This window comes from Tsukamurella sp. II2bb (genome assembly GCF_057815145.1).
In genome coordinates this window covers 57,672-112,851 of record NZ_JBYPZI010000011.1, presented here as the reverse complement: position 1 = coordinate 112,851, position 55,180 = coordinate 57,672, and the positions used below count along the sequence as shown (strand labels likewise).

58 protein-coding genes (2 of these 58 only partly in view) are annotated in these 55,180 nt (G+C 70.9%); 29 read left to right on the top strand and 29 right to left on the bottom strand.

What is annotated here, in order from left to right; genetic code table 11:
- Nucleotides 1–326, bottom strand: partial view of an alpha/beta hydrolase gene (locus AC21LY_RS21290; RefSeq protein ID WP_489048566.1) — the 5' end (the start) only. Its footprint begins 790 nt before the window's first position; the window shows 326 of its 1,116 coding nt (coding positions 1–326); the start codon lies at nucleotides 324–326; the stop codon falls past the left edge of the window.
- 59 nt (nucleotides 327–385) lie between these two features.
- Between AC21LY_RS21290 and AC21LY_RS21285 the strand changes: the two genes are divergently transcribed.
- Nucleotides 386–988: an ANTAR domain-containing response regulator gene (locus tag AC21LY_RS21285; protein ID WP_489048565.1), complete on the top strand. Its 603-nt coding sequence runs from the start codon at nucleotides 386–388 to the stop codon at nucleotides 986–988.
- A gap of 7 nt (nucleotides 989–995) precedes the next feature.
- Here the strand turns inward: AC21LY_RS21285 and AC21LY_RS21280 are convergent, their stop codons facing one another.
- Complete coding sequence (locus AC21LY_RS21280; protein ID WP_489048634.1) at nucleotides 996–2,333, bottom strand: alpha/beta hydrolase; 1,338 nt, start codon at nucleotides 2,331–2,333, stop codon at nucleotides 996–998.
- Between the two features lie 70 nt (nucleotides 2,334–2,403).
- Nucleotides 2,404–2,709: a hypothetical protein gene (locus AC21LY_RS21275; protein WP_489048564.1), complete on the bottom strand. Its 306-nt coding sequence runs from the start codon at nucleotides 2,707–2,709 to the stop codon at nucleotides 2,404–2,406.
- 135 nt (nucleotides 2,710–2,844) lie between these two features.
- Here AC21LY_RS21275 and AC21LY_RS21270 point away from each other — a divergent pair, with 135 nt between their 5' ends.
- Nucleotides 2,845–3,816 carry a cytochrome c oxidase assembly protein gene (locus AC21LY_RS21270; protein WP_489048563.1) on the top strand — a complete coding sequence of 324 codons (972 nt, stop codon included), beginning with the start codon at nucleotides 2,845–2,847 and terminating at the stop codon, nucleotides 3,814–3,816.
- 33 nt (nucleotides 3,817–3,849) lie between these two features.
- On the opposite strand, the gene AC21LY_RS21265 is transcribed toward AC21LY_RS21270, so the two are convergent.
- From AC21LY_RS21265 to lgt, 5 genes are read right to left on the bottom strand one after another with little or no spacing between them, the layout of a single operon-like run.
- Nucleotides 3,850–4,578: a rhomboid family intramembrane serine protease gene (locus tag AC21LY_RS21265; RefSeq protein WP_489048562.1), complete on the bottom strand. Its 729-nt coding sequence runs from the start codon at nucleotides 4,576–4,578 to the stop codon at nucleotides 3,850–3,852.
- Entirely contained in the window at nucleotides 4,575–5,135 is a 561-nt protein-coding gene (locus AC21LY_RS21260; protein ID WP_489048561.1) for a hypothetical protein, read from the bottom strand. The genes AC21LY_RS21265 and AC21LY_RS21260 overlap by 4 nt, the downstream gene beginning before the upstream one ends.
- Entirely contained in the window at nucleotides 5,132–6,022 is an 891-nt protein-coding gene (locus AC21LY_RS21255) for an acyl-CoA thioesterase (protein ID WP_489048560.1), read from the bottom strand. The genes AC21LY_RS21260 and AC21LY_RS21255 overlap by 4 nt, the downstream gene beginning before the upstream one ends.
- 25 nt (nucleotides 6,023–6,047) lie before the next feature.
- Nucleotides 6,048–7,469, bottom strand: coding sequence for a pyruvate kinase (pyk, locus tag AC21LY_RS21250; protein WP_489048559.1), 1,422 nt, complete (start codon nucleotides 7,467–7,469; stop codon nucleotides 6,048–6,050).
- Between the two features lie 10 nt (nucleotides 7,470–7,479).
- A complete protein-coding gene (lgt, locus tag AC21LY_RS21245) occupies nucleotides 7,480–8,490 on the bottom strand; it encodes a prolipoprotein diacylglyceryl transferase (RefSeq protein WP_489048558.1) in 1,011 nt (336 codons plus the stop codon).
- Nucleotides 8,491–8,555: 65 nt separating this feature from the next.
- On the opposite strand from lgt, the gene AC21LY_RS21240 reads away from it, so the two are divergent.
- A complete protein-coding gene (locus AC21LY_RS21240; RefSeq protein ID WP_489048557.1) occupies nucleotides 8,556–9,623 on the top strand; it encodes a lycopene cyclase family protein in 1,068 nt (355 codons plus the stop codon).
- Here the strand turns inward: AC21LY_RS21240 and trxA are convergent.
- Nucleotides 9,592–9,960, bottom strand: coding sequence for a thioredoxin (gene trxA, locus AC21LY_RS21235; protein WP_489048556.1), 369 nt, complete (start codon nucleotides 9,958–9,960; stop codon nucleotides 9,592–9,594). The genes AC21LY_RS21240 and trxA overlap by 32 nt on opposite strands.
- A gap of 129 nt (nucleotides 9,961–10,089) precedes the next feature.
- Here trxA and AC21LY_RS21230 point away from each other — a divergent pair, with 129 nt between their 5' ends.
- Entirely contained in the window at nucleotides 10,090–10,659 is a 570-nt protein-coding gene (locus AC21LY_RS21230; RefSeq protein ID WP_489048555.1) for a LysM peptidoglycan-binding domain-containing protein, read from the top strand.
- Nucleotides 10,660–10,719: 60 nt separating this feature from the next.
- Here the strand turns inward: AC21LY_RS21230 and AC21LY_RS21225 are convergent, their stop codons facing one another.
- The 3 genes from AC21LY_RS21225 to AC21LY_RS21215 form a co-directional block, all read right to left on the bottom strand.
- Entirely contained in the window at nucleotides 10,720–11,943 is a 1,224-nt protein-coding gene (locus AC21LY_RS21225) for an acyl-CoA dehydrogenase family protein (protein WP_489048554.1), read from the bottom strand.
- 117 nt (nucleotides 11,944–12,060) lie between these two features.
- Nucleotides 12,061–13,026: an aldo/keto reductase gene (locus AC21LY_RS21220; protein ID WP_489048553.1), complete on the bottom strand. Its 966-nt coding sequence runs from the start codon at nucleotides 13,024–13,026 to the stop codon at nucleotides 12,061–12,063.
- A gap of 72 nt (nucleotides 13,027–13,098) precedes the next feature.
- Nucleotides 13,099–14,235: an acyl-CoA dehydrogenase family protein gene (locus AC21LY_RS21215; RefSeq protein WP_489048552.1), complete on the bottom strand. Its 1,137-nt coding sequence runs from the start codon at nucleotides 14,233–14,235 to the stop codon at nucleotides 13,099–13,101.
- Between the two features lie 89 nt (nucleotides 14,236–14,324).
- On the opposite strand from AC21LY_RS21215, the gene AC21LY_RS21210 reads away from it, so the two are divergent.
- The 9 genes from AC21LY_RS21210 to AC21LY_RS21170 all read left to right on the top strand — a co-directional run bounded on the left by AC21LY_RS21210 (nucleotide 14,325) and on the right by AC21LY_RS21170 (nucleotide 24,137).
- The gene (locus AC21LY_RS21210; RefSeq protein ID WP_489048551.1) at nucleotides 14,325–15,041 is read left to right on the top strand and encodes a winged helix-turn-helix transcriptional regulator; all 717 of its coding nucleotides are present in this window, start codon (nucleotides 14,325–14,327) and stop codon (nucleotides 15,039–15,041) included.
- Between the two features lie 10 nt (nucleotides 15,042–15,051).
- Nucleotides 15,052–15,936, top strand: a complete 885-nt coding sequence (locus tag AC21LY_RS21205) for a bifunctional helix-turn-helix transcriptional regulator/GNAT family N-acetyltransferase (protein ID WP_489048550.1) — start codon at nucleotides 15,052–15,054, stop codon at nucleotides 15,934–15,936.
- Nucleotides 15,937–16,021: 85 nt separating this feature from the next.
- Entirely contained in the window at nucleotides 16,022–17,254 is a 1,233-nt protein-coding gene (locus AC21LY_RS21200; protein WP_489048549.1) for a Fic family protein, read from the top strand.
- Between the two features lie 259 nt (nucleotides 17,255–17,513).
- Nucleotides 17,514–18,239, top strand: coding sequence for a GntR family transcriptional regulator (locus AC21LY_RS21195; RefSeq protein ID WP_489048548.1), 726 nt, complete (start codon nucleotides 17,514–17,516; stop codon nucleotides 18,237–18,239).
- A 26-nt stretch (nucleotides 18,240–18,265) separates the two neighbouring features.
- Entirely contained in the window at nucleotides 18,266–18,493 is a 228-nt protein-coding gene (locus AC21LY_RS21190) for a 4Fe-4S dicluster domain-containing protein (RefSeq protein WP_068520690.1), read from the top strand.
- A gap of 18 nt (nucleotides 18,494–18,511) precedes the next feature.
- Nucleotides 18,512–19,852: an ABC transporter substrate-binding protein gene (locus AC21LY_RS21185; RefSeq protein WP_489048547.1), complete on the top strand. Its 1,341-nt coding sequence runs from the start codon at nucleotides 18,512–18,514 to the stop codon at nucleotides 19,850–19,852.
- Complete coding sequence (locus AC21LY_RS21180) at nucleotides 19,849–20,688, top strand: ABC transporter permease (protein WP_489048546.1); 840 nt, start codon at nucleotides 19,849–19,851, stop codon at nucleotides 20,686–20,688. The genes AC21LY_RS21185 and AC21LY_RS21180 overlap by 4 nt, the downstream gene beginning before the upstream one ends.
- Nucleotides 20,685–21,437: an ABC transporter ATP-binding protein gene (locus tag AC21LY_RS21175; RefSeq protein ID WP_489048545.1), complete on the top strand. Its 753-nt coding sequence runs from the start codon at nucleotides 20,685–20,687 to the stop codon at nucleotides 21,435–21,437. Before AC21LY_RS21180 ends, AC21LY_RS21175 begins: the two co-directional genes overlap by 4 nt.
- A gap of 18 nt (nucleotides 21,438–21,455) precedes the next feature.
- Nucleotides 21,456–24,137, top strand: a complete 2,682-nt coding sequence (locus tag AC21LY_RS21170; protein WP_489048544.1) for a fumarate reductase/succinate dehydrogenase flavoprotein subunit — start codon at nucleotides 21,456–21,458, stop codon at nucleotides 24,135–24,137.
- 4 nt (nucleotides 24,138–24,141) lie between these two features.
- On the opposite strand, the gene AC21LY_RS21165 is transcribed toward AC21LY_RS21170, so the two are convergent.
- Nucleotides 24,142–24,648 (bottom strand): DUF4262 domain-containing protein, encoded by a 507-nt coding sequence (locus AC21LY_RS21165; RefSeq protein ID WP_489048543.1) that lies wholly within the window; start codon nucleotides 24,646–24,648, stop codon nucleotides 24,142–24,144.
- A 127-nt stretch (nucleotides 24,649–24,775) separates the two neighbouring features.
- Here AC21LY_RS21165 and AC21LY_RS21160 point away from each other — a divergent pair, with 127 nt between their 5' ends.
- Complete coding sequence (locus tag AC21LY_RS21160) at nucleotides 24,776–25,813, top strand: RNA ligase family protein (RefSeq protein WP_489048542.1); 1,038 nt, start codon at nucleotides 24,776–24,778, stop codon at nucleotides 25,811–25,813.
- Nucleotides 25,814–25,820: 7 nt separating this feature from the next.
- On the opposite strand, the gene AC21LY_RS21155 is transcribed toward AC21LY_RS21160, so the two are convergent.
- Nucleotides 25,821–26,231: a DUF6157 family protein gene (locus tag AC21LY_RS21155; protein WP_489048541.1), complete on the bottom strand. Its 411-nt coding sequence runs from the start codon at nucleotides 26,229–26,231 to the stop codon at nucleotides 25,821–25,823.
- A gap of 73 nt (nucleotides 26,232–26,304) precedes the next feature.
- Here AC21LY_RS21155 and AC21LY_RS21150 point away from each other — a divergent pair, with 73 nt between their 5' ends.
- On the top strand, nucleotides 26,305–27,159 hold the full coding sequence (locus AC21LY_RS21150; RefSeq protein WP_489048540.1) for an AraC family transcriptional regulator: 855 nt from the start codon (nucleotides 26,305–26,307) through the stop codon (nucleotides 27,157–27,159).
- Nucleotides 27,160–27,321: 162 nt separating this feature from the next.
- Entirely contained in the window at nucleotides 27,322–27,702 is a 381-nt protein-coding gene (locus tag AC21LY_RS21145) for a hypothetical protein (protein WP_489048539.1), read from the top strand.
- Nucleotides 27,703–27,722: 20 nt separating this feature from the next.
- Here AC21LY_RS21145 and AC21LY_RS21140 read toward each other — a convergent pair whose 3' ends face one another.
- The 8 genes from AC21LY_RS21140 to AC21LY_RS21105 form a co-directional block, all read right to left on the bottom strand.
- Nucleotides 27,723–28,109 carry a metal-sulfur cluster assembly factor gene (locus tag AC21LY_RS21140; protein WP_489048538.1) on the bottom strand — a complete coding sequence of 129 codons (387 nt, stop codon included), beginning with the start codon at nucleotides 28,107–28,109 and terminating at the stop codon, nucleotides 27,723–27,725.
- Nucleotides 28,106–28,564: a Fe-S cluster assembly sulfur transfer protein SufU gene (gene sufU / locus AC21LY_RS21135; protein WP_489048537.1), complete on the bottom strand. Its 459-nt coding sequence runs from the start codon at nucleotides 28,562–28,564 to the stop codon at nucleotides 28,106–28,108. Before sufU ends, AC21LY_RS21140 begins: the two co-directional genes overlap by 4 nt.
- Nucleotides 28,564–29,835 carry a cysteine desulfurase gene (locus AC21LY_RS21130; protein ID WP_489048536.1) on the bottom strand — a complete coding sequence of 424 codons (1,272 nt, stop codon included), beginning with the start codon at nucleotides 29,833–29,835 and terminating at the stop codon, nucleotides 28,564–28,566. Before AC21LY_RS21130 ends, sufU begins: the two co-directional genes overlap by 1 nt.
- The gene (sufC, locus tag AC21LY_RS21125; RefSeq protein WP_489048535.1) at nucleotides 29,832–30,602 is read right to left on the bottom strand and encodes a Fe-S cluster assembly ATPase SufC; all 771 of its coding nucleotides are present in this window, start codon (nucleotides 30,600–30,602) and stop codon (nucleotides 29,832–29,834) included. Before sufC ends, AC21LY_RS21130 begins: the two co-directional genes overlap by 4 nt.
- A 20-nt stretch (nucleotides 30,603–30,622) precedes the next feature.
- Nucleotides 30,623–31,798 carry a Fe-S cluster assembly protein SufD gene (gene sufD / locus AC21LY_RS21120; protein WP_489048534.1) on the bottom strand — a complete coding sequence of 392 codons (1,176 nt, stop codon included), beginning with the start codon at nucleotides 31,796–31,798 and terminating at the stop codon, nucleotides 30,623–30,625.
- Entirely contained in the window at nucleotides 31,798–33,255 is a 1,458-nt protein-coding gene (gene sufB, locus AC21LY_RS21115) for a Fe-S cluster assembly protein SufB (RefSeq protein ID WP_489048533.1), read from the bottom strand. Before sufB ends, sufD begins: the two co-directional genes overlap by 1 nt.
- Nucleotides 33,252–33,959, bottom strand: coding sequence for a helix-turn-helix transcriptional regulator (locus AC21LY_RS21110; RefSeq protein WP_489048532.1), 708 nt, complete (start codon nucleotides 33,957–33,959; stop codon nucleotides 33,252–33,254). The genes sufB and AC21LY_RS21110 overlap by 4 nt, the downstream gene beginning before the upstream one ends.
- Nucleotides 33,960–34,042: 83 nt before the next feature.
- On the bottom strand, nucleotides 34,043–35,086 hold the full coding sequence (locus tag AC21LY_RS21105) for an Lrp/AsnC ligand binding domain-containing protein (RefSeq protein ID WP_489048531.1): 1,044 nt from the start codon (nucleotides 35,084–35,086) through the stop codon (nucleotides 34,043–34,045).
- Between the two features lie 141 nt (nucleotides 35,087–35,227).
- Between AC21LY_RS21105 and AC21LY_RS21100 the strand changes: the two genes are divergently transcribed.
- Together AC21LY_RS21100 and AC21LY_RS21095 are read left to right on the top strand one after the other, a co-directional pair.
- The gene (locus AC21LY_RS21100) at nucleotides 35,228–36,616 is read left to right on the top strand and encodes a DUF3100 domain-containing protein (RefSeq protein WP_489048530.1); all 1,389 of its coding nucleotides are present in this window, start codon (nucleotides 35,228–35,230) and stop codon (nucleotides 36,614–36,616) included.
- 46 nt (nucleotides 36,617–36,662) lie between these two features.
- A complete protein-coding gene (locus tag AC21LY_RS21095) occupies nucleotides 36,663–37,877 on the top strand; it encodes an amidohydrolase (protein WP_489048529.1) in 1,215 nt (404 codons plus the stop codon).
- Between the two features lie 24 nt (nucleotides 37,878–37,901).
- Here AC21LY_RS21095 and AC21LY_RS21090 read toward each other — a convergent pair whose 3' ends face one another.
- Genes AC21LY_RS21090 through AC21LY_RS21075 form a run of 4 tightly spaced genes read right to left on the bottom strand, consistent with a single transcriptional unit; the run spans nucleotide 37,902 to nucleotide 41,902 of the window.
- Nucleotides 37,902–38,624, bottom strand: coding sequence for an SDR family NAD(P)-dependent oxidoreductase (locus AC21LY_RS21090; protein WP_489048528.1), 723 nt, complete (start codon nucleotides 38,622–38,624; stop codon nucleotides 37,902–37,904).
- Nucleotides 38,621–39,916 carry an MFS transporter gene (locus tag AC21LY_RS21085; RefSeq protein ID WP_489048527.1) on the bottom strand — a complete coding sequence of 432 codons (1,296 nt, stop codon included), beginning with the start codon at nucleotides 39,914–39,916 and terminating at the stop codon, nucleotides 38,621–38,623. The genes AC21LY_RS21090 and AC21LY_RS21085 overlap by 4 nt, the downstream gene beginning before the upstream one ends.
- Entirely contained in the window at nucleotides 39,903–40,748 is an 846-nt protein-coding gene (locus AC21LY_RS21080) for an enoyl-CoA hydratase (RefSeq protein ID WP_489048526.1), read from the bottom strand. The genes AC21LY_RS21085 and AC21LY_RS21080 overlap by 14 nt, the downstream gene beginning before the upstream one ends.
- Nucleotides 40,745–41,902 (bottom strand): acyl-CoA dehydrogenase family protein, encoded by a 1,158-nt coding sequence (locus AC21LY_RS21075; RefSeq protein ID WP_489048525.1) that lies wholly within the window; start codon nucleotides 41,900–41,902, stop codon nucleotides 40,745–40,747. The genes AC21LY_RS21080 and AC21LY_RS21075 overlap by 4 nt, the downstream gene beginning before the upstream one ends.
- A gap of 121 nt (nucleotides 41,903–42,023) precedes the next feature.
- On the opposite strand from AC21LY_RS21075, the gene AC21LY_RS21070 reads away from it, so the two are divergent.
- Genes AC21LY_RS21070 through AC21LY_RS21030 form a run of 9 tightly spaced genes read left to right on the top strand, consistent with a single transcriptional unit; the run spans nucleotide 42,024 to nucleotide 51,052 of the window.
- Nucleotides 42,024–42,764, top strand: coding sequence for an SDR family NAD(P)-dependent oxidoreductase (locus tag AC21LY_RS21070; RefSeq protein ID WP_489048524.1), 741 nt, complete (start codon nucleotides 42,024–42,026; stop codon nucleotides 42,762–42,764).
- A gap of 49 nt (nucleotides 42,765–42,813) precedes the next feature.
- Nucleotides 42,814–43,335, top strand: a complete 522-nt coding sequence (locus AC21LY_RS21065; protein ID WP_489048523.1) for a cupin domain-containing protein — start codon at nucleotides 42,814–42,816, stop codon at nucleotides 43,333–43,335.
- A gap of 33 nt (nucleotides 43,336–43,368) precedes the next feature.
- Nucleotides 43,369–44,919, top strand: a complete 1,551-nt coding sequence (locus AC21LY_RS21060; protein WP_489048522.1) for an acyl-CoA synthetase — start codon at nucleotides 43,369–43,371, stop codon at nucleotides 44,917–44,919.
- 34 nt (nucleotides 44,920–44,953) lie between these two features.
- The gene (locus AC21LY_RS21055; RefSeq protein WP_489048521.1) at nucleotides 44,954–46,162 is read left to right on the top strand and encodes a TetR/AcrR family transcriptional regulator; all 1,209 of its coding nucleotides are present in this window, start codon (nucleotides 44,954–44,956) and stop codon (nucleotides 46,160–46,162) included.
- Nucleotides 46,163–46,222: 60 nt separating this feature from the next.
- Entirely contained in the window at nucleotides 46,223–48,016 is a 1,794-nt protein-coding gene (mptB, locus tag AC21LY_RS21050) for a polyprenol phosphomannose-dependent alpha 1,6 mannosyltransferase MptB (protein WP_489048520.1), read from the top strand.
- Between the two features lie 6 nt (nucleotides 48,017–48,022).
- A complete protein-coding gene (locus tag AC21LY_RS21045; RefSeq protein WP_489048519.1) occupies nucleotides 48,023–48,955 on the top strand; it encodes an ABC transporter ATP-binding protein in 933 nt (310 codons plus the stop codon).
- A gap of 1 nt (nucleotide 48,956) precedes the next feature.
- Nucleotides 48,957–49,742, top strand: coding sequence for an ABC transporter permease (locus tag AC21LY_RS21040; RefSeq protein ID WP_489048518.1), 786 nt, complete (start codon nucleotides 48,957–48,959; stop codon nucleotides 49,740–49,742).
- A gap of 39 nt (nucleotides 49,743–49,781) precedes the next feature.
- Nucleotides 49,782–50,762, top strand: coding sequence for a COX15/CtaA family protein (locus AC21LY_RS21035; protein ID WP_489048517.1), 981 nt, complete (start codon nucleotides 49,782–49,784; stop codon nucleotides 50,760–50,762).
- The gene (locus AC21LY_RS21030; RefSeq protein ID WP_489048516.1) at nucleotides 50,759–51,052 is read left to right on the top strand and encodes a hypothetical protein; all 294 of its coding nucleotides are present in this window, start codon (nucleotides 50,759–50,761) and stop codon (nucleotides 51,050–51,052) included. The genes AC21LY_RS21035 and AC21LY_RS21030 overlap by 4 nt, the downstream gene beginning before the upstream one ends.
- A gap of 23 nt (nucleotides 51,053–51,075) precedes the next feature.
- On the opposite strand, the gene AC21LY_RS21025 is transcribed toward AC21LY_RS21030, so the two are convergent.
- A complete protein-coding gene (locus AC21LY_RS21025) occupies nucleotides 51,076–51,645 on the bottom strand; it encodes a dihydrofolate reductase family protein (RefSeq protein WP_489048515.1) in 570 nt (189 codons plus the stop codon).
- 58 nt (nucleotides 51,646–51,703) lie between these two features.
- Here AC21LY_RS21025 and AC21LY_RS21020 point away from each other — a divergent pair, with 58 nt between their 5' ends.
- Nucleotides 51,704–52,669 carry a quinone oxidoreductase family protein gene (locus AC21LY_RS21020; RefSeq protein ID WP_489048514.1) on the top strand — a complete coding sequence of 322 codons (966 nt, stop codon included), beginning with the start codon at nucleotides 51,704–51,706 and terminating at the stop codon, nucleotides 52,667–52,669.
- On the opposite strand, the gene AC21LY_RS21015 is transcribed toward AC21LY_RS21020, so the two are convergent.
- Nucleotides 52,658–53,962, bottom strand: a complete 1,305-nt coding sequence (locus AC21LY_RS21015; protein ID WP_489048513.1) for an NADH:flavin oxidoreductase/NADH oxidase family protein — start codon at nucleotides 53,960–53,962, stop codon at nucleotides 52,658–52,660. The two genes, AC21LY_RS21020 and AC21LY_RS21015, sit on opposite strands and share 12 nt — an antisense overlap.
- Nucleotides 53,963–54,067: 105 nt before the next feature.
- Here AC21LY_RS21015 and AC21LY_RS21010 point away from each other — a divergent pair, with 105 nt between their 5' ends.
- The gene (locus AC21LY_RS21010; RefSeq protein ID WP_489048512.1) at nucleotides 54,068–54,634 is read left to right on the top strand and encodes a TetR/AcrR family transcriptional regulator; all 567 of its coding nucleotides are present in this window, start codon (nucleotides 54,068–54,070) and stop codon (nucleotides 54,632–54,634) included.
- Between the two features lie 12 nt (nucleotides 54,635–54,646).
- On the opposite strand, the gene AC21LY_RS21005 is transcribed toward AC21LY_RS21010, so the two are convergent.
- Nucleotides 54,647–55,180: the 3' portion of a maleylpyruvate isomerase family mycothiol-dependent enzyme gene (locus AC21LY_RS21005; RefSeq protein ID WP_489048511.1), read on the bottom strand. It continues 87 nt past the right edge of the window; only the last 534 of its 621 coding nucleotides appear in the window; the start codon falls outside the window, past its right edge; its stop codon occupies nucleotides 54,647–54,649.

Sequence of the window (55,180 nt, the reverse complement as noted above, 5' to 3'; positions counted from 1 at the left end):
CGGTCCCGGTAACCGATCTCGCCGAAGTCGATGACGTAGGGGATGCGGCCCGTCGCGGCCAGGTGCGCGACGACGGAGGTCTCGGGCGAGAGGTCGTAGCAGGTGGCGGGCGCGGCGATCGGAGGCACCAGCAGCACCGGGGCGGCACCGGGAACGGCGGCCGCGGCCCGCGCCTCGTCGGAGGCGAACCGGCGGAGGGTGCGGTGCGCACCGTCGGCGACGAGGACGTGCGGCGTGCGCTCGACGGAGCGGATCCCCTCCCCCAGGGTGAGCGCCCAGAGATTGCCGGCACGCTCGCGCAATTGAGTCCGACTCAATACCTTCATGGTCGTACGATACCGCGCACGACGGGCCCGATTTCCCCCGCCCGGTAACGTACCCCCTGATGAAGGACACCGAGCCCACCCCGCACCGCGTGCTCGTCGCCGAGGACGAGGCGATCATTCGCATGGACCTCACCGAGATGCTCCGCGAGGAGGGCTACGACGTGGTCGGCGAGGCCGAGAACGGTCAGGTCGCCCTCGACATGGCCCGGGAACTCCGGCCCGACCTGGTCATCATGGACGTCAAGATGCCCGTGCTCAACGGGCTCGAGGCCGCGCAGGACATCGCCCGCGAGCGGATCGCCCCCGTCGTCATGCTGACCGCCTTCGGCCAGCGCGAGTTCGTCGAGAAGGCGCGCGAGGCCGGCGCGATGGCCTACCTGGTCAAGCCCTTCACCAAGGCCGATCTGGTGCCGGCCATCGAGATCGCGATCAGCCGCTTCGCCGAGCTCGCGGCGCTGGAGAAGGAGGTCACCACGCTCGCGGGGCAACTCGAGACCCGCAAGCTGGTGGACCGCGCCAAGAGCATCCTCATGGACAAGCACCACGTCTCCGAGCCGGAGGCCTTCCGCTGGATCCAGCGCACGGCGATGGACCGGCGCACCGACATGCGGACCGTCGCGCACCTCGTCATCGACACCCTGGGCGGGACCACCGCGCCGTAGCACGCGGCTACCGCGCCGCGGGCGCACCGTCGACGTGCGCGGCCACCGTCGCGAGCACCGGGGTCAGCGCCTGCGTCGCCGACTCCCAGGTGTGGCCGAACGGCGACACCTGCACGGTGCAGCCGATACCGACCTTCTCCATCGCTGCGCACAGCGTCCGCGACGCACCGGCGGAGTACGGGTCGGGCTCGTAGCCGCGTCCCCCGGCCGGGCGGGGCTTCCCGCCCGCGCCCTGCGGGTGCCCCGAGGCATCGACGAAGATTCCGGAGACCCCCTGGTAGGCACCGTGCCGGGCCATGACGGTCTGCGGGTCGTAGGCGTCCCACTGCCCGGCGTCGCCGCCGAACAGGCGCGCGATGGTCTGCTCACGCGTCCCCGCGTTGGGCCGCAGGTCGCCACCGATGTCGCCGAAGGCGCTGAACCACTCCGGGTGCATGACGGTGAGGTCGACGGCGCACGTCCCGCCCATCGACCAGCCGATCACGCCCCAGTGCGCCGCCTCGGGCGCCGCGCCGAACCTGGAGATCACGTACGGGCGCACGTCCTTCGTCAGGTGCGAGGCGGAGGCGCCCCGCGGGCCGTCGACGCACTCGGTGTCGTTGTTGAAGCTGCCGCCGGAGTCGACGAAGACCAGGATCGGGGCCCGGCCGCCGTGCGCGGCGGCGTAGTCGTCAGCGGTCCGGGTGGCCGAGCCGAGACGGATCCAATCGGCCGGGGTGTTGAACTCGCCGCCGATCATCTCCACCGCGGGCAGCGCCGGCGGCGTCGCCCCGGAGAACCACGCGGGCGGGAGGTAGACGTACTCGGTGCGGTGCGCGAAGCCGCTGGCATCGTCGGGAATGTCGACGGGGACCACGCGCCCCCGGCTCTGCACGGTGTTCCGCAACGCCGGCAGGTCGCCCTGGGCGGTCTCGTTCGGGAGCGGCCCCGCGGTGAGCGCGGCCCAGGCGACCTGGACGGTGCGGTAGTAGCCCACCCACTGGTTCACCACGAGCAGCGCCGCGATCAACAGCAGCGGCACCGCGGCGATCGAGACGATCGAGACGATCCGCCCCCGCCACCGTCCCGAACGGAACCGCAGGATCGCCGCCACCAGCGTCGCCGCAGCCAGTCCCAGCCAGACCCACAGCATGCGCGGCGCGGGATCCCCGGCGACCCCTTGGCCGACGAGCTCGGCGTCGGCGGCCCACGCGACCACGGCGCCGAAGACGAGACAGACGGGAAGCCCGATCCGCGGCCAGCGACCACGGCCCAGCAGCACGACCGCGGCAGCGACGCCCGCGAGCACGAACACCGTCAGCGGCAACCACCCTGTGAGCAGCGAGATCCCGCCGCGATGCGTCATCACGCGCACCAGCGTTCACGGTGTGCCCGGGAGAACGCTGGGAACCACCCGGGAAGGCGCTGTCAGACGGTCAGACGGCGCGGACGGGGCGCGCCGGCAGCTGCTGGCCCGCGTAGTACCCGGTGCGCGGCATGTTCTGGAACGCCGGCGCCTCGCCGGTGGCCTTGTCGTTCTGCCGGTCGATGACCTTCTTGACCGCCTGCGGCGAGGTGCCCGTGTAGCGCGCGATGTGCACGATCGGGATGCGGGCCGCGTACGCGGCGAGGATCGTCTTGCGGTACTGCTCCTCAGCATTCGCCTTCAGGTGCGACCAGTGCGAGATCGGGCTGAGGAAGTCGCGGACCTCTTGAGGCGTGGGCTCGGGGACCTTCGGCATCTCTACTCCGTGAGTTCTAGCCAGGGGCGGGACCCAGGCGGCTGATAAGGGCGTTCGACCGTACATCGACCACGCACCGTGGTTTGTTACACGCCGGTTGGATTAGTCGCCGGCGGGGGTGGTACAACGGCTTCGATGCATCCCTCAGCCGTGGCGACCCATTCGCCGGACACGCTCCACACCTGGGTTCTAACCCCCGTGGTGACGGGGCTCATGGTCGTCGCCTCCGTCCTCTACGTCTACGGCACGATCCGGGCGCGGCGGGCGGGAGTCGCCTGGCCGATCACCCGCGTGCTGTGGTGGTTCGTCGCGATGGCGCTCCTGGTGTTCTCGGTCAACAGCGTCATGGCCGAACTCGCCAAGCACCTGTTCTGGGCGCACATGGTGGTGCACCTGGTGCTGATCACCGTCGTCCCGATGTTCCTGGTGCTCGCCGAGCCGATCCGGCTACTGGCCACCGCCACGGGTGAGACCGGCGACCGCCGCGTCCGGGCGTTCCTCGGCAACCGTGTGGTCCGCCTGGTCACGAGCCCGATCGTGGGGCTGCCGCTCTACGCCTTCGCCCTGATCAGCACCCACCTGACCGGCTTCCAAGATCTGGCGCTGGAGCACCCGTGGCTCAAGCAGCTCGAGTACACCGGCTACTTCGTCATCGGCTGGATCTTCATGCTCCCGCTGATCGGCAACGAGCTGTGCGGACCCACCAAACTCTCGCACCCACTGCGCTTCGCGTCGTTCCTTCTGGCCATGGGCCCGGACACCCTGGTCGGCGTCACGCTCATGATGACCACCGCCGAGCTCGCCCCCGGCTACTCGGCCTCGCGGCTGGGCTGGGGTCCCACCGGGCTCGAGGACCAGTCCGCGGCCGGCGCCATCATGTGGTTCGGCGGCGACGGCCTGATGATGATCCTGCTGCTCGTGGTGGCCTTCCAGTGGATCACCGCGGAGGCCACCGGCAAACGCGGCGGCGGCATGGGCTCCTGGCTCGACTCCGCGCGCCGCGGCACGCTCATCGGCGAGAACGGTGAGGGCGTCGACGTCGACGACGACGAGGCCGCCCTCGCGGCGTACAACGCGCGGCTGCGGGAGATGAACCGAGGCCGTTGACCGGCCCGTCCCTCGATCAGCGGAGCGTATGAATCAGCGGAGCGTGTAGACCTGCGCGGCGGGGAAGGTCCCGAACCGCAGTGCGATCGCGGCGACCAGTACTGCGCCGATCACCGCGGCGCAGCCCCAGCCCACAGCCACGACCTGCTGCCGCGTGCGCTTCTCCCGGGGCAGCAGCTCGGGGGCGTAGACGATGCCGGCCGTCACGAGCCCGCCCGCGACGAAGCCGCCGAGGTGGCCCAGCCAGGAGATCCCCGAGAGCGTGAACGACGCCACGACGTTGACGCCGATCATCACGAGCAGCGACGTCGGGTCCAGCTTCATCCGGAGGAAGAGCACCAGCTCCGCAGCGATGAGACCGAAGATCGCGCCGGACGCGCCGACGGTGATCGTGTTCTCCAGGCCGAACCACAGCACCGCGGCGCTGCCGCCCAGGAGCGAGAGCCCGTACAGCACGACGAACCGGGCCCGCCCGAGCGCCTGCTCGATGTTCCGGCCGAAGACGTACAGCGTGAACATGTTGACCAGCAGGTGGATCGGGCCGAAATGCAGGAACCCGGAGGTCACCGCCGTCCACCACCAGCCGAGGGCGGTCGCGGGCGCGGACAGGGCGAACCTGGCCACCTCCGCCGAGTACATGTTGTTCTCGATGCTGCCGGAGGCCTTCGCGCTGAAGGCGAAGACGATGACGTTCGCCGCGATCAACGAGTACGTGACGACGGGCTGCCAGTCGCGGCGCACCGTCGAACCGAGTACGGTCACCGGCCGCCGGCCGCGAGCGAGACCATGACGGTGCCCGAGGTGGAGGTCAGCTCCGCGCCGGAGACCGGCGTCCCGGGGAGATCGCTGACGGTGACCGCGTAGTTCTGCTTCGGGTTCGCGGTCAGCGAGGACAGCGTGAAGGGGAAGACGCACCGACCCGACCGGAGGGTTCCCGCGCCGAGTTCCGCGTCGAAGCTCTCGCCGTCGCCGCGGAAGACGATCCGGGCGCCCTTCTGGACACCCTCCGCGCTGCCCGTGCCAGTGCAGTTGGTCGAATCCGCCCGGTACTGCGAGGGGGACAGCACGACGGCGCCGTCGCGCTCGAAGGCGGTGGTCGCGAAACCGAAGGAGACCGCGAAGAGGCCCAGTCCGGCGATCACCACGGCGGCGACCACGGTCACCACGACGACCCAGGCACGGTTGCCCGGACCGAGACGGCGCCACGGCTGCTGAGCGCCCGGCGGCAGGGGCTCCGGCAGCGTCGCGCGCCAGTCGTGGCCCGGCGTGCCCTCGGGCACCGTCGGGATCGGTCGCTGCTGGGTGTCCTGGCTCGTCACTTGGCCCCCTTCGCCGGGAAGTACTTCAGCACACCCTCCTGGGTGGTGCTTGCTACCAGAATGCCGTCCGCATCGAAGAACTGCCCGTTCGACATACCGCGGCCGCCGTCGGCCACCGTCGAATGCGAGGAGTAGAGGTTGTACCGGTCGAAACGCACGCGGCGATGGAACCATAGGGACTGATTGAGCGTGACCGCCATGATCCGGTCGTAGCCCCAGGACAGGCCGTGCCGGGTGATGATCGAGTCGAGGATCGTGGTGTCCGAGGCGTAGGCCAGCGCGGCGTCGTGGATCACCTGATCGTCGGGGAGCGGCCCGGCGGTGCGGATCCAGACGTTGTTGTCCTCCTGGACCACGCCCTTGCCCTTGGCGATCCACGCCGGATCGTTGGCGAACCGCATGTCCATCGGCTGCGGGGCCTCGACGAACATCGAGACGACGTCCTCGTACCCCTCCAGCGTGTCCTGGATGCTCGGCAACTCCTCGGGCCCCGGCACGTCCGGAGCGGGATCGCCGTGCACCAGCGGGTTCCGGCCGTCCGTCTGGTAGGCGAGCTGCATCAGTGCGAGCACGACACCGCCCTGCTCGACCGAGACCAACCGGTTCGCGACGTTGCGGGTATCGCGCAGCCTGCGCACCACGAACTCCAGGTCGGCGCTCACCTCACCGCCGTTGATGAAATGCGTGTGCGCGGCGTGCAGGAACAGCGAATCGCGCGCCCCGGGCACCGTCCGCCCGGAGGCGACGATCGCCTGCGAGAGGATCTGGCCGCCGAACGTGCGGGCGGCGGTCTTGGCGGGGTGACGACCGAGGAACCGGTCCTCCCCCGCCTCCGCCAGATCCAGCGTGCCGAGGAACTCGTCGAAGTCGGTGAGTGTCTCCGTCATGACGAGAAGCCTACTGGGGCGGTTCCTAGTGGTCGTCCTCGCCGATCCGGTGCACCTGGATCAGGTTGGTCGAGCCGATGGTCCCGGGGGGCGCACCGGCGACGATGACGACCTGGTCGCCCTTCGAGTACCGGCCGATGCCCTCCAGCGACTGGTCGACCTGCCGGATCATCGCATCGGTGCTGTCGGCACCGTCGACCAGGAAGGTCTCCGTGCCCCACGACAGCGCGAGCTGGCTGCGGACCTCCGGCAGCGGTGTGAAGGCGAGCAGCGGCAGGCGCGTGTGCAGGCGGGCCAAGCGGCGCACCGTGTCACCCGACTGGGTGAACGCGACGAGCGCCTTGGCGTTGAGCCGCTCGCCGATATCCCGCGCGGCGTACGAGATGATGCCGCGCTTGGTGCGGGGAACGTGGTTGAGCGGCGGGACCGGTGGCCCACCCTCCTCGACGGCGTGCACGATCTTGGACATGGTGCGGACCGTCTCGATCGGGTACTTACCCACCGACACCTCACCCGACAACATCACCGCATCCGCACCATCGAGCACCGCATTCGCCACATCCGACGCCTCCGCCCGAGTCGGACGACTGTTCTCAATCATCGACTCCAACATCTGCGTCGCCACGATCACCGGCTTGGCGTTCTCCCGCGCAATCTGAATCGCCCGCTTCTGCACCAGCGGCACCTCCTCAAGCGGCAGCTCCACGCCGAGGTCACCACGCGCGACCATCACCGCATCGAACGCCAGGATCACCGCCTCGAGGTTCTCGATCGCCTCCGGCTTCTCGAGCTTGGCGATCACCGGGATCCGCCGGCCCACCCGATCCATCACCGCGTGCACCCGCTCGATATCCGCCGGCGACCGCACGAACGACAACGCGATGAAATCCACACCCAGCTCGAGCGCGAACTCCAGATCCTCGATGTCCTTCTCCGACAACGCCGGCACCGAGACGTTCATCCCCGGCAACGACACACCCTTGTTATTGGAGACGGGGCCACCCTCGGTGACCTCACACACCACATCGTCACCGTCGACCGAGACGACCTTCAGGCCGACCTTGCCGTCGTCGACCAGCAGGCGGTCACCCGGGCGGGCGTCCTGCGCCAACTCCTTGTACGTCGTCGACACCCGATCATGCGTCCCGACCACATCCTCGACGGTGATCCGCACCGTCTCCCCCGTCTCCCAGACGGTCCGGCCATCACCGGCGAACCGGCCCAGACGGATCTTCGGCCCCTGCAGATCGGCAAGGATGCCGACCGCCCGGCCGGTCGTATCGGAGGCGGCGCGCACGCGGTTGTAGTTCACCGCGTGGTCGGCGTGCTCACCATGGCTGAAGTTCAGGCGAGCGACATCCATCCCCTCCTCAACGAGAGCGAGCACCTTCTCATCGGTTCCGACGGCGGGGCCCAGAGTGCAGACGATCTTGGTTCGACGAGTCACGTCCTCCACGTTAGTCCTCCGTATTCCGCTCTGTGGAGTCTCCTGTCAACCTGCCGGTATCCATCAGGCGAACATCAGTCTGCTCGCGCGGGTCGGGGCCGGCGGCCCCGGCGGATACGTCCTGTTCGGGGGCGGTTTCCGAGGGGGCGGGCTCCCGCTGGTCCAGGAGGACCGAGTCCTCCCGTCCCTTCGGAGCGAGGAGGAAGTAGGCGATGGCTCCGGCGAAGACGAGCGCCGCGGTGAAGACGTTGATGCGGACGCCCAGGATCAGCGTGGCGTGATCGTCGCGCATCATCTCGATGAAGAACCGGCCGAGGCAGTAGCCGGCCACGTACAGCGCGAAGAGGCGACCGTGGCCGATGCGGTAGCGCCGGTCGACGATCACGAGGAAGGCCGCGACCAGCAGGTTCCAGATCAGCTCGTACAGGAAGGTGGGCTGGACGACGGCGAGCACGACGCCGGTGCTGTGCCCGTTCAGCACATCCGGGCCGCGCTGCCCGAGCGAGTTCGCGCGCTCGTAGATCTCGAGCCCCCACGGCACGGTGGTGGGGGCGCCGTAGAGCTCCTGGTTGAACCAGTTGCCGAGCCGGCCGATGGCCTGCGCGACGATGATCGCCGGCGCGATCGCATCGGCGAACGGTCCGAGCCGGATGCCCATCCTCCGGCAGCCGATGGCCGCGCCGACGCCGCCGAGCGCGACGGCGCCCCAGATGCCGAGGCCGCCGTCCCAGATGCGGAACACGGCACCGATCCCGCGGCCGCCCGGCCCGAAGTAGGTGCTGAAATCGGTCAGCACGTGGTAGAGCCGGCCGCCGACGAGGCCGAACGGGACGGCCCAGACGGCCACGTCGAGCACCTGCCCGGGCTTGCCGCCGCGGGCGACCCAGCGGCGGTCGCCCCACCAGCAGGCGACGATGATGCCGACGATGATGCACAGTGCGTAGGCGCGGATCGGGACGGGCCCGAGGTGCCAGACGCCCTGCGCGGGACTCGGAATGCTCGCGAGGATCACGCCCGTCACCCTACTGACAGCGCGGAGGGACGTCACTGCGAGCGCAGGTGGCGGCTCTCCCTACGATGAGCGCCGTGGCGACGCCGGATCTCGTTGTGCTCGGGCTCGGCCCGGCCGGGCGCGCGGTCGCGCACCGGGCCGCGGTCTCGGGCCTGACGGTGCGCGCCTTCGATCCGGCGCCGGACGCGCGGTGGCGCCGCACCTTCGGACTGTGGGCCGACGAGGTCCCGTCGTGGCTGTCCGGCGGGGTCGTGGCCGCGGTCGGGCGGCCACAGGTGGTGGCGCGGCGGCGGCACGAGCTGCGCCGCGACTACGCCGTGCTCGACGTGGACGCGCTGCAGGACGCGCTCTCCCTCGACGGTGTCGACGTGCGGGCGGAGCCTGCCGGCCGCGACGGCCACGGCACGGCTTTCGTGATCGACGCACGCGGACCGGCACCGTCGGCCTCGGCCGGCCCGCCCCGGCAGACGGCGGCCGGGGTGCTGGTGCCCGCGGGCGCGCACGAGGAGCTGTGGATGGATTGGCGACCGGCTCCGGGGCTGCCGGACGCGGCGCCCGCGTCCTTCCTCTACGCGGTCCGCGTGTCCGACGACGCCCTGATGCTGGAGGAGACCTGCCTCGCGGGCGCGCCCGCGGTCACCGTCGACGAACTCGAGCGGAGGTTGCGCTCCCGGCTGGCCGCGCGCGGCGTCACCGCGGGCGATGTGCACGAGCGCGTGGACTTCCCCCTGCTGAGCCAGGGCCCGAGGAGCGGCCGGGGATGGTGCGGCGTCGGGGTGCGCGGTACGACCCTGCACCCGGCGACCGGCTACTCGGTTGCCGCGTCGCTGGCCTTCGCGGACCGGGCGGTCGCGGCACTGCACGCCGGCCGGAACCCGGTCGGCCCCGACGCGATCGCCGCGCACCGGCTCCGCGCCGCGGCCCTGCACGCCCTGCTGGGCATGTCCGCCCGGGAGCAGCGCGACTTCTTCGAGGTCTTCTTCGGGCTGCCCGACCGGCACGTCCGCGGCTTCCTGTCGGGGCGGTCCGGAACGACGGCGAACGCCGCAGCGATGGCTGCGGCGTTCGCGGCGGCGCCGTGGGGGCTGCGCCGGCGCCTGGCGCGTGCGCTTACTCCGCGGGGTTCTCGCCTGCGGCGCTGAAGTCGGCCTGCTCGATCTCGAGCGCGCGCGCCTGGCCGATGAGGTCCTCAAGGGCGGCCGGCGGAAGCGCCCCCGCCTCGTTGTAGACCAGGTTGCCCTTCTTGAAGACCATCAGCGTGGGGATCGAGCGGATGTTGGCGGCCGCGGCCAGGCTCTGCTCCGCCTCGGTGTCGACCTTCGCGAAAACCACGTCGGGGTGGGCCTCGGATGCCTTCTCAAAGGTCGGCGCGAAGGCGCGGCACGGACCGCACCAGGAGGCCCAGAAGTCGACCAGCACGATGTCGTTGCCGGTCACGGTGGTGTCGAACTTGTCTGCGGTCAATTCTACTGTCGCCATACTGGCCACAACGATTTTGCCGACTCCATGATTCCCATTCGCTGAAATGTCGGACGGGATCGCTATCCTCGACTGGAGCGTGCATCAGCGCGCTGCATGTACACGAGTGCATCTACTAAGGGGATACATATGACCGACGTCCTTCGCGCAGGTAACCAGCTCGGGCTCGGGGAGACCCTCGACTCCCTGAACGGCGGCTACACGCTGACCCTGCAGAGCGATGGCAACCTCGTGCTCACCGAGGGCACCGGCACCGTGGTGTGGGCCAGTGGCACCGACGGTAAGGGTGTCGAGCGGGCCGAGTTCCAGACCGACGGCAACTTCGTCCTCTACACCGGCGGCGGCGAGGGCGTCTGGTCCACCCAGACCGACGGCTCCGGTGCCGACCGCATCGTCCTGCAGGACGATCGCAACCTCGTCGTCTACGCCGGCGATGCCGACAAGTGGGCCTCCAACACCGCCACCGACCAGCCCGCGCCCGCGCGCGAGGCCGCTCCCGCCCCCGAGCCCGAGCCCGTCGCCGCCGAGGCGCCGGCCGCTCCCGCGCCGCGCACCCACACCGTGCAGTCGGGCGACACCCTGTGGGCCATCGCCGAGCAGTACCTGGGCGACGGCAACCGCTACACGGAGATCGCGCAGCTCAACAACATCGAGAACCCCGATCTGATCAACGTCGGCCAGGTCATCACCATCCCCTGATCCACCTCCGACGCAGCACCGCACCGGCCGGCCCTCACGGAGGGCCGGCCGGCGGCGTCTCTACTCGCCCCGCAGCAGCCCCTTGGCCACGTGCGTCACCTGGATCTCATTGCTGCCCGCGTAGATCATCAGCGACTTGGCGTCGCGGGCGAGCTGCTCGACCCGGTACTCGGCCATGTAGCCGTTGCCGCCGAAGAGCTGAACGGCCTCCATCGCCACCTCGGTCGCGGCGCGCGAGCTGTAGAGCTTCATCGCCGAGGCCTGCGCCAGCGTCGGCGGCTTGCCGGCGCGCGAGGCCTCGATCGCGGAGAACAGCATGTTCTGCACGTTGATCCGCGCCACCTCCATCTCCGCCAGCTTGAGCTGGATGAGCTGGAACTTCCCGATCTCCTGGCCCCACAGGGTGCGCGAGCGCGCGTAGTCGATCGACAGCCGCTGCGCCTCGTTGATGATGCCCAGGCTCAGGGCGGCGATGCCGATGCGTTCGGCGGTGAAGCCGGCCTTCGCCGACGCCCCGCCGCCGCCGGGCGTCTCCTCGGTCTCGCCGAGCAGGCGGTCGGCGCCCAGGTGGACGTCGTCGAAGAAGAGCTCCCCCGTGGGCGAGCTCATCATGCCCATCTTCTTGAAGGCCTTCCCCTGGGTCAGCCCCGGCATCCCCTTGTCCAGCACGAAGGTCAGCACCTTGCGGTCCCGGATCGGCGTCCCGTCGCCCTCGTCGAGCTTGGCGAAGACGACGATCGTGTCGGCGTGCGGGCCGTTGGTGATGAAGGTCTTCTGACCCTTGAGGATGTAGCCGCCCGCGCCGTCACGGCGCACCGTCGTCTTCATGCCGCCGAGCGCGTCGGAGCCGCTGTCGGGCTCGGTGATCGCCCACGCGCCGATCTTCTCCATCGTGACCAGCTCCGGCAGCCAGCGCTTCTTCTGCGCGAGGGTGCCCCGGGACTTGATGGTGGACACCGTCAGGCCCATCGAGACTCCCATCGAGCCGATCAGCCCCAGGCTGACGCCGGCCATCTCGACGTTGAGGATGAGGAACATCGACGAGGTGAGCGTGCTGGATCCGCCCGCCTTCGGCTTCTCCCCCGCGGCCTCGGCGGCCAGCTCGGCCTCGAGATTCTCCCGGTTGACCTGGTCGATCCCGAAGGTCCCCAGCATCTTGCGGGTGATGTCGTAGGGCGGCAGCGCACCGCTCTCCAGCTCGTCGACGTGCGGCCGGACCTCCTTGTCGATGAACGCGCGCAGGGCGTCGCGCACCATCAGGTCTTCCTCGGACCACTCGAACACCGGCAACCTCCATCGATAGAACGTGTTCTATATTTTGGCCACCATCGTTCCATCCGGCTGGTTCGACGGTGCGTGAACCCCCGAAATCGCCTCTCCGGCCCCCCGCGACCCGGAGATTCAGAAGGCGAAGGTCGTGTACCCCGTGGGACGAGCGGAGACGATGTCGTCGATCGCGGCCAGGTCCTCGATCGACGGCTCCCACTCGACGGCGGCGACGTTCGCGGCGATCTGTTCGGCGCGGCTCACCCCGGAGATCACCGATCCCACGGCGGGCTGCGCCGCGAGACCGCCGATCGCGACATCGAGCAACGAGACGCCGCGCTCGTCCGCGAACGCCTGCAGCCCCTCGATCACGTCGAAGTCCGCACCGTCGAGCCGGTGCGTCTCCTGCGCGAGGCGCGTTCCCTCGGGCGCGGCCTCGCCGCGCTTGTACTTGCCCGTCAGCAGGCCGTAGGCCAGCGGGAAGTAGGGCAGCAGGCTCATGCCGAGGCTGTCCAGGGCGGGCACGAGCTCCGTCTCCGCGCTGCGGTTGTACAGCGAGTACTCGTTCTGGGCGGTGATGAAGTGCGGCGTGCCCAGCGTCTCGGCCAGCCAGTCGGCGTTCACCACCTCCCAGGCGGTGAAGTTCGAGCACCCGATGTAGCGCACCTTGCCGGAGGTCACGAGGTCGGCGAGGGTCTCGAGGGTCTCCTCGAGCGGCGTCACCCGGTCCGGAGTGTGCAGCTGATAGAGATCGATGTAGTCCGTGCCGAGGCGCCGCAGGCTGCCCTCGACCGCCTTCAGGATGTAGTTGCGGCTCGCGCGGACGCCGAAGTCCTCGCCGTACAGGCCCTGCGTGTCCATGCCGAACTTGGTCGCCACGACCACCTGGTCGCGACGCGAGCCCAGCGCCCGCCCGAGCAGTTCCTCGCTCGCCCCCGAGCCGTAGCTGTCGGCGGTGTCGAAGAGGGTGATGCCCGCGTCGATGGCCGCGTTCACCACCTCGTCGGTCGCGCGCTGGTCGATCCGCCGACCGAAGGCGTTGCAGCCCACGCCGAGCGTGGAGACGATGAGACCGCTGGTTCCGAGTGGTTGATAGCGCATGCGGACCACGCTACGCGCGGGCCGAGGGCGACTGTCCCCGCCGGCCCGGCGCGCGTGGCCCGCCGCGCGGACTCAGCCGAAGGGGCTGTGCGCGAGCGCGACCCGGCCGGTGAACCGCAGCTGCCTCGCCCGCGGCAGCGGGTGGAAGTGCACGCCGTGGACATCGCGGTAGAGCCGCTCGAGATCGCACGCGCGGGAGAAGCCGACGCCACCGGCGGATTCGATGGCCAACCGGACGGTCGCGATGACGGCGTCCGCCACGACGCTCTTGCGGGCGAGAATCCGCGACGCCACCGCATCGGTGTTCGGGAACGAGAGGTCCGCGGCGTCGGCGAACATCGCGGCCAGCGCGGCGTCCGCCGAGAGGTGCGCGGTCCACATCTCGCCGACGGTCTGGACCGTCGGCTCGTCCGAACGGCCGGCGAGGAGCCGCGTCACGAGGTCGACGGCACCGTCGGCGATCCCGACGTAGGCGGCGGAGATGAGCGGCATCGCCGCGCCGAGCACCGTGTTCAACAGCACCGGCCACTGCCCGGCGGGGCGGGCGACGGAGATCGCCGCGTCGGGGACGAAGACGTCCTCGAGGACCACGGTGTGCGAGCCGCTCGCCCGTAGTCCCAGGCTGTCCCAGGTCTTCTCGATCCGCATGCCCGGGGCCGTGAAGGGCGCCGCGAAGTGCAGTACCTGGTCCTCGAAGCGGGTGCTGCTGACGAGTACGTCCCCCGCCTCGCACCCGCTCGCGGGACCCTTGCGGCCCGACACCAGGTAGCCACCGTCGACGCGCGTGGCGGCGCCGCTGGAGTCGACCCAGTCGGCCGCGCCGGTGCTGATCAGGATCGCGCCGTTCGCGACCTTGCCGAGCACGGCGGAGGCGTCGGCGCCGTGCCGATGCCGCCAGACCTGGGTGGCCACCAGGTGCGAGTGCATGGCGAAGGCCACGGCGGTCGACGGGTCGTGCCGGGCGAGTTCGCGGAGCGCGACGCCGACATCGGCGTGCCGCGCCCCGCCGCCGCCGAGGTCGCGCGGCACCAGCGCCGCGGACAGTCCGCTCCGGCGCAGTTCGTCGAACGCGGCGACGGAGAACTCGCCCGTGCGGTCGCGCTCGGCGACGCCGGGCCGGAGGGATTCGCCGATCGCGCGCGCCGCGGCGACGAGATCGGTGGAGGCGTTTTCCGTGGTGGACGGGGTATCCGTCAGCTGTGAGGTCATACTGTGAATCTAGGAATCCGCGCCCGCCACGGGCAGTCCAGAAAGTGGACCCACCCGGTACAGGTTGTGGACTTCGACGAGGAGGCGTGATGAGCGAAGCGTCCGACGACACCGGCGGTTACGGGCAGTACTGCCCGATCTCCCGCGCGCTCGACGTCCTCGGCGACCGCTGGTCGCTGCTGATCCTGCGCGACCTCTACGTGGGCACCACGCGCTACAACGACCTCGCGCGCGGGCTGCCCGGCCTCTCCCGGACCCTGCTGTCCAAGCGCCTGCGCCAGTTCGAGCGCGCCGGCCTGGTCGACAAGGTGGGCACGGAGTACCAGCTCACCGAGTCCGGGCAGGACCTGCAGCCGATCCTGTTCGGGCTGGGCTCGTGGGGCGCGCGTTGGATCTTCGACGAGCCGCACGAGGACGAGCGCGATCCGACGCTGCTGGCCTGGTGGATCCACAAGCGGGTGGACACCTCGTCGTTCCCCGGGCTGCGCCACGTGCTGCACCTGCACTACACGGACGTGCGGTCGCGGTACTGGATCGTCGTCGAGCGCGGCGTTCCCGCACTGTGCGACGCCGACCCGGGGTACCCGGTCGACGTCACGATCACCGCCGGTCTCGGGGCGCTGTACGAGGTCTGGCTGGGCCGGGTCCCGCTGGCCGAGGCGCAGCGCGCCGGCACGGTGACCTTCTCGGGGTCGTCCGCTCTCACCCGCCGGATGCCGACGGTGTTGCAGCTGAGCCCCATCGCCCACCTCGTCCGGGAGGCGCGCCGTCCGGGCACGGTTGTCGAAGCTCATATCTCTGACTAAAGTCAGGTATATGACGGAGCAGGTTGACGGCGTCCGGCGGTTCAACCGGGCGGTCACACAGCGGCTCGGCGTGCTGCAGGACCGGTATCTCGCGCGTGACCGGCCGCTCGGGCAAGCGCGCCTGCTCTGGGAGATCGGCCGGTCCGGGGCCGGCGTCGACGTCCGCGACCTCCGGTCGCGACTCGATCTCGACTCGGGGTATCTCAGTCGGCTCCTGCGCGCGCTCGAGTCGGACGGTCTGGTCACGGTAGGGAGCACCGACGGTGACGGTCGCGTCCGGACCGCGCGGGTCACCGCCGCGGGGGCCGCGGAGTACGCCGAACTCGAGTCGCGCTCCGAGGACGCCGCGCACGCCCTGCTGAACCCGCTGTCCGAGGGGCAGCGCGCGCGGCTGGTCGCGGCGATGGACGAGGTGGAGCGGCTGCTGCTCGCGTCGATGGTGCGAGTCGAGGAGACCGACGCCGCGTCACCCGAGGCGCGGTTCGCGGCCCGCGCGTACTACGCGGAGCTCGCGGAGCGGTTCCCCGAGGGATTCGACCCGACCATCGGCGGCGCGGTCGCGGACCCGTCGATCACGCCGCCGGAGGGACTGCTGCTCGTGGCACGACTGCGGGAGGAGACCGTCGGCTGCGGCGCCCTCACCTTTCAGGACGGCGGGTTCGCCGAGGTCAAGCGCGTGTGGGCGGCCCCGACGGTCCGGGGGCTGGGCCTGGGCCGTCGGCTCATGGCCGAACTGGAGGAGCGGGCCCGGGCCTCGGGCGCGCGCACCGTCCGGCTCGACACGAACGGCGCGCTCACCGAGGCCATCGGGCTGTACCGTTCGCTCGGCTACCGCGAGGTCGAGCGGTACAACGACAACCCGTACGCACACCACTGGTTCGCGAAGGAGCTGTGATCACACTGCGACGTGGAGACAGCTATTCCGGCTAGATAGAATAACCCGGAACAGTAGAGACGTTATTCCGAGTTGGAGGGTCGGCATGGTGCACGACCGGCGCGCGGGCTCCGCCCAGGAAGACGACACGCCGGACTGGCCGGCTCACGCGCAGCGCATCGTGGCCTGGAGTCAGCGGTTCCGGGGCGGCACCCGCGAGGACCGCACGGTCAGCAGTGCTGAAGTCAGCCTGCCTCCGCACATCTACGACGTGGAATACGCCGTGCCACCCACGCTGTCCGCCGAGATGGAGACCGCGCTCCGCGAGATCGTCAGCCTCGACGTCGAACACCCGGACACGCTCGGGGCATTGGGCACGATGCTGCTCCGCACAGAGTGCGTCGCGTCGTCTCGGATCGAGGAGATCGACGCCGGGATCGACGACTACGCTCGCGCGCTGCACGGGGTGAACTCCAACCCGTCGGCGACCTCGATGGTTCGGGCGACGGCGGCGACCGACGTTCTGCTCGCTGCCGTCACGCGGAACCGGGCGATCGAGCTGGACTTCCTGCTCACGGCGCACCGGACCCTGATGAGCGACGATGCCACGGAAGGCCAACATGCCGGCCGGCTGCGAGATATGCAGAACTGGATCGGCGGCAGCCAGTACTCGCCTCGCGACGCCCTGTACGTCCCGCCTCCACCCGAGACGGTGCCCGACTACCTGACCGACCTGCTCGCGTACGTCAACCGCGGCGACGTCCCGGCACTCGCTCAGGCGGCGATCGGCCACGCGCAGTTCGAGTCGATTCACCCGTTCACCGACGGGAACGGTCGCATCGGCAGAGCACTGATCAACAGCGTGCTGCGGCGGAGATCGGTGACGACGAGCGTGATCGTTCCGCTGGCGTCAGCGCTCGTCGCCCACCGCGACAGGTACTTCGACCACCTCGGCGCATACCGCGACGGCGACCCGGCGCCGTTGATCCGCTCGTTCGTGAGCGGAACGCGAATCGCGGCGTCGGAGTCCCGGGCCACCGCCCGTCACCTCCGCTCGATCCCGGACCAGTGGCTCGACATGACCGCGCCCGTGCGACGCAACAGCGCGACCGCCGCCATCCTCGACTCGTTGATCGCGACCCCCGTCCTGACGGCCGAGGACGTCGAGGACAGGCTCGGTCTGCGCTCGAGCAGCGTGTACGACGCGATCGAGAGACTCCGGTCCGCCGAAGTGCTCCGGCCGCTGACGGATCGGAAGCGGAATCAGATCTGGGGAGCGGGGCTGGTGCTGGACGAGGTGGACTCCCTCGGGGCGCGGATCAAACGCGCCGCGACGTGAAGTCGGCCGGCCATGAGGGCCGGCGGCCTCGCGGCCACCGGTGACCACGCCGCAGCTCCACCTAAGCCGATCACTGAGATTCAAACTTCGACCCGGCCCGACCGGGTGGCGTATTCGACCGTTGCGAGTCACATCCGCGCAGGTCAGCGACTTCGCGAGACGCCCTGCACCGGCGGAATCACCGGGTACCGTCGACCGCCCGCCCGGGGCCGGATCGTGAGCGGGTCCACGGCGATCACGGGCTCCCTATCGTTGCCGCATGCCAGCGACCGACCGCCCGATCCGCGCCGATTCCGCGCGCATCGTCGCCGACGTCCTGCGCCAGGCGATCCACGACGGCACCTACCGCGGGACCCTGCCCGGCGAGGACGAACTCGGCGCCCAGTTCTCCGTCTCCCGCGGCACCGTGCGCGAGGCACTGTCGATCCTCCGCTCCGAGGGCTGGATCCGGCGGGGGCCGCGGGTCGGCACCGAGGTGATCGCCCGCACCGTCGACCACGGTCTCGACAGCCTGCGCGGGCTCCGCGAGACCCTGTCGCTGCACGGTGAGATCCGCAACCGGGTCCGCACCGCCACCCGCCTGGTTCCGCCGCCGATCGTCGCCGAGAAGCTGGACATCCCGAGCGGCGAGGAGGCCGTGTACCTGGAGCGGCTGCGCTACCTCAACGACGAGCCGATCAGCCTGGATCTGACCTACCTGGTCGCCGACATCGGTGATCTGCTCCTGGAGCAGGACCTCGAGAACGAGGACGTCTTCCCGCAGATCGAAGCCGTCTCCGGACACCGCCTGGGCAGCAGCGACTTCAGCCTGAGCGCCGCAGCGGCCGACCCGCACACCGCGGCGAACCTCGAGATCGCCACCGGCTCCCCGCTCCTGCTCTACGAACGTCTCACCGGGCTCGACACCGGACGGCCCGTGGACCTCGAGTACATCCGCATGCGATCCGACCGGATCACCCTGCGCGGCACCCTGCACCGCGACTGACATCCCCCGATACGAAGAAGACACCCATGGCACAGGTCGAACAGCGCGTCGACGTCCCCGTCACCATCGACGCCTCCCTCTGCATCGAGGGCTGCAACATCTGCATCGAGGCCTGCCCCCTCGACTCCCTCGCGCTGGACCCGAGCACCAACCGCGCCCACATGTACGTCGACGAGTGCTGGTACTGCGGGCCCTGCGCCGCGCGCTGCCCCACCGGCGCCGTCACCGTCAACATGCCCTACCTCCTGCGATAGCCCTCCGGAGAAATCACGATGTCCCCTCGCTCAGCCGCCCCCGTCCTCGCGCTCGCCGTCCTCGCCGCGAGCGCGTGCTCCCTGCAGCCCTCCTCCGACGGTGCCGCCCAGACCCTCGTGGTCGGCTACCAGTCGAAGACCATCAACACCGTGACCGCAGGAACCCTGCTGCGCGCCAAGGGTTTCCTCGACAAGCGCCTCGCCCCACTGGGGAAATTCCACGTGGACTGGCAGGACTTCGACACGGGCGCTCCGATCACCAGCGGGATGCTCGCCGGCAAGATCCAGATCGGCTCGATGGGCGACTATCCCCTGCTGATCAACGGATCCCGCGCGCAGGCGAACCCCGACACCGAGACGACGCTGCTGTCGGTCACCGGGTCCAGCGCGCGCGGCTCGCTCAACTCCGTCGTGGTCTCCCCCGGCTCGCCGCTGCGGAGCCTGGCGGACCTGCGCGGCAAGCAGGTCTCGGCGTCGGTCGGCTCCGCCGGGCACGGCACGCTCGTGGCGGCGCTGAGCCGCGCCGGAATCGGCGCGAGCGAGGTCACCGTCGTCAATCAGCAGCCGCAGGTCGGCGCGAGCGCGCTCGAATCGGGTCAGGTCCAGGCGCTCGCCCAGTTCGTGGCGTGGCCGGGCCTGCTCGTGCAGCAGGGTAAGGCGCGGCTGCTCTACGACGGCGGCGAGCTGCGCACGCCGACGCTGCACGGCGTGGTCGCCAATAAGAAGTACGCCACCGCCCACGCCGATGTCGTCCGCGCCTTCCTCCAGGCGCAGCTCGACGCCACCGATTTCCAGCGCGAGCACCCGCTCGAGGCGGCGCAGGAGGTCGCCAAGGCCAGCGGGCTGCCCGCCGAGGTCGTCTACCAGTACAACGGCCCCGGCGGCACCGACCCGAACCCGTCGCTCACCGCCCCACTGATCGGCGCGCTCAAGGGCGACATCGGGTACCTGCAGTCGATCGGCCAGTTCGGCGCTCCTCTGGACGTCGACCGGTTCGTCGACCCGAAGCCGCTCGCCGAGGCCCAGTCCGCGCGCGGCGGGTTCCAGTACGACGCGAGCACTCCCGCACCGAGGCCCACCTCCGAGATCTGGTTCGACGGTGCCGCCGCGACCGAGACCGTCCCCGACGCGACGGCGCTGATCCGCACGCTGGCGAGCACCGACCGGAAGGTCCGCGCCGCGTACGTCTCCGATGCCCTGACCGGCACCCGGTGGTACGCCGATCACGCGCTGTGGCTCCGCGACGGCGAGACCTTCGTCCCGTTCGCCGCGCCCGACGCCCGCGACCGCTACCGCGCCGCGCACCCCGCCGCGGTGCCGGTCGAGTACCGCACCCTCCTCGAGGAGGCCCGACGGTGACCGCCCTCGACTCCCTGCCGTCCGCGGCGCTCCGGCGGCCCGCCGCCCCGGCTGTGCGCCGCGCCGTCCTACCGGCCTGGCCGGTCCGCGTCGCCGTCGTCGTGGCCGCGATCGGCATCTGGCAGCTGCTGACCACGAACCATGTGGCGCTGCCCTGGATCCGGTTCGACACGCTGCCGTCGGCGAGCGCCGTCGCCGAGCGGTTCGCGCAGTCGGTGCGCACCGGCGAGTACTGGCTGGACCTCGCGCAGTCGCTGCTCCGGATCGGCACCGGCTTCGCCGTCGCCGCCGTCCTCGGCATCGCCGCGGGCGTCGCCCTGGGGCGCTCGCGCGCCGCCGAGCTGACCGTCGGCACGCTGCTCGAGCTGGTCCGGCCCATCCCCGCGATCGCCCTGGTCCCGGTGATGATCCTGCTGCTCCCCTCCTCCGAGGCGGGCATGGTCGCGATCACCGCGACCGCGGCCTTCTTCCCCATCGCGGTGAGCGTGCGGCACGCGGTCCGCGCGCTCCCGACCGTCTGGGAGGACTCGGTGCGCACGCAGGGCGGCGGCGACCTCGCCGTGCTGTGGCGGGTCGTGCTCCCCGGGTCGCTGCCCGGCGTCTTCTCCGGGCTCTCGGTGGGCGTGGGCGTCGCGTGGATCTGCCTCGTCTCCGCCGAGATGATCTCGGGACGCCTCGGCGTGGGCTACCGCACGTGGCAGTCGTACACGCTCGTCGACTACCCCGCGGTCTTCGTCGGGATGCTCACGATCGGCGTGCTCGGCTTCCTCACCTCCGCCGTGATCGAGCGGGCGGGCCGCAGAGTCACCCGCTGGCTGCCGCGGGGCGACCGATGAGCGCCCCGGCGGCGACCCCGCCCGCCCTGCGCTCCGGGCTGCGGCTGCAGCTCGACACCGTCGACCTCGGCTACCGCGGGACGCCCGCGGTCCGCGCCCTCGATCTCACCGTCGAGCCGGGCGAGCGTCTCGTCCTGACGGGGCCGTCGGGGTGCGGTAAGTCGACGGTGCTGCGCGCGCTCGCGGGATTGCTCCCCACCGACGCCGGCGTCGTCCTCGCCGACGGTGCTCCCGTCACCGGCCCGGACCGCGACCGCGCCATGGTCTTCCAGGAGGACGCGCTCCTGCCGTGGCGCACCGTCGAGAACAACGTGCGGCTCGCGCTCACGCTGCGGGGCGTGCCCCGGCACCGTCGCGCCGACGAGGCCCGACGGTGGCTCGCCGAGGTCGGGCTGACCGCCTACGCGCGGCACCTGCCCCGCGAGCTGTCCGGCGGCATGCGGCAGCGGGTCCAGCTGGCCCGCGGCCTGGCCGGTGCGCCCCGCGCGGTGCTCATGGACGAGCCCTTCGGCGCGCTCGACGCCCAGACCCGCGGCGACATGCAGCGGCTGCTGCTGCGCACGCTCGACGCGCATCCCGCCACCGTCGTCTTCGTGACCCACGACGTGGACGAGGCGATCCTGCTCGGCGACCGGATCGTCGTGCTGGGCCGCCGCGGCGAGCCGGTCCGCGCGGCCTTCGACGTGCGCCGCGCACCGTCGGCCTCCGCGCTGCGCGCGGGCGTCGTCGACGCCCTCACCGACCGCTGACCAGCAACAGGAGTTTCCATGGACATCCCCGAGATCGACGACCGCACCCGGCTGACCTGCGACGTCCTGGTGATCGGTGGCGGCACCGCCGGCACCATGGCAGCGCTGACCGCGGCCGAGGCGGGCGCGGACGTTCTGCTGCTCGACAAGTCGCACGTGCGCCACTCCGGCGCCCTCGCGATGGGCATGGACGGCGTGAACAACGCCGTCATCCCCGGCAAGGCGGAGCCCGAGGACTACGTCGCGGAGATCACCCGCGCCAACGACGGCATCGTCAACCAGCAGACCGTCTACCAGACCGCCACCCGCGGCTTCGCGATGATCCAGCGCCTCGAGCGGTACGGCGTGAAGTTCGAGAAGGACGAGTACGGCGAGTACGCCGTCCGCCAGGTGCACCGCTCGGGCTCGTACGTGCTGCCGATGCCCGAGGGCAAGGACGTGAAGAAGGCGCTGTACCGAGTGCTGCGGCAGAAGAAGATGCGCGAGCGCATCCGGATCGAGAACCGGGTGATGCCGGTCCGGGTGCTCACGACCGGTTCCGGGGAGGACCGACGGGCCGTGGGCGCGGTCGCCTTCAACACGCGGACAGGTGAGTTCGTCGAGATCTCGGCCGGCGCCGTGGTCCTGGCGACGGGGCCGTGCGGACGGCTCGGCCTGCCCGCGTCCGGGTACCTCTACGGCACCTACGAGAACCCGGCGAACGCCGGCGACGGCTACGCGATGGCGTATCACGCGGGCGCCGAGCTCAGCGGCATCGAGTGCTTCCAGATCAACCCGCTGATCAAGGACTACAACGGCCCCGCCTGCGCCTACGTGGCGAACCCGTTCGGCGGGTACCAGGTGAACGCGCTCGGCGAACGCTTCGTCGATTCCGACTACTGGTCCGGGCAGATGATCGCCGAGGTGCGCTCCGAGATCGACTCCGCCCGCGGGCCGATCTACCTCAAGGTCTCGCACCTGCCCGAGGAGACGCTCGGCGAGCTGGAGTCGATCCTGCACACCACCGAGCGCCCGACGCGGGGCACCTTCCACGCGAACCGCGGCCACGACTACCGCACCCACGACATCGAGATGCACGTCTCCGAGATCGGTCTGTGCGGTGGGCATTCCGCGTCCGGCGTGTGGGTCGACGAGAACGCGCGCACGTCCGTGCCGGGGTTGTACGCCGCGGGCGATCTGGCCTGCGTGCCGCACAACTACATGATCGGCGCCTTCGTCTTCGGCGAGCTGGCGGGGGCGGATGCGGTGCGGCACGCGCGCACGGTGTCGGTCGTGTCCGACGGGCTGGAGACACAGATCGCGGCCGCGCACGAGCTGATCTACGGTCCTGCCCGCAGGCCCGACGGTCCGCCGCAGCCCCAGGTCGAGTACAAGCTGCGGCGCTTCGTCAACGACTACATCGCGCCGCCGAAGACCGCACCGAAGCTGACCATCGCGATCGAGACCTTCGAGCGGATGCGCGGCGAGGTGGACGGGCTCGGCGCCCGCACGCCGCACGAGCTGATGCGCTGCGTGGAGGTCTCGTTCATCCGGGACTGCGCCGAGATGGCGGCGAAGGCCTCTCTCGCGCGGACCGAATCCCGCTGGGGCCTCTACCACGACCGTCCGGACCTGCCCGAACGCGACGACGAGCGGTGGGGCCGGCACCTGAACCTGCGCCTGGGCGCCGACGGCGAGATGGAATTCCTGACCCGCCCGGTGGCCCCGTACCTGGTGGCGGTGGACGAGTTCGACCACATCCCGGGGTCGTCGCACTCGGTCGAGGTGCTGGGGCCGCTGGCGGTGGCACCGATCGGCGCGATCCCCGCGGCGGCGGAGCGGCCTGCCTCGGTGCCCGCGGTGTCGCCGCGGCTGCGGGAGCTTCTCGCGCTCGACGGACCGTCGGTGGACGAGCTCTCCCGGTTCCTGTCCGATCCGGACACGACGGTGCGGCGCAGCGCGGTGACCTTCCTCGTCGAGGGCGCGCCCGAGGGCTTCCTCGCTCCCCTGGTCGCCGCGCTCGGCGACGCGGACGCGCCGGTGCGCCGCGCCGCGGCCGCCGGACTGATCGAGCTGGTGGAGGTGCTGCCCTCGGCGTCGGGGCTCGCCGGATTCCTGGATTCGCCGGACGCCGTGGTGCGCGCCGCCGTGGGGAACCTGCTGCGCTCTCTCAAGGCGGGGACGCCCGCGCAGTTCGCCGCGCTGCTCGACGACGCCGACCACCGCGTGCGGGTGGTGGGCGTGCGCGGGCTGGTCTCGCACGACGACTGGGCCGCACTGGTTCCCGCGACCACCGACGCCAACCGGGAGGTCCGGATCGCCGCGGCCGGCGGGCTCGCCACCGTGGGCCTGGGCGGCGTGGACTCGGTGCGCGCGCTGGCCGCCGACCACGACCCGCTGGTGCGGGCCGCCGCCTTCGAGGCGCTCGGCGCCCTCGGCGACGCCACTGACCTCGAGCTGTTGGCCGGCGGGCTCGCGGACCGGGCGTGGCAGGTGCGGCAGGGCGCCGCGCGCGGCACCGTCGCCCTCGGACCCGACGGTGCCGTCGCCGCACTCGAGTCCGCCCTGACGGACCCGCACCTCGACGTCCGCAAAGCCGCCGTCGTGACGCTGCGCCCCTGGCCGACGGTACCCGCCGTCGCCGACGCGCTCACCGCCGCGCTGGAGGATTCCGACGCCGACGTCCGCGCCCACGCGCGTCTCGCGCTCGCGGCCGGGTGAGCGTTCACGCGCCTCCCGCGTGGAACTCACCCGGCCGGGGCTGGAGCCAGCTCTGCCCCTCGTACCCCTGCTCCCAGGGGAACCGGCCCGACATGTCGTCGTGCGTCAGCTGGAAGGCCGCGACCGAATGGCCGCGCCGTACGCGGTAGTACTGATTCGCCGAGAGGACGACGTGCTCCGGGTTAGGCAGCGCCTCCACGATCACGCGGTGATGCCAGCGCTCGAACGTGATCAGCTCCCCCGCCAGCAGCGCCGGTCCCGTACGGACCCGCGATGCGACCTCGTTGAGCACGCCCAAGGCGGTCGACTGGGAGGTCCCGAAGATGACCAGCTCCGGGTGGCCGAGCTGATGCAGCCCGATCGTGTACCCGAACGGTGCCGAGCGTGCCTGCTCGTCGCCGAACACGTACTGGATCATCACGCCGTATTCGTCGATGATCTCGCGTGTGCGGCGGATCTCCTCGGCGCGCCACTGCGCCAGTTGCTGCGGTGTCAGATCGTCATGAGCCATGATTCCTTCTCTCCCCCAAGTGATTGAGCTCACGCTAGAACGACCCACCGACAAGTTTTCGCGATCGCACCTATAGCACCCGGATATCCCGTCGCACAAGCGAATTGCGACGGGATATACCTGCTGCATGAGTTCCAGAGAATTGGCCACCGTGCGGACGGTGGACGCGATCGAGGCGATCGACGGCGCGGACGCCATCGAGGTCGCTGTATTCGGCGGCTGGCGGTCCGTGGTGCGCAAGGGTGAGTACCGGCCGGGCGACCGGGCGGTGTACTTCGAGGTCGACGCGGCGCTGCCGCTCACGGACCCGCGGTTCGCGTTCCTCGAGGCGCGCGGCAGCCGGGTGATCGACGGTGCGCGGTTCCACGTGCTGCGCACGATGAAGCTGCGAGGCGTGATCTCGCAGGGCCTCGTCCTGCCCTTCGCGGACGTCCCCGAGGCCGACGGTGCCGGCGACCTCGCCGCCGCGCTCGGGATCGTCAAGTACGAGCCGCCGCTGCCCGCGGAGCTCGGCGGCGTCGCGCTGGGGCCGTACCCGTCAGTACTCGCCCGCAAGACGGATGCCGAACGGGTGCAGAACCTCGCGGACGTGTATCCCGTACTCGCACCGGACGACTGGTACGCGACGGAGAAGGTCGACGGCACGTCGACGACGTTCATCACCACGCCGGACGGCCCTCGAGTGTGCGGTCGGAACTACGAGTGGATCCCGTCGCCCGAGCTGACGTCGGTGCGATACGCGGAGGCCGAAGGCCTCGGCGGCGCGGTACCGCCCGGGTTCGTGATCCAGGGCGAGCTGTACGGCCCGTCGATCCAGCGGAATCCGCTCGGCACGGGCGGCGTGCGGTACGCGGTCTTCGCGGTGTGGCGCCACGGTGCGCAGCTTCCCCGGCCCGCGTGGCCGCGGTGGGCGACCGACCGCGCGGCGCCGGTCTACACCGGACTGCGGCTTCCGGGCACAGTCGACGATGCCGTGGCGCAGGCCGACGGCATCGAGTCCCTAGCCTCTCCGGGCAGGCTCGCCGAGGGCGTCGTCTGGCACCGGCACGACGCGGTGCCGATGGCCGGCCTCGACGGCCGGCCGTGCTTCAAGGTGATCTCGAACCGGTGGCTGCTGCGGGAGTCGGCGGGGCGGCGGAAGCGGCGCGGTTCGTCCACACGGTAGTGCTCGCTCACGCCCGCTTCGAGCGCATCGCCTTGAGCTGCTTCACCGCGGGATCGGCGGCGAGCGAACGGTATTCGTCGGCCTCGACGGGCACCAGCGCGACCCGTCCGTCGGCGTCGTGGTGGATGCCCCAGCCGTAGCGCTTACCGAGCGGGGACGAGCGGAGGCACGCCTGGTCCTTGGCGAAGAACGTCCGGCGGGCCTCCGGCCGCTCCGGCTCCGGAATCGCCTGACGGGTGGCGTGCACCTCGAAAAGCACATCGTCACTGGTCAACTCGTACGGATGCGCGGCGATGAGCGCGTACTGCAGCGCCGCCACCGTCGGAGCCGCGCCGCGGGTGGGCGGCACCTGGCCCGCCACGACGGGGCAGTCGTCCGCGACCTGGATGAACGTACCGATGTAGTTCGTGCTTCCCACGTCGTTCAGTCTCGCGCCGTCGGGCTCGTGTCGATAGCAGAAAAGCGACAGACGGCGCTGGATGATGTCGACCATGGCCTCGAGCAGTCCGGACGGTGCGCGCCCCGTCGACGTCGCCGAACGATCGGGCGTCCTGTTCCCGGAGCGACTCGCTCGGTACGCCGCCGGATGGATCGCCCCGGACTCCGCCGTGGCGGACGTGGTCGATCAGTACTGGCACGTCGCGTGGGCGCTCGAGCCCGGCGAGCGGCTGGATCAACCGATCATCGATCTCCCGGCGGTGACCGCCACGGTCGAGGACGGCGACGTGCCCGCGCCGCTCGTCGTCACCGGGGTGCACCGCCGAGCGTGGCGGCGCACCATTCACGGCTCCGGCACCGTCTTCGCCGTCCGCCTCCGCCCGGCGGGCCTGTCGGTGCTCAGCGACCTCACGCCGGGACGGATCGCCGATGCCACCGTGGCGCTCGACGCACGCCTGGACTCTCGTCTACACGCGCTCATGAGGGAAGTCGCCGCGGGTGCCACCCCGGCCGAGCGGGCCGCGATCGCGAACCGCGCGATCGCGCGGATCCTGGCGGACCGGGGCCCGGCACCGTCGGGGCTCCTGGCGAACCGGGTGCTCGACGAGGTGCGCGGGCGGATCCATCGCCGGACGGGGCAGCCCCTCGCCGAGCGGTTCGGGTGCAGCGAGCGGACGCTGCAGCGCGCCTGCACCGAGGCCCTGGGCCACGGCCCGAAATGGCTGAGCCGCCGCATCCGCCTACAGGAAGTCGCCCTCGCCCTGGTCAGCAGGCCTTCCGACGAGCTCGGGGTCATCGCCGCGGACCTCAGCTACACCGACCAGTCCCACCTCACCCGCGACTTCCGCGCGACGACGGGCCTCACCCCTGAGGCGTACCGTCGCGTAGTGCGGAACCTGCTCGCGTGAGCCGAACGCACTCCCGTCAGACGGTGAAGCCGGGGGCACGGAACAGCTCGCGGCTACGCCGTCGCGCAGGCCGACGGTGTCGAATCCCTGGCGGCACCCGCCGGGAGACTCGCTGAGCGCGTCGTGTGGCACCGTGATTTTGAAGGAGAAGGAGAGAACGCCGTGGCGACGATGGACGACCTACGACACGAGGCCCTTGCACTCCCCGAGACCGAGGAGGCCACGCATTTCGGCCTCCCCACCTTCACCGTGCGGGGCAGGCCCTTCGTCGGGCCCGAGAAGGACGGGCGCACCCTCGTCTTCGCGCTCAGCGAGGAGACGGCCACCGCTCTTGCGCGCGAGTCGTCCGACCCCGGCTCCCCGATCATGGAACACGTCAGACGGCGATCGGGGTCCCGGGAGATCCACGTCGGCCTCCGTGTCGATCTCGCGCTCCTGTCGGTCGAGCGGATGCACGTGCTCGCCGAGTCCGCGTGGCGCAACAAGGCGCCGAAGCGCCTCGCCGCGGCTTTCGACGAAGCGCGCGGGGAACGCCCGGAGTGACCTTCGACGGGCGGCTCCCGTCAGACCGTGAAGCCGAGCGCCCTCAGCTGCTCGCGGCCGTCGTCGGTGATCTTGTCCGGGCCCCACGGGGGCATCCAGACCCAATTGATCTTGGCGTCGGTGGCCAGGCCGGACGAGACGAGGGCGGCGCGGGTCTGGTCCTCGATGACGTCGGTCAGCGGGCAGGCCGCCGAGGTGAGGGTCATGTCGATGGTGACGGAGGCATCGTCGTCCACCCGCAGGTCGTAGACGAGGCCCAGGTCGACCACGTTGATGCCCAGCTCGGGATCGACCACGTCGCGCATGGCCTCCTCCACGTCGAACAGGGTGGGCAGGTTCAGGGGGTTGTCGCCGGCCTGCGCCGGGTCGGCCCCGGTGCCTGCGGCCTCGGCAGCGTTCTCGCTCATGCCGTCTTCTCCTCCGAGTCGATGATCCGGGACAGCGCGTCCTTGAACGCCATCCAGCCGAGCAGTGCGCACTTCACGCGCGCGGGGTACTTCGAGACGCCGGCGAAGGCGATCCCGTCGCCGATGAGGTCCTCGTCGCCCTCGAGCTGCCCGCGGGACTGCAGCATCTCCGTGTACGACTGCAGCATCTTCAGGGCCTCGCCGACGGGCTGGCCGATCACCTGATCGGTGAGCACCGACGTGGACGCCTGCGAGATCGAGCAGCCCTGGCCGTCGTAGGAGACGTCGGCCACGGTCTGGCCGTCGTCCGACAGGTGCACGCGCAGCGTCACCTCGTCGCCGCAGGTGGGATTGACGTGGTGGACCTCGGCCTCGAAGGGCTCGCGCAGCCCGCGACCGTGCGGGTGCTTGTAGTGATCCAGGATCACGTCCTGGTACATCTGCTCCATGCGCATCAGATCACCCCGAAGAACTTCTGGGCCTTGACGATTCCCTCGGCCAGCGCGTCGACCTCGGCCTCGGTGTTGTAGACGCCGAAGGACGCGCGGGCCGTGGCGGCCACGCCGAACCGACGGTGCAGCGGCCACGCGCAGTGGTGCCCGACGCGGATGGCGACGCCCTCGTCGTCGAGCACCTGCCCGAGGTCGTGGGCGTGAATGCCGTCGACCACGAAGGAGACGGCGCTCCCCCGGTCCCGGTTCTCGGTGGGCCCGACGATGCGCAGGCCGTCGATGGCGTCGAGGCGATCGAGCGCGGCACCCTCGAGCGCGTGCTCGTGCGCGGCGACCTCGGCCATGCCCAGGCCGCCGAGGTACTTCACGGCCGCACCGAGGCCCACGACCTGCGAAGTCATCGGGACGCCCGCCTCGAAGCGCTGCGGCGGCGCGGCGTACGTCGAGCCCTCCATGGTCACGGTCTCGATCATCGAGCCGCCCGTGATGAAGGGCGGGAGCTGCGCGAGGATCTCGCGCTTGCCGTAGAGCACGCCGACGCCGGACGGGCCGTACATCTTGTGGCCCGAGAAGGCGGCGAAGTCCACGTCCAGCGCGGCGAAGTCCACGGGGCTGTGCGGCACCGACTGGCACGCGTCCAGCACGACGACGGCGCCGACCGCCCGGGCCCGCGCCACGAGCTCCGCCACCGGCGCGATCGCACCGGTCACGTTGGAGGCGTGAGTGAAGGCGACGATCTTGACCGAATCGTCGAGCTCCAGCGAATCCAGGTCGATCCGGCCCTCGTCGGTGACGCCGTACCACTTGAGCGTTGCGCCGGTGCGGCGGCACAGCTCCTGCCAGGGCACCAGGTTCGCATGATGCTCCAGCTCGGTGACGACGACGGTGTCACCCTCACGCAGACGGTGCCCGCCGAGGACTCCGGCCGAGCGGTCGTCGCCGAGGGTGTAGGCCACCAGGTTCAGCGATTCGGTGGCGTTCTTGGTGAACACCAACTCGTCGGGCGAGACCCGCACGAACTCGGCGATCGCCGCGCGCGCATCCTCGTAGGCGTCGGTCGCCTCCTCGGCCAGCTGGTGCGCCCCGCGGTGCACGGCCGCGTTGTGGGTGGTGAGGAACTCCCACTCGGCGTCGAGCACCTGCCGAGGGCGCTGCGAGGTGGCACCGGAATCCAGGTAGACCAGCGGCTTGTCGTCGCGGACCGTGCGGGACAGGATCGGGAAGTCGGCGCGGATCGCGTCGATGTCCAGGGCGGACTTCACCGAGGCGGTCATGCTCCGACGGCCTCGGTGAACTTCACGTAGCCGTTCTCCTCCAGCTCGTCGGCCAGCTCGGGGCCGCCCGACTCCACGATCCGGCCGTTCACGAAGACGTGCACGAACTCGGGGTGGATGTACCGCAGGATGCGGGTGTAGTGCGTGATGAGCAGAACGCCGCCGTGCTCGCGCTCGGCGTACCGGTTCACGCCCTCGGAGACGACGCGCAGCGCGTCGACGTCGAGGCCGGAGTCCGTCTCGTCGAGGATGGCGAACTTCGGCTTGAGCAGGCCGAGCTGCAGGATCTCGTGGCGCTTCTTCTCGCCGCCCGAGAAGCCCTCGTTGACCGAGCGCTCGCCGAACTGCGGGTCGATGGACAGCTCGCCCATCGCCTCCTTGACCTCCTTGACCCAGTGCCGCAGCTTCGGGGCCTCGCCACGGACCGCGGTGGCGGCCGAGCGGAGGAAGTTCGACATGGAGACGCCGGGCACCTCGACGGGGTACTGCATGGCCAGGAACAGGCCGGCGCGGGCGCGCTCGTCGACGGTCATCGACAGCACGTCCTCGCCGTCGAGGGTGATGGAGCCCTTCGTCACCTCGTACTTGGGGTGACCGGCGATGGCGTAGCTCAGCGTGGACTTGCCGGAGCCGTTGGGGCCCATGATCGCGTGGGTCTCGCCCGAGTTGATGGTCAGGTCGACGCCCTTGAGGATCTCGATCGGCTCGGCGTTCTCGTCCGCCTGCACGACGTTGACGTGCAGATCACGGATTTCCAGAGTAGACAACGTATTTCCTTCTTCGAGTATCAGACGCCGGCGGTGGCGAGTTCGTGTTCGATGGCCGCGGCGAGCCGCTCGCGCAGCTCGGGGACGGAGATCCGGTCGATCAGCTCCTGGAAGAAGCCGCGCACGACCAGGCGGCGCGCCTCGTCCTCCGGGATGCCGCGCGAGCGCAGGTAGAACAGCTGCTCGTCGTCGAACCGGCCGGTGGCGCTGGCATGGCCGGCACCCTCGATCTCGCCGGTCTCGATCTCCAGGTTCGGCACCGAATCGGCGCGGGCACCGTCGGTGAGGACCAGGTTCCGGTTGAGCTCGAAGGTGTCGGTGCCCTCGGCCTCGGCGCGGATCAGGACGTCGCCGACCCAGACGGTATGCGCATCGGGCTTCTTCGACGCCGGGTCGCCCTGGAGCGCGCCCTTGTAGATCACGTTCGACTTGCAGTGCGGCACGGCGTGATCGACCAGCAGGCGCTGCTCGAGGTGCTGGCCGTCGTCCGCGAAGTAGAGGCCGAACAGCTCGGCGTTGCCGCCGGGACCGTCGAACTGCACGCGCGGGGTCATGCGGACCAGCTCGCCGCCGAGCTGGACCGCGAAGTGCCGGACGTGGGCGTCGCGGCCCACGCGGACGTGGTGCTGGGTGACCCACACCGCGTCGTCGGCGAAGTCCTGCGCGTCGACGATCTGGAGGGAGGCACCGTCGCCCAGGATGACCTCGACGTTCTCGGCGACCGTGCCCGAGCCGGTGTGGTCGAGCACGACCACGGCGCGGGCGTGCCGCTCGAGCCGGACCTGGATGTGCGTGAAGGCGGTCTTCCCCTCGCCGGGGCCGGCGATGCGGACGAAGACGGGCTCGGCGACCTCGGCCTCCTTGGCCACCGTTAGCACGAAGGCCTCGGTCATCGAGGTGAAGGCCTGCGCGGCCACCCGGTCGAACGGGGTGCCGCCCTGGCCGAGACGCTCGTCGCCCTTGGCGACGGTCTCGAAGCTCACGCCCTCGGGAGTGGCGTCGACGACGGCCGTCACGGCACCGTCGGCCTGCGCGGAACCGTCGTGCAGGCCCCGCAGGCGGCGCAGCGGAGTGAACCGCCACGCCTCGTCCCGGTGGCTGGGGATCTCGAAGGCGGCCGCATCGAAGGACGTGAACAGCTCGCCCTTGTTCGCGACGGGGTGGGCCTCGACGGCCTCGTTGAGAATGTTCGTCACTAGCCCACGGACCCTTCCATCTGCAGCTCGATCAGGCGGTTCAGCTCGAGCGCGTACTCCATCGGCAGCTCCTTGGCGATGGGCTCGACGAAGCCGCGCACCACCATGGCCATGGCCTCGTCCTCGGTGAGGCCGCGGCTCATCAGGTAGAAGAGCTGGTCGTCGGAGACCTTCGAGACGGTGGCCTCGTGGCCCATCGTCACGTCGTCCTCGCGGATGTCCACGTACGGGTACGTGTCCGAGCGGGAGATCGTGTCGACCAGCAGCGCATCGCACTTGACGGTGGACTTGCTGCCGTGCGCGCCCTTGTTGACCTGGATCAGGCCGCGGTAGCTGGCCCGGCCGCCGCCGCGGGCGACCGACTTGCTGACGATGTTGCTCGACGTGTTCGGCGCGAAGTGCACCATCTTCGAGCCGGTGTCCTGGTGCTGGCCCTCGCCGGCGAAGGCCACGGAGAGCACCTCGCCCTTGGCGTGCTCGCCCATCATCCACACGGCCGGGTACTTCATGGTGACCTTGGAACCGATGTTGCCGTCGATCCACTCCATGGTGGCGCCGGCCTCGGCCTTGGCGCGCTTGGTGACCAGGTTGTAGACGTTGTTCGACCAGTTCTGGATGGTCGTGTAGCGGCAGCGGCCGCCCTTCTTGACGATGATCTCGACCACCGCGGAGTGCAGCGAGTCCGACTTGTAGATCGGCGCGGTGCAGCCCTCGACGTAGTGCACGTAGGCGTCCTCGTCGACGATGATCAGCGTGCGCTCGAACTGGCCCATGTTCTCGGTGTTGATCCGGAAGTAGGCCTGCAGCGGGATGTCCACGTGGACGCCCTTGGGCACGTAGATGAACGAGCCGCCGGACCACACTGCGGTGTTCAGCGCGGAGAACTTGTTGTCACCCGCGGGGATCACCGAGCCGAAGTACTCCTCGAAGAGCTCCGGGTGCTCACGCAGACCGGTGTCGGTGTCCATGAAGATGACACCCTTCTCCTCCAGGTCGGCGCGGATCGAGTGGTAGACGACCTCGGACTCGTACTGCGCGGCGACGCCGGCGACGAGGCGCTGCTTCTCCGCCTCGGGGATGCCGAGCTTGTCGTAGGTGTTCTTGATGTCCTCCGGGAGGTCCTCCCAGGACTCGGCCTGCTTCTCGGAGGAGCGCACGAAGTACTTGATGTTGTCGAAGTCGATGCCGTCGAGGTCGCTGCCCCAGGTGGGCATCGGCTTCTTCTCGAAGATGCTCAGGGCCTTGAGGCGCTGCTGCAGCATCCACTCGGACTCGTTCTTCTTCGCCGAGATGTCGGCGACCACGGCCTCGGAGAGTCCGCGCTGGGCCGACGCGCCGGCGACGTCCGAATCGTGCCAGCCGTAGCCGTAGGTGCCCAGGGAGGCGATCGTCTCCTCCTGGGACAGCTTGGCGTCGTCGACTGTCGCCGACAGCGGGCCGTTCTCGACCGTTGTCATCGAAGCTCCTTAGCGGGTTGCTCGCGGACCACGCGCTCGAGGGGCACGTGGGTGGTGCAGGCGCGGTCACCATTGGCGATGGTGGCCAAACGCTGTACATGTGTTCCCAACGCCTGTTCGATCGCCGAAATTTCGGCCTCGCACAGTTCGGGGAACTCGGATGCGACCTCCGACACCGGGCAGTGGTGCTGGCAGATCTGGACGCCGTTGCCGACCTCCCGGGCGTCGGCGGAGAAGCCGGCGTCCGAGAGTGCCGCCGCGATCCTACGGGCACCGTCGACCGGGCCCGCCGTCACGACGTCGCCGAGGGCGGTGACCCCCAGGGCCTGTTCGGCCCGGCGCCGCGCGAAGGTGCGCACCGCCTCCTCACCGCCGACCTCGCGCAGTGCGCGAAGAGCGTCGACCGCCAGGGCGTCGTACCCCTGGCCGAGCCGCCGCCGCCCGGAGGGCGTGAGCAGGAACTCCTTCGCAGGACGCCCCCGCCCCCGGCCCCCCAGACCCGACGGTGGCGCGACCGTCACGTCCCCCGCCTCGAGCAGATTGTCGAGGTGGCGGCGCACGGCGGTGGTGGTGATCCCCAGGGCCTTACCGATATCGGCCGCGGTGGCCTGGCCCCGGTTCATGAGCAGGCCGACCACGGCGTCGCGGGTGTCCCCGTCACGCTGGGCCGTCGAGGCATGCGCCTCGTGCTGCTCGTTTTTCACAACACGATTGTTTCTTAATTCGCCCGGCACTTCCAGCAAGGTCAGGCTAAGCTGACCGGTCGGCACCGTCGGGCGCGCTCGCGCTACACCGCGCTCAGGCCGGACGGCGTCAGTGGGCGCCCCAGATGCTTGGTGGTGCGCAGCACCAGCGACCGGTCGGTCACGTCCACCGTGGGCAGCGCCTGCTCGATCAGCGCCTCCACCCGCTGCACATCGTCCAGGCCCGCCAGCCACATCGCCATCACGATGTTGCAGGTGCCCACCGCGGTGGCCAGCAGCCGGAGGTCGTGCAGCCCGGACAGCCGGCGCAGGACGTCCGGCACCGAGCGCGCGGGCACGCGGAGGTGGAACCACGCGTAGTTCGGCCGCCCGGAGTGGCGCCGCGCGACCTCAGTTCGCACCACCACGCCCTCCGAGGCGAGCACGGTGTTCAGGATCGCCCGCGCCCGGTCGGGGGTGGTGCCCAGCGTGCGCGCCAGGTCGACGGCGCGGACCCGCCCGTCCCGGGCCAGCTCGGCCATCACCGCGTCCACGACGTCGGGCTCCACCGACGCCCGGGCCCGCCGGTTGGTGGCACGCGGGATCGCCTCCAGGGCGGCGAGTTCGGGCTCGCCGAGCACCCGCAGCCGCCAGGACCGGGCGTCGTCCACCACCTCGGTGATCAGGTGGGTCCGCGAGTCGACCACGCCGGGCACGTCCGCGAACCGGGTGAGCAGGTACTCGCCGAGCTGATCCTGGGAGTCGCCCCACACGGTGACCACCAGGTCCCGGCCGCCGACGGTGACGTCGATGGTCACCGCCTCGCGGTCGCCGGCCAGGCGCTCGGCCACCGCCAGCGCCGACCCCGGCGCGCAGCGCAGGTCGACCAGCGCGAGGCAGCCCTGCCGGCGCAACCGGTACGCCGTCACCCAGGCGATCCCCCCGTTGACCAGCCGTGACCAGCGCCGGGCTGCAGTCACCGGATCGCAGTCCAGGACCTTGCCCAGCGCCGTCCACGACGCCCGCGGTACCACCTGCAGTGCCTGGATGAGGCGCAGGTCGTCGAGCGACAGGGCGTCGTCGTCGACGGCGGGCGTGACCGGAATCACCTTCTCGACGGTGCTGCGATCGGCCGATGCTGCGTCCATCCCCCTATTTTGTACCGGTTTCCTGAACCGGTATCCGAAACCGGTCCGATCTGCGGACCATGTCTCCAACAGCACACCCGAAACGGGATATCCCGCGGCCATCGCACACCCGGGTAACCGCACACTCCTGAAAGAGCACACATGACCAGTCCGTCCGACCAGACGACCACCGGCCGCACGGTCCCCCCGCTGGGTGCGCGGGATCTGCTGGTACCCACCGTCGCGGCCCTCGTGATCCTGGTCGGGGCCCAGCTCTTCGGCCCGTGGAAGATCAGCCTCGGGGTCGCGGCCGTCACCATCTACCCGATGGTCTGGGGCCTGATCTTCGGCGTCATCGTCTCCGCGCAGCGGGTCGTCCCGCTCACTCCGCGGATGTGGAAGGTCGCCGACGGCCTGATGGCGCTGTCCGTGGCCATGCTGGTCGCCCTGCTCGCGTTCACCATCGGTGCGAACCTGAAGGTCCTGCTCAACGCGGGCCCGGCCCTGATGCTGCAGGAGGTCGGCCATCTCTTCGGCACCATCGCCCTCGCCCTGCCGCTGGCCGTACTGCTGCGGATGGGCCGCGCCACCGTCGGCGCCACGTTCGCGATCGACCGCGAGGGCAGCTTCGCGATCGTCGGTGACAAGTACGGCACCCAGTCCGAGGAGTACCGCGGCGTGCTGTCGATGTACGTCTTCGGCACCATGTTCGGCGCGGTGATCATCGCGCTCATCGCGTCGGTCTTCAGCTCGCTGGGATGGTTCGATCCGATGGCGCTCGCCATGGGCGCCGGAGTCGGCTCCGGCTCGATGATGGCCGCGGGCGCTGCCGCCATCAGCAGCGCCCACCCCGAGGTCGCGCAGCAGGTCCAGGCCATGGCCGCGACCTCGAACCTGATCACCCTGATGCTCGGCACCTACGTCGGCGTGTTCATCGCGCTCCCCCTGGCGGACAAGCTCTACCGGCTGCTCACCCGCACGCCCAAGGTCGCCACTGTCGCCGCGGGTCCGTCCGTCGCCGCGGGTCCGTCCGTCGCCGCGGGTCCGTCCGAGCCCGCCGAACCGGCCGCGGGATCCGCCGCGCCGGCCGCGGACGACGGCCCGGCCTCCGAGCCCGTGCACATCCCCATGCCGCTGGGTCTGGGCATCGTGACCGTGCTCGGCATCATCGCGGCGACGATCGCGGCGAAGAAGTTCGACCCGCAGATCCTGATCGGCTTCGCGATGGTGGTCGCGCTGGCCGCCGTGTCCATGGGCCTCGCCAAGCTGGTCAAGGGCAAGATCCAGATGATCATCTGGGCCAGCGTCCTCGGCACCCTGCTCTCGTCCCCCTGGTCGCCGGTCCAGGCCGAGGTGCTCAAGGCGGCGAAGTCCATCGACTTCCTGTCCTTCGCGGCCGTGGTGCTGACCCTGGCGGGCCTGTCGATGGCCGCGAACCTGCCGGCGCTGCGGCGGGTCGGCTGGCGGATCGTTCCCGTCGGTTTCGTCGCGATCTGTTCCTCGTTCCTGCTCGCCACCGTGATCGCCGAGTTCGCGCTCGGTATCTGGTGACCGGCCAGTCCACGCATCGCCCGTCCTGCGAAGGAGTTCCCCACCCATGACCACCGCCGAACTGCACGACGCGGCCGCCGGCACCGTCGACGACCACCGCGACCTGCTGCTCGCCCTGTCCCACGACCTGCACGCCGACCCGGAGCTGTCCTTCCAGGAGACCCGGGCCGCCGAACGCCTCGCCTCGCTGTTCGAGGACAACGGTTTCGCCGTGACCCGCGAGGCCTACGGCCTGCCCACCGCGTTCGAGGCCAAGGTCGGCACCGGCGAGTTCAACATCGTGCTGTGCGCCGAGTACGACGCGCTGCCCGTGATCGGGCACGCCTGCGGCCACAACGTGATCGCCACGATCACCACCGGCACCGCGCTCGCCCTCGCGCCGCTCGCCGACCGGCTGGGTGCGACGGTGACGGTGCTCGGCACCCCGGCCGAGGAGCACGGCGGCGGCAAGGTCGAGCTGCTGCGCGCCGGCGCGTACGAGGACGCCACGGTCTCCGCCATGGTGCACCCGATGAACGGCGTCGACGACGTCTCCTGCGGCGACACCACGATGCAGTGCGTCGACCGGTTCGACGTGGTCTTCCACGGCCGGGCCGCGCACGCCGCCGCGGCGCCCGAGCACGGTGTCAACGCCGCGTCCGCCGCGACCGTCGCGCAGGTCGCTATCGCCCTGCTGCGCCAGCACGTGCCGGACGGCATGCGGCTGTCCGCGGTGACCACCAGCTCCGGCGAGGTCACCAACATCGTGCCCGCCGAGGCGCGGATCAGTGCCGAGGTCCGCTCGGCGGACCTGGACCAGATGCTCGACATCAAGCGCAAGATGATGGCCTGCTTCGAGGGCGCCGCGATCGCCACCGGCTGCACCTGGGAGCAGCGGCGGTCCGAGCCGCGCTACCTGTCCATCGAGCAGGACCCGGCGATGGCCGCGGCCTGGGACGCCAACCTCGCCGCCGAGGGCCGCACCATCGCCCGGCGGCCGGGTGGGGGCGGCGGCTCGACGGACATGGGCAACGTCTCCCGCGTGGTGCCGTCGATCCACCCCGGCCTGGTGATCGAGGGCGCCGGCGGCCCGCCGCACACCATCGAGTTCGCCGCCGCAGCGGCTACCCCGGCCGCCGACGAGGCGGCACTGCTCGGAGCCCGGGTGCTCAGCCGCACCCTGATCGACGTGGCCACCGACGAGTCCGCCCGCGCGGACCTGCTCCGGCGCGCTGCCGACCGGGCACCGGGCGCCACCACGGTGGACCAGGACGGCGACTGAGCCGCTCGACGGGGCACACGACCGTTACGACAGTCGCGTGCCCCCGTCGAGGCGGATGACCTCACCGTTGAGCATCGGGTTGTCGATGATGTGCAGGGCGAGTGCGGCGAAGTCACGCGGATCACCGGGAGTCTTCGGATGCAACGCGCGGCTTCTGAAACCCTGAAGGCTCGCGGGTAGACCGCCGAGCATGGGCGTCGCGAACGGCCCCGGCGCTATTGCAGCCACGCGGATCGCGTGCTCGGCGAGGTTCTGCGCCGCGGGCAGGACCATTCCGGAGACGCCGGCCTTCGACGCCGCATAGGCGAGGGAGCCGCCGTCGTACGCCGCGATCGACGAGACCAGCACGATCACGCCGCGGTCGCCGCAGTCCGGCTCGTTCGCCGACATCGCCTCCGCCGCGGACACCAGCAAGGCCGCCGAACCCGTGAGGTTGACCCGCACCACCCGGTCGAACTCGTCGATCGCCAGCGGTCCCCGACTGCCCAGCACCCTCCGGTTGTGGGCGACGCCGGCGCAGGCGACGGCCACCCGCAGCGGGGCCGAGTCCGTCGCGGCACCCACTGCCGCGCGCACCTCCCCGGCGTCGGTGACGTCGGTCCGGACGAACCGTGCACCGTCGGGGAGCGGGTCCGGCCCCGGGCTCAGGTCGGCGACCACGACCTCGTAGCCGCGTTCGACGAGCATCTCGACGGCGGCCCGGCCCAGCCCCGATGCGCCACCGGTGACGACGGCCGACCTCGTCATCCGTTCGCCAGGTCGCCGCGGAAGCTCTCCTTGAGCCCGAGCATCGCCACGAGCGCGACGGCGGAGACCGCGGCGAGGTACCAGGCGTACAGACCGCTGTGCCCGTTCTTGCCGAGCCACTCCAGCAGGAGCGGCGCGGTGCCGCCGAACACCGCGACCCCCAACGCGTAGGGCAGGCCGGCGCCGAGCGAACGGACCTCGGTCGGGAACTGCTCAGCCATCGCGATCGGGCCGATCGCGGCGAACAGCGCGAAGATCAGCAGGGCGATGAGCTGCGCCAGCAGCAGCCTGCCGGGATTCGGGCCGACGAGGGCGAACATGGGCACCGCCGCGACCGCGGACAGCGCGACGCACCCGAGGAGTAGAGGACGCCTGCCCACGTGATCCGACAGCGCGCCCACGAAGGGCAGGGACGCGGTGAAGAGCACGAGCGCGAGAGTGCTCACGCCGAGCGCGGTGCCGGCGGACATCCCGAGCCCGGTGGCGTACACCGGCAGGTAGGACGCGAACGTGTAGTACCAGACCCCGACGTAGCCCGACAGGAGGAACAGCCGTAGCACGGGACCGCGGTGTGCCCATAGCACCACGAGGTTCGCCGTTGATCCGGTCCGAGCCCGGGCGGACACCGCCTCGAACGCCCGGGATTCCTCCATGTTCCGGCGCAGCCAGAGTGTGATGAGCCCGAGCACGGCGCCGATCGCGAACGGTACGCGCCAGACCCATTCGGTCAGGGTCTCGGCATCGACGGTGCTGCGCAGCAGCCACGCCGTCGCGGTCGCGAGGAGCGAGCCGACCGTCGCGGAGACGTAGTGCAGGCTTCCGTAGGCCCCGCGCTTCCCGGGGGGTGCGACCTCAGCGAGGTAGGAGCCGATCGAGGAGAACTCGCCGCCGGTCGAGAAGCCCTGCATGGCGCGCGCGACGCACAACAGGACAGGGGCGAGGAGCCCGATCGTCGCGTACCCGGGTGAAAGGGCGATGATCAGCGCGCCGAGCGCCATCGCACCGACGGAGATCACGAGTCCGGCCCTGCGCCCGAGGCGGTCGGCCAGCGAGGTGAGCAGGATCCCGCCGAGCGGGCGGAAGAAGAACCCCGTCGCGAAGATCGCGAGCGTGCCGAGCAGTGCGGCACCGGGGTCCGACTTGGGGAAGAAGTTCGCGGCGATCACCGTGGCGAACTGGGCGTAGATCACCCAGTCGTACCACTCCAGGGTATTGCCCAGGCACGCCGCGAGCAGTGCCTTGCGGGGGTTCTTCACACCCGCCCGGCTCTGGACGGATTCACTTGTGGTCACGGAGATCTCCTTGCGGAACGATGGAACCGAACTGGTAAAGGTTGTGGGCGTGGCCCACCTGGTGGTAGCCGAACGCGGCACGTATCGACGTCTCGAAGCCCTGCTGGTCGCGGCAGGCCTCGAGGCTGCGTTTGGCGAGTTTGAGGCCGAGCCTGGACCGGCCGCCGATCCGCACGGCCAGGTCGAGCGTGCGGGCCTCGAGTTCGTCCCGCGGCACGACCTCGGCGACCATGCCGATGGCTAGCGCCTCGGCCGCGCCGATCGCGTCGCCGGTGTAGAGGAGGTGCTTCGCCCGGCGGTGCCCGAGCTCGAAGGCGTGCGCGAAGTACTCGGCGCCGTTCACACCGAAGGCGACGACGGGGTCGCTGAAACTGGCATCGTCGGACGCGACGATGAGGTCCATCGGCCAGACCAGCATGAGCCCGCCCGCGATGACGCGGCCCTGCACCTGCGCGATCGTCGGCTTATCGATGGCGCGCCAGCGCAGTGAGAGCCCCAGGTACATCTCGTCCTCGAAGGCCATGTGCCCCTCGATCCCGGGCGCGGCGTAATCACCGCCGGCACGGACGGACGGCTCGCCGTCGAGGTGGAATCCGCACCGCAGGTCGTGGCCCGCGGAGAAGTCCGGGCCGTCGGCGGCGAGGATGATCACGCGTACCGTGTCGTCGCGCGCCGCCGCAGTGAGGGCGTCGTCCAGCTCGCGGAGCATGCGGGGGTCCTGGGCGTTGCGCTTGGCGGGCCTGGCCAGGTGGATCCGGGCCACGTCGGGGTGCGGTCGCTCGACGCGGATCCGCTCGCTCGGGCCGGCCTCGGTGCTCGCGTCGCCGGTCATACCCGCGCCCCCGCGGCGACCAGAGTGCGCCCGACGATCTCGAGCATGATCTCGTTGGCGCCGCCGTAGATGCGCTGCGCGCGGGCGGCCGTGAACCGTTGGGAAATGGGCGAATCGGCCATGTAACCGGCGCCACCGAAGATCTGCAGGCAGCGATCCGCCACCTGCTGCTCGGCCTCGGAGAACCAGTACTTGGCCATCGCGGCGGCGACGGCGGAGAACTCTCCCCGGAGCAGTTCCGTCACGCACGAATCCAGTGTCCGACGCGCGATCGCGGCGGTGACCTCGCACTGTGCGAGCTGGAACCGCACATGCTGATGCCCGATGAGGGGACGACCGAACGTGGCTCGGGTGTTGGCGTACTCCGTGGTCTCGCGGACCATCTCCTCCATCGCGGCGGTGGCCGCGACGGCGACGAGGAGGCGTTCGGTCGGGAGCTGCTCCTTGAGCATCGCGAAACCCTGTCCCTCGGCACCGAGGAGGTTCCCGGCGGGTACCCGGACGTCGGTGAAGGACAGTTCCGCGGTGTCCGACTCGTGGTGGCCCATCTTGTCGAGGACCCGGGTCACCGCGAAGCCGGGCAGGTCAGCTGTCTCCACCACGAGGAGCGAGAGCCCGCGACCGGCGGCCGACGGATCCGTCGACACCGCCACCACGATCACATCGGCGGCCGCCCCGTTCGTGATGAAGGTCTTGGCCCCGTTGATGACGTACTCGTCGCCCTCGCGCCGTGCGGTGGTGCGGATGGCCTGCAGGTCCGAACCGGTGTCCGGCTCGGTCATCGCGACGGCCCCGATCAGCTCCCCGCGTGCGAGGGCGGGCAGTAACCGGGCCGCGAGCGCCTCGCTGCCGTAGTCGCGCAGGTACGCCGGGACGATCACGCTGTGCACCTGGAACGGTGCCGGCGAGATCCCGCAGCGAACGAACGCATCCAACACGGCGAAGTCGTGGCCGACGTCGCCGTCACCGCCACCGAGGTCGGCCTCAAGGGAGCAGCACCACAGCCCGAGCTTCCCCGCCTCCTGGAAGAAGTCAGTCGACACTCGCTTTTCCTTGCGCCAGCGGTCGAGCTCGGGCAGACCCCGTTCTCGTGCGAACCGCAGGGCGGTTTCAGACAGTGAGCTGTGTTCAGGGCCGTACCAAGATGGCTTCATAGGGCGTCGCCTCGATCGATTACAGGAAGGGGAGATGTCAGTAGGGGGTTGCGCATTTCTGTCTAGTACGGTTCTATGTCAGTTGTCAATAACGTGCTGTGAATCACATACAGGAGGTCCCATGAACACGCGACGCGTTGCGATCGTCACCGGAGCCGGCAGTGGGCTCGGCCGGACCTGCGCCCAGGTGCTGGCCGCGGACGGCTACTCGCCGTTCCTGATCGACATCGACCCCGCCGGCCTCGCCGAGACCGCCCGTCTGATCACCGAGGCGGGCGCCGAGGCCGACACCGAGGTGTGCGACCTGCGCGACGCCGACGAGGTACGTCGGGCCGTGGACGCGCATACCCGCTTCGGCACCCTCGCCGCCGTGGTCAACGTCGCGGGCGTCTGGTACGGCGGCACCGTCGAGGACATCACCGTCGAGGACTGGGACCGCATGCTGGACATCAAGCTGCGCGGCGACTTCCTCACCATCAAGGCAGCGGTGCCTTGGCTCCGCGCGGCCGGCGGAGGCGCCGTCGTCAACATCGGATCCATGTCCGGGCGCACGAAGTCCGTCGCGACGGCGCCGAGCTACGTCGCCGCCAACGCCGGAATCATCGGCCTCACCATGAGCACCGCCAACCAGCACGCGAAGGACCGGATCCGGGTCAACTGCGTCGCGCCAGGGATGATCCGGACGCCCATGCTGGACAACTACTCCGAGGCCGAGCTCGACGCCTTGCGCGCTGCGATCCCGCTCGGCTACCTCTCCGACCCCGAGGAGATCGCGAACGTCGTGGCGTTCCTGATCTCCGACAAGGCCAGCTACATCACCGGCGAGACCGTCAACGTCAACGGGGGCATGTTCATGGTCTGACGCCCCTCGACCCTGACGAAACCGAACCGACAGCCAGAAGGAGTACCCCATGACAAGCGTTTCCGACTTCCCCGCCCGCGTCGTCGTCACCGGCGAGACCGCCGGCCGTTCCCACGTCGCCACTGACCGCGGGGCCGGCACCCGTGCCGAGACACCGACCTTCTCCGTCGCCGACGTCTGGGCGACCGAATCCGTCCCCACCCGGGTCGACTCCGCCGATGCGCTCGACGGGACCCTGCGCCTCGACCCGCCCGCGGGCGGGACGCTGGTGCGGCTCGTCGCCTTCCCGCCCGACGCGGAATGGCAGGGCACCGACGCCTACGCCGGCGCTCTCGCCGACATCGGCGGAGGAGACGATGACGACGCCGCCTCCGGCATGCACGCCACCGACACCGTCGACGTGATCACACTGATCTCCGGTGAACTCGTGGCCGTGCTAGACGACGACGAGGTCGTCCTGCGGCCGGGTGACTCGCTCGTCCAGCGCGGCACCCGGCACGCCTGGAGCAACCGCACCGACGCACCCGCGGTCATCGTCGCGACGATGATCAGCGCCACCCGGCCCCAGTAGCCCCCACCCGCTTCCACGATCGGATCACACGCGATGTACCTGACTCAGAGCCTCCACCGGGCCGTCCAGCAGTTCCCCGACCGCACGGCCTCGGTGTTCGGGCAGCGCTCGTTCACCTTCGCCGAGCACGTGGACCGCGTCGGCCGGCTCGCCTCCGCCCTCCGCACCCTCGGGGTCGGCTCCGGCGACCGGGTGGCGATGCTCGGCCTGAACTCCGACCGCTACCTCGAGTACCTCATGGCGGTGCCCTGGGCCGACGCCGTGCTCGTACCGGTGAACACTCGCTGGAGTCTCGATGAGATCGCGGACAGCTTCGACGACTGCGGGGTCACCGCACTCTTCGTGGACGAGGAGTTCCGTTCCGCCGCGGCGGAACTCACACGTCGTTGCCTCGGGGTGCGGATCGTCGTCGACACCGGGGAGTCGCCCGACGGTGCCGTCCCGGGTTCCCAGCACATCGACACGCTGATCGCGGACTCGGCCCCGGTGCCCGACGCCCGCCGCGGCGGGGACAGCCTCGCAGCCATCTTCTACACCGGCGGCACGACCGGCCGGTCCAAGGGCGTGATGCTCAGCCACGCGAACCTGATGACCTCGGCTCTCGGCAGCGCAGCGTCGGGCTTCTGGGCCACACCGGGCGGAGTCTTCCTGCACACGGCGCCGATGTTCCACCTGGCCGATCTCTGCCAGTGGGCGGCACAGTCGCTCGCCGGGAGTACGCACGTGATCGTCGGCGGGTTCGACCCACAGGCCGTCCTGGAGACGGTTGAGCGGCATCGTGTGACGGACCTGTTCATGGTGCCGACGATGATCCAGATGCTGATCGAGCATCCGGACGTGCACACGCGCGATCTGTCATCGGTGCGTCGCTTCACATACGGCGCGTCACCGATTCCGCCCGCGGTCCTGGACCGGACGTTGGAGCTGTTCCCCGACGTCGAGCTCGGCCAGGCGTACGGCATGACCGAGCTCTCCCCCATCGCGACGCTCCTCGGACCGGACGACCACCGCGCCGAGGGGCCACGCCGGTACTCCGCCGGCCGCGCCGCACCACACAGCGAGGTGATTGTCGTCGACCCTGCGGGGGAGCCAGTTCCGACGGGCGTCGTCGGAGAGATCTGCAGTCGCGGCGGACACGTGATGGCGGGCTACTGGAACCGTCCTGAGGAGACCGCTGCCGCCATCCGGGGCGGCTGGATGCACACCGGCGACCTGGGCTACCTCGACGAGGACGGCTACCTCTTCGTAGTCGACAGGTCCAAGGACATGATCGTCTCCGGCGGTGAGAACGTGTACTCGGCGGAGGTGGAGAAGGTGCTGTCCGGCCATCCCGCGGTCGCACAGTGCGCGATCATCGGCCTTCCCGACGACACCTTCGGCGAGCGAGTGCACGCCGTGGTGGTCATCGCCGAGGGCACCCGAACCGACGCGGCCGAACTGCGCGAGTACGTTGCGAGTCGCATCGCGCGGTACAAGGCGCCGCGCAGCGTCGACTTCATCGACGCGATGCCCCTGTCCGGCGCCGGCAAGATCCTCAAGCGCACACTCCGCGACGGCATCACCGGGGCCGCGCCGTCCGCCTGACGGCGGTCCGGTGCGGGTACGGGAAGATGTGCCCATGACTGAGGTCTCCATCCCCGGCGTCGTCGCGTCGGACATCGCCACCGGGCGGCGGCCGCGCAACCGCAGAGAGACGATCGCCAAGGTCGCCGCGACCCTGTTCGCCGAGCAGGGTTTCGAGGCAGCGCGGATGGACGACATCGCTGCGGCGAGCGGGATCACGGTCCGAGCGCTGTACCGGCACTTCGCCAACAAGGGCGCACTGCTGACCGAGATCGTCGAGACCAGCCAGACCCGCTTTCTCGCCGCGGTCGACGGCGTCGCGGACGGCGTGCCGCCGGCCGCGCGGTTCGGCGATGCGATCGAGCGGCTGGCGCTGGCATCCGAGGACACGGCCCACTTCGCGGTCCTGTGGCAGCGCGAGTCCCGACACCTGGGCGTCGAGGACTACGACCGCCTACGGGACCGCCTGCTCGGGATGATCGCCGCCCTCGGGGGCATGGTCGAGGCGGCCGCCCCCGCGTTGACCCCGTTCCAGCGCGAACTGCGAGCGTGGGCGGCGATCTCGACCGTGGTGGTGCCGCACACGGAGACCGACGGCGCGACCGCGATCGCCGCCGCCCGAGCCCTGCTGAGCACCGCGCCCGCGCCGTCCTTGCAGGCCGTCGCGATCGATACCGCTGCGATCGCCGCCGACGAGACGGTGAGCCGCCGCGAGCGCCTGTTGGCGTCGGCGACCGTGCGGTTCGCCCAGGCCGGCTTCGTGGGCACCGGTATCGATGACATCGGCCGGCCCGCGGGCGTCTCGGGGCCGTCGCTGTATCGGCACTTCGCCTCCAAGACCGACATCCTCGACGCCCTCGCGGAGCGTCGGGCGAGTTGGCTATGGCACGACGCCACGGTGCGTTGGCGCCCGGACGGCGCCGCCGGCGAACGCCTACTGGACCTCACCGAGGCGTTCGTGTGCACCGGCGTCCGATTCCCCCAGCTCATCGGGATCTGGGTGACGGAGAGTTCACACGTCACCGAGCAGGTCAGATCGTCCGTCACCACCTCACTCGGATCGTTCCAGGCCACGTGGTCGGCGGCACTGCAGGCGGCGCGGCCGGACCTGGCCCCCGCGACGTGCACTCGCCTCATCCGCATCGCGGTGCAGGTGGTCGAGGACACCGTGCGAATCCGCCACCTGGCCACGAAGCCCGGGTTCGCAGGAGAGCTCGCCGCCACCGTCGGCGCGATCCTCGACGGCGCGCAGCCGGGTGCCTAGGGCGCGGACGGACCTGGCGGCATGTGCCCCGCCGGCCTCGGACCGTCTACCCTTGCGGACGTGCGCGCAACCCCCGGTCATCCCACTCCCCTGCGCGCACTCGTGGACTACCTCGGGCTGACCAGGCCCGACGGGGCACCGTCGGGCATCGGCACCAGCCACCCCGGCAGCGCGGAGCGCCTGCACACCGACGAACAGCAGTACCCGGATCTCACCCCGGGCGAGAAGCGGACGGTCCGCCGGATCGCGACCTTCGGCGGCGTCGGCGCGGTGCTCATCGCCTTCGGCGCGCTCGGCGTGGGGTCGTTCCCGGTGGTGCAGAACCCGATCGCCGGGCGGCGCCTGATCGGCCTGATGTTCCGCATGCAGTCCACGGCGCTGACGGTGACGATGGTCGGCACGGCGATGCTGATGATCGCGTGGGTGCTGCTGCGCAGGTATACCATCGGCTACCTCAACCCGGCCGCGCACGCGGAGCCGGCGCCCCCGCGCCGGCTCACCCGCCGCGGCTTCGACCGGATCCTGGCGCTGTGGGTGCTGCCCTTCCTGTTCGCGCCGCCGATGTTCAGCAAGGACGTCTACTCCTACCTGGCGCAGTCGGAGATCACCGCGCGCGGCCTGGACCCGTACCGGATCGGCCCGGCCGCGGCGCTGGGCATCGACCACGTCTTCACCCGGTCGGTACCGAACATCTGGCGCGACACCCCCGCGCCCTACGGGCCGCTGTTCCTGTACCTCGGCCGTGGCATCACATGGCTGACCGGCGAGAACGTGGTCGCCGGCGTGGTGCTGCACCGCGTGCTCGCCCTCGCCGGTGTCGCGATGATCGTCTGGGCCCTGCCCCGGCTCGCGCGCCGCTGCGGCGTCAACGAGGTCGCCGCGCTGTGGCTCGGCGCCGCGAACCCACTGGTCATCTTCCATCTGATCGCGGGCATCCACAACGAGGCGCTCATGCTCGGCATGATGCTCGTCGGCATGGAGTGGGCGCTCCGCGCGATCGACTCCGGACTCCCCTTCCTGAACGGCCTCACCCCCACGCGTGCGGGCGGCCTGCTCACCGCGGGCGCCGCGATGATCGCGCTCTCCGGCCTGATCAAGATCACCTCCGTGCTCGCGCTCGGCTTCATCGGCATGGCGCTGGCACGCAGGCTCGGCGGCAGCTTTCCGGACATCGGCGGCCGGCTGCGCGACTGGCGCACCGCTCTCGCCGAGTGGCGGCCGAACGCGGGCCGCACCCTGGTCGCGCTCGCGATGTCCGCGGGTTTCCTCACGGTCGTGCTGGTGATCGTGGTGGTCGTGGTCTGCCAGGTCACGGGTCTGGGGTACGCCTGGCTCGACGCCGGCATCCTGGGCACCGCGAACAAGGTCCGGTCGTGGCTCTCCATTCCGACGGTGCTGGGGCTGGGTACGGGCCAGATCGGCGTGCTTCTGGGCCTCGGCGACCACACGACGGCGATCCTCGCGATCACCCGGCCGATCGCCGCCTTCCTCGCCGCCGTGATCGTGCTCCGCATGCTCATCGCCACGCTGTCCGGCCGGATCCATCCCGTGGGCTCGCTCGGCATCTCGATGGCGGCGCTGGTGCTCCTGTTCCCCGTGGTGCAGCCCTGGTACCTGCTCTGGGCGATCGTGCCGCTCGCGGCGTGGGCCACCGCGCCCGGATTCCGCCTGGCCGCCGTCATCGTCTCGGGCGTCATCTCGGTGATGCTCATGCCCAACGGCGGTGAGATCGAGCCCTACGTGATCGCCAAGGCCGGGATGTCGACGGTGGTCATCGTCGCGCTGGCCGTCTACCTCGCCTTCGAGGTCCCACGCCACCGGGAACGGCGCCGGGGCACCGGCCGAGTAGTCTGACTACCCGTGCCCGCACTGTCCGCGACCTCCGTCACCAAGCGATTCGGCGACGTCGTCGCCGTCGACGGACTCGATCTGACCGTGGAACGCGGCAGCGTTCTCGCCCTCCTCGGACCCAACGGCGCCGGCAAGACGACCACGGTCGAGCTGTGCGAGGGCTTCGACTCCCCCGACTCCGGCCGCATCGAGGTCCTCGGCCTCGACCCGGTCGCCGACGCCGCGCGGCTCAAGCCCCGGATCGGCGTGATGCTGCAGGGCGGCGGCGCCTACCCCGGCGCGAAGACCGGCGAGATGCTGCGCCTGGTGGCCGCGTACGCCGCGAACCCCCTCGACTCCGACTGGCTGCTGTCGACGCTCGGGCTCGCCGACGTGGTGAACGTCAGCTACCGCCGGCTCTCCGGCGGCCAGCAGCAGCGCCTGTCGCTGGCCTGCGCGCTCGTCGGTCGGCCCGAACTGGTCTTCCTCGACGAGCCCACCGCGGGCCTGGACGCGCAGGCCCGCCTGCTCGTCTGGGACCTCGTCGCCGCGCTGCGCCGGGACGGCGTCACCGTCCTGCTCACCACCCACCTGCTCGACGAGGCCGAGGCGCTCGCCGACCGGGTCGTCATCATCGACCACGGCCGCGCGGTCGCCGACGGCACGCCGGAGGAGCTGACCCGGGCCGGCGCGGAGCACGAACTGCGGGTGAGCGCACCGTCGGGCCTGGACACCGCGGCGCTGGCCGCGCGGCTGGGCCCCGGCTTCACGGCGACGGTGGACGCGACGGACGCGCACGGCTCGGTCTACGTGATCAGAGGCGGTGAGGTGACGCCCACCGTGATCGCCGAGACCACCGCGCATCTCGCGGCGCAGGGCGTGCTGCTGACGGACCTGCGCGTGGGCACGCGGACCCTGCAGGACGTCTTCCTGGACCTGACCGGCCGCGACCTGAGGGGATGACGTGACCCGAACCGAGCCCCGATTCGCCCCCGGCACCTTCCTGCCGAACCCCGAGGCGGCACGCCCCGCCGCGATGCTGGCGGCGCAGACCCGGATGGAACTGACGCTCCTGCTGCGCAACGGCGAACAGCTGCTGCTGACCATGTTCATCCCGATCGCGCTGCTCGTCGGCTTCGCGGTGCTCCCGATCGGCGGCGATGCGACTCGGATCGACGCGCTGGTCCCGGCCGTGATGGCCGTGGCGGTGATGTCGACGGCGTTCACCGGCCAGGCCATCGCCGTCGGCTTCGATCGGCGGTACGGCGCGCTCAAGCGGCTCGGCGCCACCCCACTGCCCCGGTGGGGCGTGATCGGCGGCAAGACCCTCGCCGTGGTGCTGGTGGTGATCCTGCAGGCGGTGATCCTCGGCGGCATCGGCCTCGCGCTGGGCTGGCGCCCGGAACCGGCGGGCCCGCTGCTGTGGGTGCCGGTCCTCGCCCTGGGCGTCTTCGCCTTCGCCTCGCTCGGGCTGCTGCTCGGCGGCACGCTCAAGGCGGAGATCGTGCTCGCGCTGGCGAACCTGCTGTGGTTCGTGATGGGCGCGATCGCCTCCCTCGTCGTGGTCCGCGAGCACGTGCCCGACGCGGTGGTGCTGCTCGCCCGGCTGTCCCCGTCGGGCGCGCTGACCGAGGCCCTGACCCGCGCGGCCGAGGGCGGCGTCGCCGACTGGCTCGGCCTCGCCGTGCTCGCGGCGTGGGGCCTGGCCGGCTCAGCCGCGGCAGTGCGGCTGTTCCGCTTCACCGGTTAACCACTACAGGCTGTAGTAGCTTTGCGGCGCCCACGTACGATGATCGGCGTGTACCAGCTCTTCCTGCGCCTCGTCGACCGCCTGCCGCTCCCCAGCGCGAGGGCGCAGCAGCGGTTCGCGCTCGCCGCGCTGCTCTCCCAGGCGCTGATCGCCGTCACCGGTTCCGTGGTCCGGGTGACCGGGTCCGGCCTGGGCTGCCCCACCTGGCCCAAGTGCTTCGACGATTCGCTGCTGCCGATCCCGCAGGACGAGGTCCCGTGGTGGCACCAGGCGATCGAGTTCGGCAACCGGCAGATCGCGGTGTGGATCGTGGTCACCACGTCGGTCGCCATCGTGCTGGCCGTGACCCGCGCCCGGCGGCGCCGGGAGATCCTGGTCTACGCATGGATCCTGCCCTTCTCCACCTTCGCGCAGGGCATCCTCGGCGGCATCACCGTGCTCACCGGCCTGCGCTGGTGGGTCGTGGGTGCGCACATGCTGGTCTCCTGCGCGATGGTCTGGATCGCCGCGACGCTGTACGCCAAGGTCGGAGAACCCGACGACGGTGCCGAGATCGAAGCCGCCCCCGCGGGCGCCCGGCGACTGGTGGCGGGCTCCGCGGTCGTCATGGCGTTCGTGCTGGCCGCGGGCGTCGTGGTGACCGCCGCCGGCCCGCACGCGGGCGACCGGACCAATCCGAAGGCGATCGACCGGCTCGACGTGTCGATCCCGCTGCTGTCCTTGACCCACGGGATCCTGGTCGCGGTGTACGTCGTGATCCTGATCGCGGCCGCCGTGCTCATCGCCCGCGGACCGTCGAGCGAGGCCGTGCGGCGGCGCGTGAAGATCGTCTTCGTGGTGGTCGCGGCGCAGTCGCTGATCGGCGTGGTCCAGTACTTCACCGGCGTCCCCGCGCTGCTCGTCGTGCTGCACGTCGCGGGCGCGATGTCGGTGATCGCCGAGACCGCGATCCTCTACCGGCTGATGTCGGCGCGGGTGCTGCGCGGCTCCGACATCACGCCGGATAGGCTGGCCGCATGAGTGACCAGGCACCCGGCAACGTCGTCTCCCGCCTGAAGGGCTTCGCCGCCAAGCACGACGGTGCGACCGCCGTGCTGCAGTACATGGGTGAGGAGGGGGTGCGAATCACCCTCGTCGGCGGCGACGGGATCATGGGCGACCAGATCGTCGCGAACCCCGCGCAGGCCAAGGACGCCGCCGAGCGCGCCGGCATCGACACCTCCGAGTGGGATCGTGAGCTGGTCAGCCGCGCCACCACCGAGCCCGGCCACCACAAGCGCATGGCCGGCTACCGCGCCCTCGATCACTAGCCGATCACCGGGCCGGCCGGGCCTCAGGCCCGCTCGTACTGCGCCAGGATCACACCGATGTCGAAGACGCGGTGCGAGGTCAACGCCCACTGCTGCGGCGCGAAGCCGCCCGCGAACAATGGGATCCCGTCTCCGGCGGTGACCGGGTAGATCTTCAGCGCGAGCCGGTCGACCTCGGGTGCGAGCGTCGCCGCCAGCGCTCCCCCGCCGCAGAGCCAGATGTCGCCGCCGTCCTCCCGCTTGAGCGCCCGCATGTGCTCGACGGGGTCGTCCGCGACGATCTCCACCGCCGGGAAGTCCGCCGGGTCCAGCGACCGCGAGTAGACGATCGTCCGCAGGTGCGAGTACGGATCCGTCACGCCCAGATCGGCGCCGACCCGGTAGGTCGTGGTCCCCATGACCACGGTATCCCACTTGGTGAGCGGCGGGGTGATACCGAGCGCCTCGTGCAGGCCCGTCGGCAGGCCGTCGCCCCACTCCTCGTTCATCTGCCGCGAGTACTCCTCGTCGACGGGGTAGAAGTCGTACTGGCCCTCGGGGCCGGCGATCCTGCCGTCGAGCGAGACGGCGACGTAGTAGACGAGTGAGCGCATGTGTCCCACCCTACGGACGGCTGGGAATAGCCCGGCGGCACGGAGGTTTGAACGTCACATGCGCGCTATCACTGTGACCGAACACGGCGGCCCCGAAGTCCTCACCTACGGCGAGGCACCGGATCCGGTGCCCGGCCCGGGCCAGGTGTTGGTCCGCACCAATGCCATCGGGGTCAACTTCATCGACACCTATTTCCGCGAGGGCATGTACCCCACGCCGCTGCCGTACATCCCGGGCAGCGAGGGGTCGGGCACCGTCGTCGCGCTGGGCGAGGGGGTCACGGACCGATCGGTCGGCGATGTGGTGGCCTGGTGCGACGGACCCGGCTCCTACGCGGAGCTGGTGAACGTCCCGGCCGACCGCACCGTCGTGGTACCCGACGGTGTCGCGCCCGAGGTCGCGGCGTCCGTCCTGCTGCAGGGCATGACCGCCCACTACCTGACCCACGACTCGCACCCGGTGCAGGCGGGCGAGACGGTCCTGGTGCATGCGGGCGCGGGCGGCACGGGCCTGCTGGTCACCCAGCTGGCGACGGCCCTCGGGGCCCGCGTGATCACGACGGTCTCCACGGACGAGAAGGAACAGCTCTCCCGCGGCGCGGGGGCCTGGCAGGTGCTCCGCTACGACGAGGACATCGCTGCTCGGGTGCGCGAGCTGACGGACGGCGAGGGCGTGGCCGCGGTCTACGACGGGGTGGGCAAGGACACCTTCGAGTCCTCGCTGCTCGCGACGCGGCACCGGGGCATCGTCGTGTTGTTCGGCGCGGCGTCGGGGCCCGTCCCGCCCTTCGACCTGCAGCGCCTCAATCCACTGGGCTCGCTGTTCGTGCAGCGCCCGACGCTGACGCATCACGTCGCCACCCCGGAGGACTTCGCACGGCGCAGCGGCGCGGTGCTCGACGGCCTGCGCGAGGGCTCGCTCCGGTTCACCGTCGGCGCGACGTACCCGCTCGCCGAGGCCGGGCGCGCCCACACGGACCTGCAGGCACGCCGGACCACGGGCTCGGTGGTGCTACTCCCCTGATCCGACGGCTGCGGGGAGGGCGGCACCGTCGGACGGGCGGCCGTCGAGCCATCGACGGTAGCGGCCCAGGGCCCGCCGGACGACGACGAGGTCGGCGAGGAGGGCCGTGACGGGCCGCACGCCGGGGCGGGGGTGTTTCCCCGCGGCCATGCGGCGCAGCTGGTAGCGCACCTGCCCCATCTGCGCGGTCGACGCGACGGCCTTGTTCCTCCAGGTGACGGGCCGCAGGGCGCCGACGGTGCCCGTGCCCGCCCGCCAGCGCGCGGGCAGGTCCGGGGTCACGGCGAGCGCCGTGCCGATCCCGACGACGGCGACGTTCTCGGCGAGCACGGCCTCCGCGGTCTCGCGGCGGGTGATGCCGCCGGTCAGCATGAGCGGCACCTCGCTGGTGACGGCCAGGTCGGCGGCGAGCTCGAGGAAGTAGGCCTCGCGCGCGACGCTCCGGGCGTCGCCGGGCCGGCCGACGGCCGCGGGACCGGTCGAGCGGCCGGTCATCGCAGGGCTCTCGTAGCTGCCGCCGGAGATCTCGACGAGGTCGACCCCGAGCGGCGCGAGCATCGCGATCACGGCCTGCGCGTCGGTGGCGTCGAAGCCGCCGCGCTGGAAATCCGCGGAGTTGAGCTTGACGGCCACCGCGAACTCCGGTGAGACCTCCGCGCGAACGGCGCGGACCACGTCGAGCAGCAGGCGCGCGCGGTTCTCGAGCGACCCGCCCCATTCGTCGGTGCGGTTGTTGACCAGTGGCGAGAGGAACTGCGAGAGCAGGTAGCCGTGCGCTGCGTGCACCTCCACCCCGTCGAATCCGGCCTCCTCCGCCCGGCGGGCGGTCGTGGCGAAGCGGGCGACGGTGGTGTGGATCTGCGCGGCGGTCATGGCGACGGGAACCGCGAACCGGCTCGAGAGCGCACGGCCGAGGTCGACGGACTTCGCCGACGGCCCCCAGGCGACGCCCGGCATGTCCTTCTGGATCTGCCGCCCGGGGTGGCTGATCTGCATCCAGACGCTCGCGCCGTTCTCCTTGGCCGCCGCGGCCCAGGCCCGGAAGGGTTGCAGCGGCGAGCGGGCGTCGAGGACCACGGCGCCGGGCCCGGTGAGCGCCTCGGCGTGGACCATGACGTTGCCGGTGATGAGGAGTCCGGTGCCACCGGCACCCCAGCGCCGGTAGAGCTCGATGAGCCGGCCGTCGGGCGCCTGCTCGGCGCCGGCGAGTCCCTCCTCCATCGCGGCCTTGGCGATGCGGTTGGGGAGGACGGCACCGGAGCGCAGAGTCAGCGGGGAGAACAGGTGGGGCATGGGAGGCCTTCCGACGTGCGATGTTAACACTGCTTACTCGATGTGAGCGACGTCAACACTAGAGCGACATGTAAGCGGTGTCAACACTGAGGTAGATTGATCCCCATGAGCACCACGTACCACCACGGCGACCTGCCGGGCACCCTGGTCAACGCCGCGGTCGAGATCCTCGACGAGGAGGGCGGCGCCAACGACCTGTCGCTGCGCGCAGTGGCCCGGCGGGCGGGCGTCTCGACCGCTGCGCCCTATCGCCACTTCCCCGACCGCGGCGCGCTGATCTCAGCCGTCGCGGCGGTCGGCTACCGCGAACTCGCCGTCGCACTGAACGACGCCTGCCCGGCACCGTCAGGCCCGGACGACCTGGCCGATATCGCGGTCGCCTACGTGGACTTCGCGCTGCAGCGCACGGGACTGTTCCGGGCGATGTTCGCCGAGCCCTGCGGCACCGATCCGGACCGGGTCGAGGCCGTCGAGATGATCAAGGCCTACCTCACGGGCCTGATCAGCCAGACGCTGCCGGGAGCAGCCGGCGAGGACACCGCCACCGCCGTGTGGGCGCTGGTCCACGGCCTCGCCTTCCTGCACCTGGACGGCAAGCTCGACGCCTCCTCGCCGGAGGAGGTGCACTGCCGCGTCCGCGCCACGGCGAACGCCGCGCTGCACATCGCCTGAGCCCGCAGCGGTTCAGCGACCCGCGAACTCGGCAAGACCGTCGCCGGAGAGTTCGGCCAGGTACGCGGACCGGCCCGTCAGGGCCATGACCAGCGCCAGCGTGGTTCCCGCGACCTCGGGCCCGGAGCCCGCGGTGAAGTCACCGTCGGTCGCGCGGAGCCGCAGCCCGCGGGCCCGCGACGCGGACGGCACCATCATGTCCGACCCGGCGTAGAAGCGCGCGAGCGGCGTGAGCGCCTCGATCGGATACGCGCGCCGCAGGCCCGACGGCCGGCGGATGTCCTCCGCGTGGACCACGCTCTCGCCGAGCATCGCCACGACGGGGATCGGCGCCTTGGTCCTGCTGGTCCGCACCGCGCGGAACCGCCGCAGGGTGTCGGCCGAGTCCTCGCCGAGGCGTTCGGCCAGGCGCTGTGCGACATTGGCGTCGAAGTCGAACCGGTTGCGCAGCACCCCCGCGAACCAGACGAGGGGGTTGTCGGAGGCGCCGGCGGTCATGTGCGCGAGCACCTCGCGGACCGTCAGTCCCACGCACAGCGACTCGGT

Bases quoted from the DNA above. Each gene is read 5' to 3' on its own strand.
- AC21LY_RS21285 (WP_489048565.1), top strand. From the start codon at position 386: ATGAAGGACACCGAGCCCACCCCGCACCGCGTGCTCGTCGCCGAGGAC.
- AC21LY_RS21280 (WP_489048634.1), bottom strand. From the start codon at position 2,333: ATGACGCATCGCGGCGGGATCTCGCTGCTCACAGGGTGGTTGCCGCTG.
- AC21LY_RS21275 (WP_489048564.1), bottom strand. From the start codon at position 2,709: ATGCCGAAGGTCCCCGAGCCCACGCCTCAAGAGGTCCGCGACTTCCTC.
- AC21LY_RS21270 (WP_489048563.1), top strand. From the start codon at position 2,845: ATGCATCCCTCAGCCGTGGCGACCCATTCGCCGGACACGCTCCACACC.
- AC21LY_RS21255 (WP_489048560.1), bottom strand. From the start codon at position 6,022: ATGACGGAGACACTCACCGACTTCGACGAGTTCCTCGGCACGCTGGAT.
- trxA (WP_489048556.1), bottom strand. From the start codon at position 9,960: ATGGCGACAGTAGAATTGACCGCAGACAAGTTCGACACCACCGTGACC.
- AC21LY_RS21230 (WP_489048555.1), top strand. From the start codon at position 10,090: ATGACCGACGTCCTTCGCGCAGGTAACCAGCTCGGGCTCGGGGAGACC.
- AC21LY_RS21220 (WP_489048553.1), bottom strand. From the start codon at position 13,026: ATGCGCTATCAACCACTCGGAACCAGCGGTCTCATCGTCTCCACGCTC.
- AC21LY_RS21215 (WP_489048552.1), bottom strand. From the start codon at position 14,235: ATGACCTCACAGCTGACGGATACCCCGTCCACCACGGAAAACGCCTCC.
- AC21LY_RS21210 (WP_489048551.1), top strand. From the start codon at position 14,325: ATGAGCGAAGCGTCCGACGACACCGGCGGTTACGGGCAGTACTGCCCG.
- AC21LY_RS21205 (WP_489048550.1), top strand. From the start codon at position 15,052: ATGACGGAGCAGGTTGACGGCGTCCGGCGGTTCAACCGGGCGGTCACA.
- AC21LY_RS21200 (WP_489048549.1), top strand. From the start codon at position 16,022: ATGGTGCACGACCGGCGCGCGGGCTCCGCCCAGGAAGACGACACGCCG.
- AC21LY_RS21195 (WP_489048548.1), top strand. From the start codon at position 17,514: ATGCCAGCGACCGACCGCCCGATCCGCGCCGATTCCGCGCGCATCGTC.
- AC21LY_RS21190 (WP_068520690.1), top strand. From the start codon at position 18,266: ATGGCACAGGTCGAACAGCGCGTCGACGTCCCCGTCACCATCGACGCC.
- AC21LY_RS21185 (WP_489048547.1), top strand. From the start codon at position 18,512: ATGTCCCCTCGCTCAGCCGCCCCCGTCCTCGCGCTCGCCGTCCTCGCC.
- AC21LY_RS21175 (WP_489048545.1), top strand. From the start codon at position 20,685: ATGAGCGCCCCGGCGGCGACCCCGCCCGCCCTGCGCTCCGGGCTGCGG.
- AC21LY_RS21170 (WP_489048544.1), top strand. From the start codon at position 21,456: ATGGACATCCCCGAGATCGACGACCGCACCCGGCTGACCTGCGACGTC.
- AC21LY_RS21165 (WP_489048543.1), bottom strand. From the start codon at position 24,648: ATGGCTCATGACGATCTGACACCGCAGCAACTGGCGCAGTGGCGCGCC.
- AC21LY_RS21160 (WP_489048542.1), top strand. From the start codon at position 24,776: ATGAGTTCCAGAGAATTGGCCACCGTGCGGACGGTGGACGCGATCGAG.
- AC21LY_RS21150 (WP_489048540.1), top strand. From the start codon at position 26,305: ATGGCCTCGAGCAGTCCGGACGGTGCGCGCCCCGTCGACGTCGCCGAA.
- AC21LY_RS21140 (WP_489048538.1), bottom strand. From the start codon at position 28,109: ATGAGCGAGAACGCTGCCGAGGCCGCAGGCACCGGGGCCGACCCGGCG.
- sufU (WP_489048537.1), bottom strand. From the start codon at position 28,564: ATGCGCATGGAGCAGATGTACCAGGACGTGATCCTGGATCACTACAAG.
- AC21LY_RS21130 (WP_489048536.1), bottom strand. From the start codon at position 29,835: ATGACCGCCTCGGTGAAGTCCGCCCTGGACATCGACGCGATCCGCGCC.
- sufB (WP_489048533.1), bottom strand. From the start codon at position 33,255: ATGACAACGGTCGAGAACGGCCCGCTGTCGGCGACAGTCGACGACGCC.
- AC21LY_RS21105 (WP_489048531.1), bottom strand. From the start codon at position 35,086: ATGGACGCAGCATCGGCCGATCGCAGCACCGTCGAGAAGGTGATTCCG.
- AC21LY_RS21100 (WP_489048530.1), top strand. From the start codon at position 35,228: ATGACCAGTCCGTCCGACCAGACGACCACCGGCCGCACGGTCCCCCCG.
- AC21LY_RS21095 (WP_489048529.1), top strand. From the start codon at position 36,663: ATGACCACCGCCGAACTGCACGACGCGGCCGCCGGCACCGTCGACGAC.
- AC21LY_RS21090 (WP_489048528.1), bottom strand. From the start codon at position 38,624: ATGACGAGGTCGGCCGTCGTCACCGGTGGCGCATCGGGGCTGGGCCGG.
- AC21LY_RS21080 (WP_489048526.1), bottom strand. From the start codon at position 40,748: ATGACCGGCGACGCGAGCACCGAGGCCGGCCCGAGCGAGCGGATCCGC.
- AC21LY_RS21075 (WP_489048525.1), bottom strand. From the start codon at position 41,902: ATGAAGCCATCTTGGTACGGCCCTGAACACAGCTCACTGTCTGAAACC.
- AC21LY_RS21070 (WP_489048524.1), top strand. From the start codon at position 42,024: ATGAACACGCGACGCGTTGCGATCGTCACCGGAGCCGGCAGTGGGCTC.
- AC21LY_RS21065 (WP_489048523.1), top strand. From the start codon at position 42,814: ATGACAAGCGTTTCCGACTTCCCCGCCCGCGTCGTCGTCACCGGCGAG.
- AC21LY_RS21060 (WP_489048522.1), top strand. From the start codon at position 43,369: ATGTACCTGACTCAGAGCCTCCACCGGGCCGTCCAGCAGTTCCCCGAC.
- AC21LY_RS21055 (WP_489048521.1), top strand. From the start codon at position 44,954: ATGACTGAGGTCTCCATCCCCGGCGTCGTCGCGTCGGACATCGCCACC.
- AC21LY_RS21035 (WP_489048517.1), top strand. From the start codon at position 49,782: ATGATCGGCGTGTACCAGCTCTTCCTGCGCCTCGTCGACCGCCTGCCG.
- AC21LY_RS21030 (WP_489048516.1), top strand. From the start codon at position 50,759: ATGAGTGACCAGGCACCCGGCAACGTCGTCTCCCGCCTGAAGGGCTTC.
- AC21LY_RS21025 (WP_489048515.1), bottom strand. From the start codon at position 51,645: ATGCGCTCACTCGTCTACTACGTCGCCGTCTCGCTCGACGGCAGGATC.
- AC21LY_RS21020 (WP_489048514.1), top strand. From the start codon at position 51,704: ATGCGCGCTATCACTGTGACCGAACACGGCGGCCCCGAAGTCCTCACC.
- AC21LY_RS21015 (WP_489048513.1), bottom strand. From the start codon at position 53,962: ATGCCCCACCTGTTCTCCCCGCTGACTCTGCGCTCCGGTGCCGTCCTC.
- AC21LY_RS21010 (WP_489048512.1), top strand. From the start codon at position 54,068: ATGAGCACCACGTACCACCACGGCGACCTGCCGGGCACCCTGGTCAAC.